The organism is Nocardioides marmoriginsengisoli (assembly GCF_003725695.1).
Classification (GTDB): Bacteria; Actinomycetota; Actinomycetes; order Propionibacteriales; family Nocardioidaceae; genus Marmoricola; species Marmoricola marmoriginsengisoli.
Genome location: NZ_RJSE01000003.1, coordinates 387,146 through 442,573, shown reverse-complemented (window position 1 = coordinate 442,573; position 55,428 = coordinate 387,146). Strand labels below are relative to the sequence as shown.

Here is a 55,428-nt window from a genome sequence, read left to right as displayed (position 1 = left end):
ACCTGGCGGCGAGGGTCGCGGACAACGGCGGGGCGGTGACGAACGAGGTGCTCCACCTGGCCACCGACCGGATCATGGCCGCGATCAGCGAACTGGTCGGCGAACTGCGCGGCGAGACCCCGCCGGCGGAGCGCTTCGACCCGAAGAAGGCCGGCATCACCGAGATCGGCAACCCCAACAAGTCGTCTGCGGACGACCAGAAGAAGGGACGGCGTGCCTGATGGCTCGCGTCGCAGTGTTCAGTGCCGGCTCCTGGGGGACGGCCTTCGGGATCGTCCTCGCCGATGCCGGCAACGAGGTCACCCTGTGGGCGCGGCGGGAGGACGTCGTCACCGCGGTCAACGACCGGCACGAGAACCCGGACTACTTCCCCGGCGTCGAGCTGCCCGCGGGCATCCGGGCCACCAGCGACCCGGCCGAGGCGCTCGCCGGTGCGGAGTACGTCGTGCTCTCGGTGCCGTCGCAGTCGTTGCGGGAGAACCTGGCCGCCTGGGCGCCGCTGGTGCCCGAGGACGCGGTGTTCATCTCGTTGATGAAGGGCGTCGAGCTCGGCACCACCAAGCGGATGAGCGAGGTCATCGCCGAGGTGACCGGGGCCGGGCCGGAGCGGATCAGCGTGGTCAGCGGGCCGAACCTGGCCAAGGAGATCGCGATGCGCGAGCCGGCCGCCAGCGTCGTGGCGTGCGCCGATGACGCGGTGGCGAAGCAGGTCCAGGAGCTCTGCCACTCGCGCGCGTTCCGTCCGTACCGGAGCACCGACGTGGTCGGCTGCGAGCTCGGCGGCGCCTACAAGAACGTCGTCGGCCTCTGCGTCGGGATGGCGGTGGGTCTCGGCTTCGGCGACAACACCACGGCGTCGCTGATCACCCGCGGCCTGGCCGAGACGGCCCGGCTGGCGATGAAGCTGGGGGCGGATCCGCTCACCCTGATGGGCCTGGCCGGCCTCGGCGACCTGGTGGCGACCTGCTCGTCGCCGCTCTCCCGGAACCGGACCTTCGGCGAGAAGCTCGGCCAGGGGCTGAGCGTCGAGGAGATCTACGCGACCACCAGCCAGGTCGCCGAGGGTGCCAAGTCGTGCGCCTCCATCCTCGACCTGGCGCGCCGCAACGGCGTGGACGCCCCGATCGCCGAGCACGTCGACGCGGTCGTCCGCGGGGAGATCGGCACCCGGGAGATGATGGACGCGTTCATCGCCCGCGAGACCAAGGCCGAGCGGGACTGACTCAGACCTCGGTGCCCAGGTTGATCCAGGTGCTCTCGACCGTCATCCCGAGCCCGAGGTAGAGGTCGAGCGCTCCGGTCCGGGAGTCGGTGCTCAGCTCGGACCTGGTGGCGCCGTGCTCGCGTGCCGAGGCGAACGCCGCGGCCAGCAGTGCCTTGGCGAGCCCGCGGCCGCGCTGATCGGCGCGGACCGCGACCTGGTTGACGAAGCCGGTGCTCGTGCCGAGGTCGACGTTGACCGCGCCGACGACCGCTCCGTCCGGGTCCAGGACCACCTGGACGTTCCAGGGGAGGTAGCCGGGGCGCCCGGTGATCCGGCCGAGCCAGTCGTCGTACGAGTGCCGCGGTCGGCCGGCCCACTCGCCGAAGGCGTCCTCGATCACCCGGTACGCCGGCTCCAGCTCGGCGCTCCCGGCGATCCGCAGCAGGTAGCCGGGAGGCAGCGGCTGCGCCGGGATCTCGGCACCCTCGGGCAGCGCGAGAACCCAGGACTCGTGGCGCGCCTCGTAGCCGAGGGCGCGCAGCAGGCTCTCGCCGGGCGAGCCGGCAGGCACCGGCATCGACACCTCGGTGGCTCCCTGTGCGCGAGCGGTCGCCTTCATCCAGCCGGCGAGGGCGGTGCCGATGCCGCGGCCGAGGTGGTCGGGGTGCACGGCGGCGTCGCCGCGCCCGGTGTCGCTCACCTCGGCGTACCCGATCAGCAGGTCGCCGTCGAGGACGCCGACCGTGCTCGCGGCGACGTCGAAGCTGGGTCGGCTCCAATCGGCGACGATGTCGGCCTCCTCCAGGGTCACGGTGCCGAGCACCGCGAGCTCCGAGGCCGCCATCACCGCGTAGACCGCCGCGGAGTCGTCCAGGCCGAGCGGTCGGACGTGCAGGCCGTCGGGGAGACCCTTCACCGGTCCAGCACCGCGACCAGGTCCTCCCAGAGGTCCTCGACGTCCTCCACGCCGACCGAGAGCCTGACCAGCCCCTCCGGGATGGTGCTCGGCTCGGAAGCCCAGCGCCGGCGCCGCTCGAAGGTCGACTCGACGCCGCCCAGGGACGTGGCGTGCACCCACAACGCGGTGCCGTGGGTGAGCCGGTCGGCGGCAGCGGCGTCGCCGAGCACGATCGAGATCATCGCCCCGAAGCCCGGGTAGCGGACCTCGGTCACCGCGGGGTGCGCCCCCAGCCGTACGGCGAGCTCGGCGGCGTTGGCCTGGGCGCGCTCGACCCGCAGCGGCAGCGTGCGCAGCCCGCGCAGCGCCAGCCAGGCCTCGAACGCGCCGGGGATCGCGCCGATCAGGTCGCGGCGGCCCTTGAGCACCGCCAGCAGCTCGGGGTCCCGGGTGAGCAGGGCGCCGAGCAGGACATCGGAGTGTCCGGCCAGGTACTTGGTCGCGGAGTGCACCACCAGGTCGACGCCGTCCTCCAGCGGTCGCTGCAGGATCGGGGTGGCGAAGGTGTTGTCGACCACGACCCGGGCACCGGCCTCGTGCGCGGCCGCGGTGATCGCGGCGATGTCGGCGATCTCCATCGCCGGGTTGGTGGGGGACTCCAGCCAGACCAGGGCGGCGTCCTCGCAGGCCGCCACCACGGCTGCGGTGTCGGTGATGTCGACCAGGTTGGCCCGCAGACGCCCGCGCGCCTCCAGGTCGGCGAGCTGCATCACGGTGCCGTTGTAGGCGTGCCGCGGCGCGACCACCACCTGGTCCGAGCCGACCAGGTCGAGCACGGTGGCGACGGCGGCGAGGCCGCTCGAGAACGCCAGGCAGTGCGTCGTACCGTCCTCGCCGCCCTCGAGCGACGCCAGGGCCTCCTCGAAGGCGGTCCAGGTCGGGTTGGCGTACCTGCCGTACTCGCGATCGCCGCCGGCGACGTACGTGGACGCCATCGTGATCGGGACGTTGAGGGGCTGGTCGACCTCGTGCGGGGGACGACCGACGTGGACGGCTCGGGTGGCGGGACGCATGGAGCAAAGGTAGTCGGAGGAGGTCGCGGTGGACTGCCGCCGGTAAGGTCTGCCGGATGAGCGAGCGATCCAGGGTCCGTGTCGCGGTCGTCTTCGGCGGCAGGTCGTCCGAGCACGCGATCTCCTGCGTCTCCGCGGGCAGCGTGATCAGGTCGCTCGACCCGGACAAGTACGAGGTCATCCCGGTCGGCATCACCACCGACGGCCGCTGGGTACTGGAGTCCGGCGACGCCGACCGGCTCGCGCTCGGACCGGCCGGCGAGCTGCCGTCGGTGACCAGCGACCAGGAGGTGACCCTCAGCCCCACCGCCGACCTGGTCGTGAGCGCGCCTGGAGAGGTCCCCAGGCGCCTCGGCGAGGTCGACGTGGTCTTCCCGGTGATGCACGGCCCCTGGGGCCAGGACGGCACCCTGCAGGGCCTCCTGGAGCTCTCCGGAGTCCGGTACGTCGGCGCCGGCGTGCTCTCCTCGGCCGTCGGCACCGACAAGATGTTCATGAAGCTGCTCTTCGCCGCCCAGGGGCTGCCGGTGCTCCCGTGGGTCCTGGTCCGTCCGGGCACGTGGGCGAACGACCCGGCCGCGATCACCGAGGCGGTCGCCGGGCTCGGCTACCCCGTGTTCGTGAAGCCGGCCCGGGCCGGCTCGAGCTTCGGGATCAGCCGGGTGGACAGGCCGGAAGGACTGGCCGACGCGATCGCCGAGGCGCAGCGGTTCGACCCGAAGGTGCTCGTCGAAGCCGGCGCGATCGGTGCCCGCGAGGTCGAGATCGGCGTCCTCCAGGGCGAGGGCGGTGCGCGGCCGGAGGTCTCGGCGATCGCCGAGATCCGGATCGACGCGGCGCACACCTTCTACGACTTCGAGGCCAAGTACCTGCCCGAGCAGAACACCGCGCTGGAGGTGCCGGCCGACCTGCCCGACGAGGTGGCCGACCAGGTCCGCCGGCTGGCGGTCCAGGCGTTCGAGGCGCTGGACGTCGAGGGGCTCGCGCGCGTCGACTTCTTCGTCTTCGGCGACGGCCGGGTGGTGCTCAACGAGGTCGAGACGATGCCGGGGTTCACCGCGACGTCGATGTTCCCGCGGATGTGGGCCGCCTCGGGGCTGGACTACCCGGCGCTGCTGGACCGGCTGGTCGGGCTGGCGCTCTCCCGCGACACCGGCCTCCGCTGACCGTCGAGTCCGGCGTTCTGGTCCGTCGAAAACGGCGTCGTGGCCCGTTCGATCGGGGTTCTGGTTCCACGAACCCCGAAGGAACGGACCACGACGCCCGATGCGACGATCAGATGTGCACGACCGGGCAGGTCAGCGTGCGGGTGATCCCGTCCAAGGTCTGCACCTTGGCGACGACCAGCTTGCCCAGCTCATCGACGTTGCGGGCCTCGGCGCGCACGATCACGTCGTACGGGCCGGTGACGTCCTCGGCGAGGATGACGCCCTTGATGTCGGTGATCTTGGCCGCGACCTCTGCCGCCTTGCCGACATCGGTCTGGATCAGGATGTAGGCCTGGACAACCATGTGAGTCTCCCTCGTCTCGGCAGTGAGTGTGGGCCGTGGCAAACCTATCGGACGCAGGGGTGAGGCGAAACCGGGGCTGTGCGGTTCGCTGAGCGACCCGGGTTCCGCGTGCCCGCCGGACCGATCGGGGAGCGGGGTGGAAGAGTTGCCCCATGACCTCTCCGACCCCGCTCCAGGCGGGCGCGACCGTGGCCGACCTGGGCGAGTTCGGCCTGATCGCCGAGCTGGTGCAGCGGTTCGAGCAGGGCCCGGCCGTGTACGTCGGCCCCGGCGACGATGCCGCCGTGCTGCGGGCTCCGAAGGGGCACGTGGTGGTCTCCACCGACCTGCTCGTCGAGAACCGGCACTTCCGCCGTGACTGGGCCACCGCGACCGACGTCGGCCACCGCGCCGCCGCCCAGAACATCTCCGACGTCAACGCGATGGGGGGACGCGCGACCGCGTTGACGGTCGGGTTGGCGCTGCCGGCCGACCTGCCGGCGCAGTGGGCCGTCGACCTGGCCGAGGGGATCGCCGCGGAGGCGGCGCTGGTCGGCGCCAGCGTGATCGGCGGCGACATCACCCGGGGGAGCGAGATCGTCGTCGCGATCACGGTGCTGGGGGAGTGCGAGGTCGCTCCGGTGCTGCGCTCGGGCGCCCGGGCCGGCGACGTCCTGGCGATCGCCGGCCGCCAGGGCTGGGCGGCCGCCGGGCTCGCCGTCCTGGGGCGCGGGTTCCGGTCGCCGCGCGCGGTCGTCGTGGCTCACCAGCGCCCCGAGCCCCCGTACGACGCGGGGCCGGCAGCGGCGAAGGCCGGTGCCACCGCGATGATCGACGTCTCCGACGGGCTGGTCGCCGACCTCGGGCACCTCGCCGCCGGTTCCGGGGTAGCGATCGACGTACGGTCCGACGCGTTCACGCTCGACGACCCGCTGGTCGCGGTCGGAGCCGCGCTCGGCGTGGAGCCGCTGCAGTTCGTGCTCGGCGGCGGCGAGGACCACCCGCTGGTCGCGACCTTCCCGGCCGGCACCGAGCTTCCCGAGCCGTTCCGCCCGATCGGGTCGGTCACCGCCGGGGAGGGTGTGACGGTCGACGGCGAGATCTACGAGGGCGACCCCGGCTGGACCCATTTCTAGGTTGAGTAGGCGCTAAATACCGTTGAGCGGGCCCTTCGGACGAATCCGAAGGGCCCGCTCAACGGTGCTTAGGGCCTACTCAACGCGCTGGGGTCTAGCGGGAGACCTTGCCGGCCTTCAGGCAGCCGGTGCACACGTTGACGCGCTTGGGCGTGCCGTTGACCGTGGCGCGGACGCGCTGGATGTTCGGGTTGAAGCGGCGCTTCGTGATCTTGCGGGACCACGGGCGGTTGTTGCCGAAGCCGGGCTTCTTGGCGCAGATGTCGCAGACGGCAGCCACCGTGCACTCCTTGGGTTTGCGGGTGTATCGAAGATGGGGGCCCGAGGCGGACGTGTTCCGATCCGGGCAACCGAAGAAGGATAAACGACACAACCCCCTCCGCGCGAATCGAGGAACCGTCTACTAGCGTGATCCGCATCGACTTCACGAGGGTGGGCATGAGTACTGGGACGCGTGGCGAGGCTATCGCCACCTTCGATCTGGGAGCGGTCGTCCGCTTCGCGGATCTGGCCGTCCAGGGGCTCGCCTCCGCGCGCGAGGAGATCGACGCGCTGAACGTCTACCCGGTGCCCGACGGGGACACCGGGACGAACATGTACCTGACCGTGGAATCGGCCCGCGGAGCCCTCCGCGAGCACCTCGCCGAGGCGGACGGCGAGCCGGACCTGCGCGACGCACTCCAGGTCTACGCCAAGGCCGCGCTGCTGGGCGCCCGCGGCAACTCGGGAGTGATCCTGAGCCAGCTGATCGGCGCGCTGCTGCGACGGATGGGGCAGGGCGGCCCGGAGGACCGCTCGGCGACCCTGATGGCCGAAGGCTTCGCCCAGGCCACCGAGGCCGCCTACGCCGCGGTGGGTACTCCCGTCGAGGGCACCATGCTCAGCGTCGCGAAGGCCGCCTCGATCGCCGCGGCCGCCCGCGCGGAGGACCCCGAGGCGCACCTCGGCGACGTCCTCAAGGCCGCGGCCGCCGCTGCCCGCGAGGCGCTCGCCCGGACCCCGGACCAGATGCAGCTCCTCCGCGACGCCGGCGTGGTCGACGCGGGTGGTCGCGGCCTGTGCGTGATCCTGGACGCGGCCGAGTCCGCGGTCACCGGCCAGCGTCCGATGTCGGCCCCGGCGCCGATCGGGGCGCACGCGATCCCGACGCCGCTGCCCACCGGGGACCTGACCGAGGACGGGCCGGCGTACGAGGTGATGTACCTGCTGGACGCGGAGGACGACGCGATCGGGGGCCTGCGCGCCCGGCTCGGCGAGCTCGGCGACTCGCTGGTGGTGGTCGGCGGCGACGGGCTCTGGAACGTGCACGTGCACACCGACGACGTGGGCGCCGCGGTCGAGGCCGGCATCGACGCCGGCCGTCCCCGGCGGATCCGGGTCACCCACTTCGCCGAGCAGGTCACCCGCGCCCGCCAGAAGCGCTCCCAGGGGGCGGGCTCGCGCGGCGGCCGGGCCGTGGTCGCGGTGGTCGCCGGCGACGGCCTCGCCGGGATCTTCGCCGAGGCCGGTGCCCGGGTGCTCGTCGGCCGACCCGGCCTCCGTCCGAGCACGGGCGAGATCCTGGACGCGATCCTGGCCAGCGGCGCCGAGGAGGTCGTGGTGCTGCCCAACGACCCGGACTCGCTGAGTGTCGCCGAGGCGGCGGCTGCGGCGGCCGAGGAGAGCGCCGACGTCCGGGTCGTCGTGGTGCCCACCCGCGCCCAGGTCCAGGGGATCGCGGCGATCGCGGTGCACGAGCCTGGTCGCGCCTTCGACGCGGACGTCGTGCAGATGACCTCCGCCGCCCGCGGCACCCGGCACGGCGCGGTCACGGTCGCGGTCAAGCAGGCGATGACGACGGCGGGCCCGTGCGAGACCGGGGACGTGCTCGGCGTGCTGCAGGGTGACTTCGCGGTCGTCGGCAGCGACCTCGTCGACGTCGCCACCGCGATCCTGGAGCGGATGCTCACCGGCGGCGGCGAGCTGGTCACCCTGGTCGGCGGCGCGGATGCCGGCGACCTGGTCGAGCGCTGCGAGAGCTGGATCGAGGCGAACCACGCCGGCGTCGACGTGGTCGTCTACGACGGCGGCCAGGAGCGCTACCCGTTGCTGCTGGCGGTCGAGTGAAACTCACCTGGGACTCACCGCTCTCCACCATCGGCGGCAAGAAGGCGTCCGAGGTGGTCAAGGAGACCGGTTTCGAGACGATCGGTGACCTGCTCGGGCACTACCCGCGCAGCTACGTCGAGAAGGGCCGCCTGAGCGATCTCGGCCAGCTCCAGGAGGGCGACCTGCTGTCCCTGGTCGGCGAGATCGTGTCGTCCGAGGCGAAGACCTACCAGGACCGCCGGACCAAGCGAACGGCGTACCGGCAGGAGGTCCTGGTCAAGGCCGAGGACGGCAACCTGCGGATGACGTTCTTCGACCGCGCCCAGCACACCGCGCAGTGGCGCTCCAAGCAGCTCGCCGTCGGTCGGATCGGGATGTTCTCCGGGAAGCTGAAGTGGTTCAACGGGCGCTGGGAGCTGAACAACCCGAACTCCCGCATGTACGGCGCGGACGACGCCGACGACGCGGTCGACGCTTTCGCCAAGATGCCGGAGCTGATCCCGATCTACCCGGTGATCGGGAAGGTCGACAGCTGGCAGCTGGAGGAGCTGATCGGTCTCGCCCTGGACCTGGTCGACGACGTCCCCGACCCGTTGCCGGACGCGGTCCGCGACGGACGTGAGCTGCTCACCGCCGATCAGGCCTACCGCTGGATCCACCGGCCCGACGACCACCGGCAGCTCGGCGCGGCCCGCAAGCGGCTCAAGTACGACGAGGCGTTCGTGACCCAGGCCGTCCTGGCGCGGCGCCGGGCCGAGCACCGGGCCGAGCCGGCGACCCCGCGGCCACGGATCGTCGGCGGGCTGGCCGATCGCTTCGACGAGCGGCTGCCGTTCGAGCTGACCGCCGGCCAGGACCGGATCGGCGACGAGCTCGCCGACGAGCTGGCCGCGTCGCACCCGATGCACCGGCTGCTCCAGGGCGAGGTCGGGTCCGGCAAGACCCTGGTCGCCCTGCGCGCGATGCTCCAGGTGGTCGACGCCGGCGGACAGGCGGCCCTGCTCGCCCCGACCGAGGTGCTCGCCCAGCAGCACCTGCGCTCGATCCGGGCGATGCTCGGCGACCTCGGTGAGGGCGGTCTGCTCGGTGCGGCCGAGGTCTCCACCGGCGTGACCCTGCTGACCGGCTCGATGGGGACGGCGGCCCGCCGCCAGGCGATGCTGGACGCGGCCAGCGGCGAGGCCGGGATCGTGATCGGTACGCACGCGCTGCTCGAGGAGAAGGTCCAGTTCTACGACCTCGGTCTGGTCGTCGTCGACGAGCAGCACCGGTTCGGCGTCGAGCAGCGGGCGGCGCTGACCAGCAAGTCCGGCACCCCGCCGCACGTGCTGGTGATGACCGCGACCCCGATCCCGCGGACCGTGGCGATGACCGTCTTCGGCGACCTGGACACCTCGACGCTCTCCGAGCTGCCGGCCGGCCGCGGCGAGGTGCAGACCAGCGTCGTCCCGGTACGCCAGCAGCCCGCGTGGCTCGACCGGGCCTGGTCCCGGATCCGCGAGGAGGTGGCCGCCGGTCGGCAGGCCTACGTGGTCTGCGCCCGGATCGGCGACGAGCCCGCTCCCGAGGAAGGCCCCGAGCTGCACGCCGTCGAGGACCTCGCTCCCGAGCTGGCCGCCGGACCGCTCGCCGGCCTGCGGATCGAGAAGCTGCACGGGCGGATGACCCCGGACGACAAGGACCGGGTGATGCAGGCCTTCGCCGCCGGCGAGGTCGACGTGCTGGTCTCCACGACCGTGATCGAGGTCGGCGTCGACGTCCCGAACTCGACGGTGATGGTGATCCTGGACGCCGAGCGGTTCGGCGTCTCCCAGCTGCACCAGCTCCGCGGCCGGATCGGGCGGGGCGGGCACTCCGGTCTCTGCCTGCTGGTCACCACCGCCGCTCCGGACTCGCCGAGCCTGGAGCGGCTGACCGCGGTCGCGTCGACCCGCGACGGCTTCGAGCTCTCCCGGATCGACCTCGAGCAGCGTCGCGAGGGCGATGTCCTCGGGGTCCAGCAGAGCGGCCGGCGCAGCTCGCTCAAGCTGCTCTCGGTGCTGACCGACGAGGACGTGATCGTCTCCGCCCGCGACGCCGCGACCGGCTACCTGGCCCAGGACCCCGATCTTGCCGGCGCACCCGGCCTGCGGGCGGCGGTCCAGGCGATCGAGGACTCCGAGCGCGCAGACTTCCTGGACAAGGGGTGAGGGTGCGATGACCAGGATCATCGGCGGCACCGCGAAGGGCCGGCGGCTCGCCACGCCCCCGGGCGACGGCACCCGGCCGACCTCGGACCGGGTCCGGGAGGCGCTGTTCTCGGCCCTGGAGGCGCAGCTCGGCTCGCTGCACGGACTCCGGGTCCTGGACCTGTACGCCGGTTCCGGAGCGGTCGGCCTCGAGGCCCTGTCCCGGGGCGCCGAGGCGGTCACGGCGATCGAGTCGGACCGCAGGACGGCGGCGGTGATCAGCACGAACGCCCGCACCCTCGGCTTCCCGGTGGAGGTGGTCGCGCACCCGGTCGCCCGCGCGCTCGGCAGTCGGCCCCGGATCCCGTACGACGTGGTGTTCGCCGACCCGCCGTACCCGCTGACGAACGACGAGCTCGTCCAGGCGCTCGACCTGCTCCTCGAGCACGACTGGCTCAGCGACGGCGCAGTTGTCGTGCTGGAGCGGTCGCGGCGTAGCGTGGAACCCGGATGGCCGACCGGGCTCGGGACCCCACGGCAGAAGAAGTACGGCGAGACGGTGCTCTGGTACTTTCGCCGCGCTGAAGACACGGGTCGACGAACAGGGGTTGAGGAGTAGTGCGTAGAGCGGTCTGTCCAGGGTCCTTCGACCCGGTGACCAACGGCCACATCGACATCATCGCGCGGACCTCGGCGCTCTTCGACGAGGTCGTCGTGGCGATCGGGGTGAACAAGTCCAAGGCCAGCGCCCGGCTGTTCACCGCCGAGGAGCGGATCGCGATGCTCGAGGAGGCCTGCGCGCCGTTCGGCAACGTCACCGTGGCCGGGTTCGACGGCCTGCTGACGACCTTCTGCGAGCAGAACGGGATCAAGGCGATCGTCAAGGGTCTCCGTGCGGTCAGCGACTTCGACTACGAGCTGCAGATGGCGCAGATGAACTCCTCGCTGGTCGACGTCGACACGATCTTCATCCCGACCAGCCCGGAGTACTCCTTCCTGGCGTCGTCGCTGGTCAAGGAGGTCGCCACCTTCGGCGGCGACGTCTCCAGCCTGGTGCCGCCGTTCGTCCTGAAGCGGCTCACCGAGCGCCTCGCCGAGAGGGCCGCCGGAGGCGCTGGCGCGTGAAGGACGACATCATCCGTCGGCTGGACTCGCTCCGGAACGCGGTCGATTCGGCCCGTTCGGTACCGATGTCCGCCTCGGTGATGATCAACCGCTCCGAGTTCCTCGCACTGCTCTCCGAACTCGAGTCCACGATCGACAGCACGCTCTCGCACGCCACCGAGGTGGTGGGGGAGCGGGACGCGTTCGTCGACACCGGCCGGATCGAGGCGATCGAGCTGCTCCGCGAGGCCGAGCGCCGGAGCGAGGACCTGGTCTCCGACACCGACGTGTACCGGCTGGCGCAGCTGCGCGCCGAGGAGATCACCACTGCTGCGACCGAGGGGGCGGCCCGGCTGCGGGCCGAGACCGAGGAGTACGTCGAGGCGAAGCTCGCCAACTTCGAGGACACCGTCGAACGGACCGTGGCGGCGGTGCGCAGTGGCCGCGCCCAGCTCAAGGGACCGGACGCGCCCGAGCTGGACGAGGAGATGCGCCAGGAGACCGACGAGTACGTCGACGAGAAGCTGGCGTCCTTCGAGGAGATCCTGGTGAGCACGGCCGAGCTGGTCCGGCGCGGGCGCGCCCAGCTGACCGGCGGGCACGCGCACCTGCTGGCGGATGACACCGATGTCGGCGAAATGGTCCTCCCGGACCACCTGGAGCGCTAGCTCGATTAGCCCTCCCGTCCCGGGCCGGATAGACTCCCGTAGGTTCTGCACAGCTCCAACGGAAGTGACATCTTGCGCAATCTCGACCCGAGAGCGCCGCTCGTGCTCGATACACGCGAGCTCGGCCGCCGCCCGGGGTCTCAGCGCACGGTGACACTGACTGCGGAAGCGCCTGCAGAGCTGGGCATCGAAATCCTGGGTGTTGCCGAGGGTTCGCCGGTCGAGTTCGACCTGCGACTCGAAGCAGTCATGGAGGGAGTGCTGGTTTCCGGAACCGCCGCGGCGGACCTGGAAGGCGAGTGCGCACGGTGCCTGGAGCCGATCGAGGACGCCATCACGATCGATCTCCAGGAGCTGTTCCTCTACGACGACACCCGTGACGGCACCGATCCTGGTGCCGACGAGGAGACCGACGTCCGCCGGACCGAGGGCGATCTGATCGATCTCGAGCCGGTACTGCGGGATGCGGTGGTGCTCGCGCTGCCCTTCCAGCCGTTGTGCCAGGAAGACTGTCCAGGACTGTGCGCCGAGTGCGGCGCTCGCCTGGCGGACGACCCGGAGCATCACCATGACGAGCCCGTCGATCCCCGGTGGGCCGCGTTGCAAGACCTGAACGACCCAGACGAAGACTGACCAGCACCACCAACCGAGGAGTACATCGTGGCTGTCCCGAAGCGGAAGATGTCGCGCAGCAACACGCGCCACCGTCGTTCGGCATGGAAGGCCGTCGCGCCGACCCTGGTGACCTGCACCAACCCGGCCTGCGGCTCCAAGCACCTGCCGCACCGTGCCTGCGGTGAGTGCGGCCAGTACGGCGCCAAGGCCGACCGCCGCCAGGTCATCTGACCCGCGCTGCGCACGCTTTGACCCAGCTGAACCCCACGGAGTCCTACCAGGACTTGCGTGCCTCGCTCGGTGACCCGGTCCTGGATCCCGAGTTGCTGGAGCTTGCCCTCACGCACCGGTCGTTCGCCTACGAGAACGGCGGCCTGCCGACCAACGAGCGCCTGGAGTTCCTGGGCGACTCGGTGCTCGGCGTGGTGATCACCGAGACCCTCTACCGCACCCACCCCGACCTCTCCGAGGGCCGGCTGGCCAAGCTGCGCGCCGCGGTCGTCAACGCGCGGGCGCTGGCCGAGGTGGCCCGGACGATCGGGCTCGGACCCTACGTCCACCTCGGCAAGGGCGAGGAGTCGACCGGCGGCCACGACAAGGCCTCGATCCTGGCCGACACCGTCGAGGCCGTCATCGGCGCGACCTTCCTCTCCGGCGGCCACGACGCCGCCGAGAAGGTCGTGCACCTGCTCTTCGACCCGCTGCTGGAGGCGGCGGCCGCCCTCGGCGCCGGTCTCGACTGGAAGACCAGCCTCCAGGAGTTCTGCGCCGAGCACGACCTCGGCGTGCCGACGTACCTGATCGAGGACGACGGCCCCGACCACATGAAGACCTTCACCGCCCAAGTCCGGGTGGCGGACCGGCTGCACGGGCACGGGGTCGGCCGCTCCAAGAAGGAAGCCGAGCAGCAGGCCGCCGAGTCGGCGTACGGGACGTTGCTCAGCGAGCTGCCGCCCGAGTCGGTCGACGCCGGCAGCTCCACCTCCTAGCGGCGACCGGCGTGCCTGAGCTCCCCGAGGTCGAGGTCGTCCGGCGCGGTCTCGAGCAGCACGTGCTCGACCAGCCGATCACGGCGGTCGAGGTGCTGCACCCGCGCCCGGTACGCCGGCACCTGCCCGGCCCCGACGACTTCGCGGCTGTGCTGACCGGCCGCACCTTCACCGCGGCAAGGCGCCGTGGCAAGTACCTCTGGCTTCCGCTGGCGCCCGACGACGAGGACGGCGACGAGGACGGCGGCGACGCGCTGCTGGCCCACCTCGGGATGAGCGGGCAGATGCTGGTGCAGCCGAAGGGCGCCCCCGACGAGAGGCACCTGCGGGTGCGCTTCAGCCTCGGCGCCGACGGTCCCGAGCTGCGGTTCGTGGACCAGCGGATGTTCGGCGGCCTCTCGCTCGCCGTCGGGGGAGCGGTGCTGCCCGACGAGCTCGCGCACATCGCCCGGGACCCGCTGGATCCCGCGTTCGACGACGCCGAGTTCGTCCGCCGGGTGCGCCGGAGCGCGTCCGGCATCAAGCGGATCCTGCTGAACCAGTCGGTGATCTCCGGCGTCGGCAACATCTACGCCGACGAGGCGCTGTGGCTGGCCCGGCTGCACGGCGACCGTCGCGGCGACCGGCTGAAGGTGGTCGAGGTGGAGCGCGTCCTCGCCGGGGCCCGCGAGGTGATGCTGGCCGCGCTCGGCCAGGGCGGGACCTCGTTCGACGCGCTCTACGTCAACGTGAACGGGGAGAGCGGCTACTTCGACCGCTCCCTGGAGGTCTACGGCCAGGACGGCGAGCCGTGCTCGCGCTGCGGTACTGCCGTCTCCCGGGTGCACTTCATGAATCGGTCCTCGTACTTCTGCGCCCGGTGCCAGCCCGTTCCGCGCGGCCTTGCCCCGGCGCGCCGGTCGTGAGATTCTTGTAGACGGCCCTCTTGGGCCGACCGCCCAGAACTAGCGCAGTTCCCCCGGAGGAAATCTTCATGGCCAAGGCAATCCTCGGCCACGTCGGTGGCATCGACCCCCGCGTGACCGCTCGCCTCGCTCGTGAGAACCAGCTTCTTCGTCAGCGCATCGCTGACCTCGAAGGCGCCGTGCTCCGTCTCCAGATGGAGAACGACACGCTCGGCGCGATGGTCAGCAACGCTGCTGACGAGGTTCTCGAACCCGCCTGATCCAGGCGAGGCTCACCAGGGCTCGATCACCCCGATCGTCGGGACCCATTCCGCACGGACCGGCTCCGGTACGCCGGCCTGTCCCAGCGCCGGTCCCAGCCGCGACTCCATGAAGGCGGTGTTCGCCTCCTGGGAGTCCCAGAGCTCGATCACCACCAGGTTGCCCGCGGCCGTGGTGCCGGCCTGGTGGTGGCGCAGACCGGCCGGCAGGTCGCCGGTACGGGCCGCCGGATCGATGCCGAGCTGGGCGTTCACGGCGTGGTAGACGTCTTCGCCGATGCCGGCGAACTCGAGGATCAGGATCTCTGGCACGGGACTGCCTTTCGTCGAGGGGCGGGAACGGCACGCTGGTCGACGACGGCCCGAGCTACGGGCCAGCGGTGTCCGGTCCAGTCTCCGCCCGCCGTACCGGATCGGCTACGGGTCCTGGCGGGTCCGGAATGGGCATCCGACACGCGGGACCGGTCCGCATCGCGGAGCCGGGGGGTCGTAGGCTCGACGGTGCCGCTTCCCCCGGCAGCAGTTCGCCATAGGATGCCTGTTCGCGCGTCCTGAGCGAGACCCGGAGTGAGGAGCCCCCGTTGTACCTGAAGAGCCTGACCCTGAAGGGGTTCAAGTCCTTCGCCTCCGCGACCACGTTGCAGCTCGAACCGGGCATCACCTGCATCGTCGGCCCGAACGGCTCCGGCAAGTCCAACGTCGTCGACGCCCTCGCCTGGGTGATGGGTGAGCAGGGCGCCAAGTCCCTGCGCGGCGGCAAGATGGAGGACGTCATCTTCGCCGGTACGGCGGGTCGCCCGCCGCTCGGCCGGGCCGAGGTCATGCTCACCATCGACAACGCCGACGGCGCGCTCCCGATCGAGTACGCCGAGGTCACGATCAGCCGGACGATGTTCCGCAACGGCGGCTCCGAGTACGCCATCAACGGCACCTCGTGCCGGCTCCTCGACGTCCAGGAGCTGCTCAGCGACTCCGGTATCGGCCGCGAGATGCACGTCATCGTCGGTCAGGGCCAGCTCGACTCGATCCTGCGGGCGACGCCGGAGGAGCGCCGCGGGTTCATCGAGGAGGCCGCCGGCGTCCTCAAGCACCGCAAGCGCAAGGAGAAGGCGCTCCGCAAGCTCGACTCGACCGAGGGCAACCTGACCCGGCTGAGCGACCTGCTCACCGAGATCCGCCGCCAGCTCACCCCGCTGGGCCGGCAGGCGGAGGTGGCCCGCCGGGCGCAGACCGTCCAGGCGGACCTCCGCGACGCCCGTGCCCGGCTGATGGCCGACGACCTCGCGACCGCCCAGCTGTCGTTGCAGCAGGAGCTCGCCGACGAGAGCGTCCTGGTCGCGAAGCGCGCCGAGGTGGAGGCGGAGATCGCCGCCACCCGCGAGATCGAGGCCGTCCTGGAGGCGGCCCTGCGCGAGGACCTGCCCGCGCTGGCCCGGGCCCAGGAGACCTGGTTCGGGCTCTCCGGGCTGCGGGAGCGCCTGCGCGGCACCGCGAGCCTGGCCGCCGAGCGGGTGCGCAACGCCGCCACCGAGCCGGAGGTGCCGGCGGGCCGCGACCCGGCCGAGCTCGAGGCCGAGGCCGAGCGCGTCCGCGCCGAGGAGGCGGGCATCGTCGCCGAGGTCGACCAGAACCGCACCGCGCTCGAGCAGGCGGTGACCGCGCGGCAGACCGCCGAGGCGGCGTTCGGGGACGAGGAGCGCCGGATCGCCGGCCTCCAGCGCGCCGCAGCCGATCGCCGTGAGGGGATGGCCCGGTTGCACGGCCAGGTCAACGGGCTGCGCAGCAGGGCCGCCGCCGCCGAGGAGGAGGTCGCGCGGCTCGCGGAGGCCCGCGCCGAGGCCGCCGCCCGGGCGGAGAAGGCCGAGCACAGCTTCACCTCCCTGGAGTCCCGGATTGCCGGCCTGGACGCCGGTGAGGAGGGGCTCGACGCCGAGCACGAAGGTGCCAGCGGCCTGCTCGCCGACATCGAGGAGCGGCTCGCCAAGATGCGCGAGGAGGCCCAGCAGGCCGACCGCGACCGGGGTGCGCTCGCAGCCCGCAAGGAGGCCCTCGAGCTCGGCCTGAACCGCAAGGACGGCGCCGGGGCGCTGCTGGCCGCCACCGACACGGTCTCCGGGCTGCTCGGCTCGGTGGCAGCCCTGCTCAACGTGCGCAGCGGCTACGAGGCCGCTGTCGCCGCCGCGCTCGGCGGGGCGGCCGACGCGGTCGCCGTGACCAGCGTGGACGCCGCGATCTCCGCGATCGGCCACCTCAAGAACGACGACCTGGGCCGGGCCGGGATCCTGCTCGGCGGCGCTGCCGTCGACGACTCCCAGTGGCCGGGCCTGGCGGCCGGTGCGACCTACGCGATGGATGTCGTCGAGTGCCCGGCCGAGCTGCGTCCCGCGCTGTCCCGGCTGCTCTTCAAGGTCGCCGTCGTGGACGACCTGGCCGCTGCCAAGGCGCTGGTCGCCGAGGCGCCGGACGTGACCGCGGTGACCCGGGACGGCGACGTCCTCGGGGTGCACTTCGCGGCCGGCGGCTCGTCGAGCCAGCCGAGCCTGATCGAGGTCCAGGCCGCGGTCGACGAGGCGACCGAGTCGCTCAACCGTGCCAACCACGACCTGGACCGACTGACCTTCTCGCTGAGCGCGCTGGAGAACGAGCGCGCCGACGCGGCCGGCCGGGTGGACGTCGCGCTGGCCAAGCTGCACGAGTCCGACGCCGCGCTCGCCGCGGTGGCCGAGGAGCTGGGGCAGTACGGCTCCCAGGCCCGCTCCGCGAAGGCCGAGGCCGCTCGCCTGGAGCAGGCGATCCTCACCGCGCAGGAGTCGCACACCACCGACCTGGCCGGCCTCGCCGAGCTGGAGACCCGGCTGGCCGCCGCCGAGGAGGCTCCCGACGAGGAGCCCGACACGACCGAGCGCGAGGCCCTCGGCGAGGCCGCACGGGCCGCTCGCGCCGCGGAGATGGACTCCCGGCTGGCGCTGCGCACCGCGGAGGAGCGGGCCCGGGCGCTGCACGGCCGCGCCGACAACCTGATGGCGGCGGCCCAGGCCGAGCGCGACGCCCGCGCGAAGGCGATCGCCCGTCGCGAGCGGCTGCTCCGCGAGGGCAAGGTCGCCGAGGCCGTCACCCGCGGCGTCGCGATCGTGCTCGCCCGGCTGGAGGAGTCGGTCGAGCTGGCCGCGGCCCAGCGGACCCGGGTGGAGCAGGGCCGGGTCGGCCGCGAGCAGGACCTGGTCGCGGCCCGCGAGAAGCTGCGCGGTCTCGGCACCACCCTGGACGAGCTGGTCAACTCGGTGCACCGCGACGAGATGGCCCGCACCGAGCAGCGGCTGCGGATCGAGCAGCTCGAGGAGAAGGCCCTCGAGGAGCTCGGACTCGACGCCGCCGCGCTGGTCGCCGAGTACGGCCCGGACCAGCTGGTTCCGTTCGTCGGCGTCCTGGCGGACGGCGAGGAGGAGCCCGAGCCGGCGCCGTACGACCGCGACGTGCAGACCAAGCGGTTGCGCTCCGCCGAACGCGCACTGGCCCAGCTGGGCCGGATCAACCCGCTGGCGCTGGAGGAGTTCTCGGCGCTGGAGGAGCGGCACAAGTTCCTCACCGAGCAGCTCGAGGACCTGCGTCGTACCCGCCGGGACCTGCTGGACATCGTCAAGGAGGTCGACGAGCGCGTCGAGCAGGTCTTCACCGAGGCGTACGCCGACGTAGTCAAGGCCTTCGACGAGACCTTCGGCCGGCTCTTCCCGGGCGGTGAGGGCAAGCTCGTGCTGACCGACCCGGAGAACATGCTGACCACCGGCGTCGAGGTCGAGGCGCGGCCGGCCGGCAAGAAGGTCAAGCGGCTCTCGCTGCTCTCCGGCGGTGAGCGCTCCCTGGTCGCGGTCTGCTTCCTGTTCGCGCTCTTCAAGGCCCGGCCGTCGCCGTTCTACATCCTCGACGAGGTCGAGGCGGCCCTCGACGACACCAACCTCGGCCGGCTGCTGGAGATCTACGAGGAGCTGCGCGCGCACAGCCAGCTCCTGGTGATCACCCACCAGAAGCGGACGATGGAGGTCGGCGACGCGCTGTACGGCGTCTCGATGCGCGGTGACGGCGTCTCCGCGGTGATCAGCCAGCGGCTGCGCGAGGCCGAGTCCGCTTGAGCACCGCCCGCCCCACCCGAGCCGACTACGTCGCCTGGCGGGTCGCCACCAGCCGGTGGCGTGACGACGACGCCTACGGGCACCTGAACAACGCCACCTACTACGAGCTGTTCGACACCGCCGTCAACGCGCACCTCTACGAGGCCACCGGGGTCGACGTCCGGGCGCTGCCGCAGATCGGGGTGGTGGCCGAGACCGGCTGCCGCTACTTCCGGGAGATCGGCTTCCCCGCGCCGATCGACATGGGCCTGGTCGTCGACAAGGTCGGCACCTCGTCGATCGTCTACCGGATCGGTCTCTTCCAGGGCGGCTCCGGCGAGCCGGACGAGGAGGCCGCGGCCGAGGGCCGGTTCGTGCACGTGTACGTCGACAACACCGACCCGGCGCGGCCGTCGGTGCCGATGCCGGACGTCATCCGGGATGCGGTCACCCCGCTGTTCCGTGGGTCACAGCCGCCGTCGGCCTGAGTAGGGCAACCACCCATCGGGTAGGAAGATGGCAGGACGGAATCTCTCGGAAGGCCCTCTCGGATGCTCTGGATGCTGCTCGCCATGCTGTTGATCCTCGTCACTGCCGGTGTCGTGGTCGCGTACGTCGCCTTCCCGCACCGCGGTGAGGACCTGCCGGTCGCGCCGTGGCTGGGCGACGCGATGAAGCGCGGCGTCGAGGCGATGCCGACGCTGGCGGACACCCCGACCAGGAAGTAGTCCGGGTCGGCCAGCGCGCGGCCACGGGTCGCGCTCTGGTTGGATTGGCCCATGGGAACGACTGAGTACCTCGTCATCGCCGGTGTGGTCGCGCTGGTCGCGATCGCCCTCCTGGTGGGGCTGGTCGTCCGCGGGCGCGGCGCCGGGCCGGCTCCGTCCGCCGTACCGGCTCCGTCGGCCGACGCGGTTGCCACCGACGACGAGGACGTCGCCGACTCGGGTGCTGCTGCGTCCTCGGCACCGGTCGAGGTGGCGCCGACAGCCACCCTGGAGCGCCCGGAGGGATCGGCGAGCCGGCTGGTCCGGCTCCGTCAGCGCCTGGCCGGCTCCCAGGGCGGACTCGGTCGCGGGCTGCTCGCGCTGCTCTCCCGGGACCGCCTCGACGAGGACACCTGGGAAGAGCTCGAGGACACCCTGCTCACCGCGGACGTCGGCGTCGGGCCGACCACCCACCTGGTCGAGCGGCTGCGCACCCGGCTCCGGGTCGAGGGCACGCCGGCCGCGGAGGCCCGGACGGTGCTGCACGAGGAGCTGCTCGCCCTGGTCGATCCGACGATGGACCGCTCCCTCCACCTCGATCGCGCCGACGGCCCGGCCGTGGTCCTGGTCGTCGGCGTCAACGGTGCCGGCAAGACCACCTCGGTCGGCAAGATCGCCCGGGTGCTGGTCGCCGAGGACCGCAGCGTGCTGATGGGCGCCGCAGACACCTTCCGGGCGGCCGCGACCGAGCAGCTCTCCACCTGGGGCGAGCGGGTCGGCGTCGACGTGGTCGCGGGTCCCGAGGGGAGTGACCCCGCCAGCGTCGCCTTCGAGGCGGTCCGCTCCGGGATCGAGCGCGACGTCGACGTGGTCCTGGTCGACACCGCCGGCCGGCTGCAGAACAAGGCCGGCCTGATGGACGAGCTGGGCAAGGTCAAGCGGGTGATCGAGAAGCAGACCGAGGTCGCCGAGGTGCTGCTGGTCCTAGACGCCACCACCGGCCAGAACGGTCTGGTGCAGGCACGGGTCTTCAGCGAGGTCGTCGACGTCACCGGGATCGTGCTCACCAAGCTCGACGGGTCGGCCAAGGGCGGCATCGTCGTCGCGGTCCAGCGCGAGCTCGGGGTCCCGGTCAAGCTGGTCGGGCTGGGCGAGGGTCCGGACGACCTGGCGCCGTTCGACCCGGTCGCGTTCGTGGACGCGCTGCTCGGGGAGTAGTCACCTCTGCGGGTCCGTCACCTGATCTCGACTGCTTGATCAGGCGCCGCAGCCGCGGAGGAGGAAGTCGATCATGTCGTCCACCTCGTCGGCGCCGGGCTGCGGCTTCTCGGTGATCGAGTTCATCACCAGCAGGCTCGCGAACCATCCGACCGCGAAGTCGATCCGGACGTCCTTGCGGATCTCGCCGCGGGCGACGGCCCTCTCGAACATCTTCCGGGCGGCTGCGTCCTGACCGTTGTGCGCGGCGGTGTAGAGCGCCCGGAGCCGCTCGTCGCGCAGTGATTCGGCGATCGTCATCCGAAGGTAGGCGCGACCGGTGTCGGAGGAGGCGAACTCAAGTGCTTGGGTGAAGGCCTCGCGCAGGTCGCCGACGATCGAGCCGGTGTCGGGGAGCGGGAACTCGTTGCTGTACAGCTGCTCGAGAGCGGCGAAGGCGAGGTCCTCCTTGCCGGCCCAGCGGCGGTAGACCGTCGCCTTCCCGGCCTTGGCCGCAGCAGCCACCTCGTCGACGGTCATGTTGTCGTAGCCGTGCTTGAGGATCAGCTCCGCGGCGGCCGCGAGGATGCGGTCGTCGGCGGTCGCGTCGCGGGGTCGGCCCTTACGCCGCGGCAGGGGGTTTTCCGGCGGCTCAGAGGCGGCGAATGACTCGGACACGGGCCAAAGGTAGGACTGCGCCGCGCTGGAGGGAAGCGAAACGCCGACATTGAAATCAGGAGGAAATTCTCCCTTTGGACCCGTGACTTTCTGCCTGTATTTGCGTGTCGTCCCCCTACCGGGTGTGAAAACCGGTGTTTTCGGTGCAGATCAGCCCCTCGACAGTCGAGACCGTCAGCCGGCGCGGAGGGGGCGGTGAGCAGGTGCGGTGGGGGAGTTCACACGTTTGTAACAGCGCCCTCGAATGTGTCACGCAACCGAAACGGCTCCGCACCGGTCCGTGAAACTTCCGGGCCCGAGTCTTTCCTTCGACAACGCGGCTCGCCCTGGCCCCGACATCGTCGTCGGGCGGAGAGCCGAGATGCCCAAGCAGGCTCACCACTGGAGGTCCGATGGACGGCTACTACGCCTGGATGCTCATCGCCACAGCACTCGTGCTGATGATGACGGTTCCGGCCCTGGCACTTTTCTACGGCGGCATGAGCCGCTCCAAGTCCGTGCTCAACATGATGATGATGTCGTACGTCTCGGCAGCCATCGTCGGCATCGTGTACGTGCTCTGGGGCTGGTCGATGTCGTGGGGCAGCAAGGAGGTCCTCGGGGGCGCCTTCACCAACCCGTTCGAGTTCTTCGGCCTGAAGGACGTCGGGCACGAGACCTACATCACGATGGCGTTCCAGATGACGTTCGCGATCATCACCGCCGCGCTGATCAGCGGCGCGATCGCCGACCGGGTGAAGTTCTCCGCCTGGGTGATCTTCCTGCCGCTCTGGGTGACCCTCTCCTACTTCCCGCTCTCGCACATGGTCTTCAGCTGCACCGAGGACTCCTGGATCTGCGGTCGCCAGGGAGCGCAGGACTACGCCGGTGGTACGGCGGTGCACATCAACGCCGGTATCGCCGCGCTGGTCCTCGTGCTGATCATCGGCAAGCGGGTCGGCTTCGGCAAGCAACCGATGAAGCCGCACAACCTGACCCTGACGATGCTCGGCGCCGGTCTGCTCTGGATGGGCTGGTACGGCTTCAACGTCGGCTCGATCGTCTTCGCCGGCGCGACCGACGAGGAGAGGACCGCGCAGTTCATGACCGAGACCGGTCTGACCTTCGTCAACACCACGCTGGCCACCATGGCCGCGATCCTGGGCTGGCTGCTCGTGGAGCGGATCCTGCACGGCAAGGCCACCTCGCTCGGCGCCGCTTCCGGCATCGTCGCGGGTCTGGTCGCGATCACCCCGGCCGCCGGTGCTGTCGACGTCGGCGGCGCCATCGCGATCGGCGCGGTCGCCGGTGCGGTCTGCGCCTGGGCCGTGGGTCTGAAGTACAAGTTCGGCCTGGACGACTCGCTCGACGTGGTCGGCGTGCACCTGGTCGGCGGCATCATCGGCACGCTGATGATCGGGCTGTTCTCCAGCCAGGCCGTCGACGGCCTGTTCTACGGCGGCGGGCTCGACTCGCTGTGGGCGCAGACCAAGGGCGTCCTGATCGCCATTGCCTGGTCCGGTGTCGCCACCGCGATCCTCGGCTACGCGATCAAGTTCACCATCGGCTGGCGGATCTCCGAGGAGGACGAGGTCGACGGCATCGACTTCGCCGAGCACGGCGAGTCGGCCTACGACCTGGCCTCGTCCTCGGGCGGCGTCAGCCCCTCGGCCCTCACCGCTTCGAAGGAAGGTGCACACGCATGAAGCTCGTGACCGCGGTGATCAAGCCGCACAAGTGGGAAGAGGTCCGCGAGGCCCTGGAGACCTTCGGCGTGACCGGGATGACGGTCAGCGAGGTCAGCGGCTACGGCCGGCAGAAGGGCCACACGGAGGTCTACCGGGGCGCGGAGTACGACATCGCCCTGGTGCCGAAGATCCGGATCGAGATCGTCATCGACGACGGTGACGTCGACGACGTCGTCGGGATCGTCGTGAAGGCGGCGCAGACCGGTCGGATCGGTGACGGGAAGGTCTGGGTCTCCTCGATCGACAGCGTGATCCGGGTCCGTACCGGTGACCGCGACGAAGCGGCCATCTGACCGGACCGCAAGGACCTGGTGAGCGGCTGTTAATCCAGCCGTAACACAAACGTGGGCGCGTCACATGACTGAAACATGTGGCGCGCCCACCGTTAACGTGCGACCGGGAGTGTGATCGCCCATGAGCTCACCACTCCTCACAACGCTGGCGGTCGCCGAGCACAACACCGGCGACACCGCCTGGCTCCTCGCCTCCGCGGCCCTGGTCATGCTGATGGCTCCGGGGCTGGCGCTCTTCTACGGCGGCATGGTCCGCTCCAAGAGCGTCCTCAACATGATCATGATGGTCTTCGGCGCCCTCGCCGTGGTCAGCATCGTCTGGGTCCTGGTCGGCTACTCGATCGCCTTCGGCGACGACGTGGTCGGCGGACTCTTCGGCGACCCGTTCCAGTACCTCGGCTTCAAGGGGATGCTCGAGGACGTCGTCAGCAGCGAGGGCGGCCTGCCGGTGACCGCGTTCGCGATCTTCCAGGGCCTGTTCGCGGTGATCACCTGCGGGCTTGTGGCCGGCGCGATCGCCGACCGCACCCGGTTCGGCACCTGGCTGGTCTTCGCGGCGATCTGGACGATCCTCGTCTACGCCCCGATCGCGCACTGGATCTTCGACTTCAGTGCCGGCGAGCACGTCGGCGGGTGGATGGCCAACAAGCTCGGCGCCCTGGACTTCGCCGGCGGCACCGCGGTCGAGATCACCTCGGGCGCCTCCGGACTCGCCGTCGCGCTGGTCCTCGGCACCCGGATCGGCTTCGGCCGGGAGCCGATGAAGCCGCACAACTTGACCCTGGTGATGCTCGGTGCCGGCCTGCTCTGGTTCGGCTGGTTCGGCTTCAACGCCGGGTCGGCGCTCTCCGCCGGGAACACCGCCGCGATCGTCTTCGTGAACACCCTGATGGCGGGCTGCACCGGCTGCCTGGCCTGGCTGCTCGTCGAGCGGATCCGGGACGGGCACGCGACCTCGTTCGGTGCCGCCTCCGGAGTGGTGGCGGGCCTGGTCGCGATCACGCCCGCCTGCGGCTTCGTCACCCCGCTGGGCGCGATGGTCGTCGGGGCGGCGGCCGGCCTGGTCTGCGCCGTGGCGATCGGCTGGAAGTACAAGTTCGGGTACGACGACTCGCTCGACGTCGTCGGCGTGCACCTGGTCGGCGGTCTGGTCGGCACCCTGCTGATCGGACTGCTCGCGACCGCGAAGGTCGGCTCCGTCGACGGGCTGCTGTACGGCGGCGGCCTCGACCAGCTCGGCAAGCAGCTCGTCGCGTGCCTTGCGACCTTCGCCTACGCGTTCGTGGTCTCCGGGCTGCTGGCGCTGGCGCTGGACCGCACGATCGGGTTCCGGGTCGACGAGGAGCACGAGCTGAGCGGGGTCGACCTGGTGATCCACGCCGAGACGGCCTACGACCTGCATGCGGCAACGGGCGGTGCTCGACCGCACCTCGGTGGCGGCGGCCACCTCGGCGGTAGCAGTTGATGACCCCGTCTCCCCGCCAGGGGTGGCAGTCTTCTGGACAGGAACGAACGAAGGAGTCGGCATGAAGCTCGTGACCGCGGTGATCAAGCCGCACAAGTGGGAGGACGTCCGCGCCGCCCTGGAGACCGTCGGCGTGACCGGGATGACGGTCAGCGAGGTCAGCGGCTACGGCCGGCAGAAGGGCCACACCGAGGTGTACCGGGGCGCGGAGTACGACATCGCGCTGGTGCCGAAGGTGCGCCTGGAGATCGTCGTCGACGACGCTGACGTCGAGGCGATCACCGAGGCCATCGTGAACGCCGGCAAGACCGGTCAGATCGGTGACGGCAAGGTCTGGGTCTCGCCGGTCGACAGCGTCGTCCGGGTGCGTACCGGCGACCGTGACGACGCCGCGATCTAGGACGAACGACCCGCAGTGACAGCAGCCGAACGGGCGCAGCGCGCCCTCGCCGCCGACGCGCTGTGCCAGGAGGCCTTCGAGAAGGTCGGTTGCCCCGAGGCCGGGGTGGCGCTGGTCGCGGTCGGCGGCTACGGGCGCGAGGAGCTGGCGCCGTACAGCGACCTCGACGTGCTGCTGGTCCACGACGCCGAGATCGAGGTGGGGGACTGGGCCGGTCAGATCTGGTACCCGCTCTGGGACTCCGGGGCGAACATCGACCACGCGGTGCGCTCGTTCGACGAGGTGCTCGGCCAGGCCGCCGCCGACCTCAAGGTGGCCCTCGGCCTGCTGGACGCCCGGCACCTGGCCGGCGACCCGAACGTCACCCTGCGCCTGCGCACCGCGATCCTCACCGCCTGGCGGCGCGACGCGAAGGAACGGCTGCGGGAGCTCAACGGTCTGGTCCGCGACCGGAACCGGCTGCTCGGCGAGCTCGCCCACGTCTCGGTCCCGGACATCAAGGAGGCCACCGGCGGCCTGCGCGACGCGGTCGTCCTCAAGGCGCTGATGGCCACCTGGCTGGTCGACGTACCGCACGCCGAGCTCGAGGGCTGCCGGCAGGCGATGCTCGACGTCAGGGACGCCCTGCACACGGTGGCCGGCCGGGGCACCGACCGGATCTCGCCGGAGTACTGGGCCGACATGGCGCCGCTGCTGGACCTGCCGGACGCGGCCGCGGTGCAGCTGCACGTCCGCAGCCTCGGACGGCGCTTGACCCACGTCTCCCGGCTGGCCTGGCGCCGGGTGGACGCCGTGCTCCGACGCCCGGCCAAGAGCCCGGCCGCGCGCAAGCCGCAGCTGACGCCGATCGCCGACGGCCTCGCGATCGCCTACGAGGAGGTGGTCCTCGACCGGGACGCCAAGCCCTCGCGCGACCCGCTGCTGCTGCTCCGGGCCGCGGCCGAGGCGGCCGAGCGCGACCTGGTCCTGGAACCGTCGACCGCGGCACGGCTGGTCGCGGAGGTGCCGCCCCTGCCCGTTCCCTGGCCCGCCGAGGCGCGGGACCTGCTGGTCCGGCTGCTGGCCGCCGGACGGGGTCTGCTGCCGGTCTGGGAGACCCTCGACGAGACCGGGGCGCTGGCCGCGATCCTGCCCGAGTGGGAGCGGGTCCGGCTGCTACCGCACGCCTCGGTGGTGCACCGGTTCACCGTCGACCGGCACCTGGTCGAGACCTGCATCGAGGCCTCCGCGCTGATCCGCCGGGTCTCCCGGCCGGACGTGCTGATGATCGCGGCGCTGCTGCACGACATCGGCAAGGGCCAGGTCACCGAGCACAGCGTCGCCGGTGAGCCGATCGCCCGGGAGATCGCCGCCCGGATCGGCTTCGACGCCCGCGAGACCGAGCTGGTGGCCGGTCTGGTCCGGTGGCACCTGCTGCTGCCGGAGACCGCGACCACCCGCGACCCCGAGGACCCGGTCACGGTGGCGCTGGTCACCGAGCGGATCAACGACCGCGAGGAGCTGGAGCTGCTGGCCGCGCTCACCGAGGCCGACGCGCGGGCCACCTCGGAGAAGGCCTGGACGACCTGGCGCGCGTCCCTGATCAAGAGCCTCGTACGACGCGCCTCGGTCGAGCTCACCGAGAACCTGACCGTGGAGAACCAGCCCCGTGCGGTCGAGGTGCCGGCGCTGGTCCGGGCCGATCCGCGCGAGGTCGGGGTGGCCGTCGTCGAGGCGGGCGACGGCTCGACGGTGACGGTGATGTCCGGCGACCGGGTCGGCCTGCTCGCCGACGCCGCCGCGATGCTGGCCCTGCAACGGGTCTCGGTGCGGGCGGCCCGCGCCTGGACCGACGACGGCATCGGCATCTCCGAGTGGCAGGTGTCGCGCACCGGGCTGGACGCCACCGTGATGCGGGAGCGGCTGGAGGCGATCGCCGAGGGGCGCCTCGACCCGGCGGACCGGCTCCGGACGAACGAGGCCAGCGCCCTGGCCCCGATCGTGGTGCTGCACCCGGAGGCCTCGGAACGGGCGAGCGTGATCGAGGTCCGGGCCGCCGACCGCCCGGGCGTGGTCTACCTGGTCTGCGCGACCCTCGCCGGGCTGGGCCACACGGTGGCCTCGGCGCACGTGGACACCCTCGGTCCGCAGGCGGTCGACGTCTTCTACGTCCAGGGTGCCGACGGGGGAGGGCTGGATCCGGCCGCGGCCGCCGCGGCAGCGGACGCGATCAGGGTGGTCCTCAGCGGTCCCGGCGGATCCTGACCGCTCTCGGGTTGCCGTCCGGTCCCAGGGTGAGCTGGATCGGGTCGTCGGGGTCGCGCTCGGGGACCTTCGAGACCGGGCCGACGTTCTGCTGGTCCTTGAGGTCGCGGCTGGCACGGGCCTGGGCCGGGTCGAAGACGTCGATCAGGTTGCCGAAGGCGTCCCCCATCGAGCTGGTCCGCGGTCGGGCGTCGCGGGCCAGGCCGCGCTGGAACACCCACACCGCGACCACGCATGCCAGCAGGATGCCGGCGACCGCCAGGAACATCACCGCAGTCTCCATCCGGCCAGCCTGACCGATCGCGTCAAACCCATCAACCGCCGTCCTCTAGGCTGGGCGGTCTCAGGAAGCGCCGTTCCGCCGTCTCGACTCCGAGGACCGTCTTGTTCAACACCCTTTCCGACCGCTTGTCCGAGAGCTTCAAGAGCCTTCGTGGCAAGGGCAAGCTCTCCGAAGCCGACATCGACGCCACCGCGCGCGAGATCCGTCTCGCGCTGCTGGAGGCGGACGTCGCCCTGCCCGTGGTCAAGGACTTCGTGGGCGCCGTCAAGGAGCGCGCCCGCGGGGCCGAGGTCAGCGGTGCGCTGAACCCGGCGCAGCAGGTCATCAAGATCGTCAACGAGGAACTGATCACGATCCTCGGCGGGGAGACCCGCCGGCTGCGGTTCGCGAAGAACCCGCCCACGGTGATCATGCTCGCCGGCCTCCAGGGTGCCGGTAAGACCACCCTCGCCGCCAAGCTCGCGCTCTGGCTGAAGGCGCAGGACAAGTCGCCGATGCTGGTCGCCGCGGACCTGCAGCGCCCGAACGCCGTCCAGCAGCTCCAGGTCAACGGCGAGCGCGCCGGCGTCACCGTCTTCGCGCCCGAGCCCGGCAACGGCGTCGGGGACCCGGTCTCGGTGGCCCGCGCCGGTGTCGAGGAAGCCCGCCGTACGCTGCACGACGTCGTCATCATCGACACCGCCGGCCGGCTGGGCATCGATGAGGAGCTGATGGCCCAGGCCGCCGGCATCAGGGACGCGGTCAACCCGGACGAGGTCCTCTTCGTCGTCGACGCGATGATCGGCCAGGACGCCGTGAACACGGCGCAGGCCTTCCTCGACGGCGTCGGGTACGACGGCGTGGTGCTCACCAAGCTCGACGGCGACGCCCGCGGTGGCGCGGCGCTCTCGATCGCGAAGATGACCGGCAAGCCGGTGATGTTCGCGTCGAACGGCGAGAAGCTCACCGACTTCGACCTGTTCCACCCGGACCGGATGGCCTCGCGGATCCTCGACATGGGCGACCTGCTCACCCTGATCGAGCAGGCCGAGAAGAACTTCGACGCCGACCAGGCGGCGAAGGCGGCCGAGAAGCTCCAGTCCGGCGACTTCACCCTGGACGACTTCCTCGACCAGATGCAGCAGGTCAAGAAGATGGGCTCGCTGACCAAGATGCTCGGGATGCTCCCCGGCATGGGTCAGTTCCGCGAGCAGCTCGACAACTTCGACGAGCGCGAGATCGACCGGATCGAGGCGATCATCCACTCGATGACGCCGGGCGAGCGGGCGAACCCGAAGATGATCGACGGCTCCCGCCGCTCCCGGATCGCGAAGGGCTCGGGGCGGACGGTCGCCGAGATCAACCAGCTCGTCGACCGGTTCTTCGAAGCCCGGAAGATGATGCAGCAGATGGCTCGGGGCGGCGGCATGCCCGGCATGCCGGGCTCCCCGGGGATGGCGCTCGGCAAGCGCTCCAAGGCCCGCCAGGCACCGCAGGCGAAGAAGGGCAAGGGCAAGCGCGTCTCCGGGAACCCGGCGAAGCGGGCCCAGGCGGACGCCGCCCAGCCGGCGGCTCCGGCGGCGAACCCCTTCGGGCTCCCCGGCGGCCCCGGCGCCGACTTCGACCCGAACGACCTCCCGGACCTCTCGCAGTACCTGAAGTGACGTTGAGTAGGCCCTATTTTCCGTCGAGATGACGAATCTCGACGGAAAATCGGGCCCACTCAACGGGTCCGCTACGGTCGGACGCGTGCCAGTGATGAGATTCCGGGGGCCGGTGCTGCCCGACGGCGAGGCCGCGGACCTGTACGTCGTCGACGGCCGGATCACCTACGAGGTGCAGCCCGGTGCCGAGACAGTGGTCGAGGGCTGGATCGTGCCGGGACTGGTCGACGCGCACTGCCACATCGGCCTGGACGACCACGGGGCGACCGACCGCGAGACCGCCGAGGAGCAGGCGATCGCGGACCGGGACGGCGGCGCCCTGCTGCTCCGGGACTGCGGATCGGCGCTGGACACCCGCTGGGTCCAGGAGCGCGACGACCTGCCGCGGCTGATCCGCGCGGGGCGGCACGTCGGACGCACCAAGCGCTACATCCGCAACTACGCCCACGAGGTGGAGCCGGCGGAGCTCGCCGCCACGGTCGCGCTCGAGGCCCAGCGCGGCGACGGCTGGGTGAAGCTGGTGGGGGACTGGATCTCGCGCGAGGAGGGCGACCTGGCGCCGTCGTTCCCGGCCGAGGCGTTCGCCGCGGCGATCGACGCCGCGCACGCGCACGGCGCCAAGGTGACCGCGCACTGCTTCGGGTACGACGTGCTCCCCGGGCTGATTGCGGCCGGCATCGACTGCATCGAGCACGGCACCGGACTGACCACGGACCTGATCGAGGCGATGGTCGCGCAGGGGACCGCGCTGGTCCCGACGGTGATGCAGGTCGACAAGTTCCCCGAGCACGCCGCGGGCGGCCGGGAGAAGTTCCCGGCGTACGCGACCACGATGACCGACCTGTACGCCCGGCGCCGGGACACCCTGATGTCGGCGTACGAGGCCGGTGTCGCCCTGTACGCCGGCTCCGACGGAGGCGGGATCAGCAAGCACGGCAACCTGGCCGGAGAGGTGCTCGCGATGGCCGGCCTCGGGCTGCCGGCCGAGTACGCCCTCGGCGCGGCGTCCTGGCGGGCCCGGGCCTGGCTCGGCTGGAACCCGACGCTGGCCGAGGGGGCGCCCGCCGACTTCGTCGTCTACCCGCGCAACCCGCTCACCGACCTCACCGTCCTCCGCGAACCCTCCTGCATCGTCCTGCGCGGCACCCAGGTCCGTTGAGTCCGGCATTGGGGCGCGTCGAGTCGGGCGTCGTGGTGCGTGGACTCGATTTCTGCACCGGGATGATCTCTGGCAGAATGTCTCGCTGAGTCTCAGGCGGTTTCGGACCCTCTATCCCGATCCGCTCGAGCCCCCCGAGTTGTCCGACCCGGTCCCCACCTGGTTCAGGTCGCTCACCCAATCCAGACTCGCAAGGAGACACCACACCAGTGGCCGTCAAGATTCGTTTGAAGCGCATGGGCAAGATCCGTCAGCCGTACTACCGCGTCGTCGTCGTCGACGGCCGGAAGAAGCGGGACGGCAAGGTCATCGAGGAGATCGGCAAGTACCACCCCAAGGAAGAGCCCTCGTTCATCGAGGTCACCTCCGACCGGGCGCAATACTGGCTGGGCGTCGGCGCGCAGCCGAGCGAGGCCGTCGAGGCCATCCTCAAGATCACCGGTGACTGGCAGAAGTTCAAGGGCCTCCCGGGCGCCGAGGGCACCCTGAAGGTCAAGGAGCCGAAGCGCGACAAGCTCGACATCTTCAACGAGGCCCTCAAGGACGCGGCGAACGAGCCGAAGCGCGAGGCCGTGACCAAGAAGAAGGCCGAGAAGAAGGCTGAGGAGCCCAAGGCCGAGGAGCCCAAGGCCGAGGAGGCCCCCGTCGAGGAGGCTCCCGTCGAGGAGGCCCCCGCTGCCGAGGCTCCGGCTGAGGCCGCTGCCGACGAGGCGCCGGCCGCTGACGAGGCGCCTGCTGCCGAGGCTCCGGCCGAGGCTGCCGCCGAGACCACCGAGGCCTGAGCACGATGCTGGCCGAAGCGCTGGAGCACCTGGTCCGCGGCGTCGTCGACAACCCCGACGACGTCTCGGTCAAGGACAAGCAGCTGCGCCGCGGATCCATCCTCGAGGTCCGGGTACACCCGTCGGACCTGGGCAAGGTGATCGGCCGCAACGGTCGCACGGCCACCGCGTTCCGCACCGTCGTCTCGGCCCTGGCGGGTCGCGGCGGCGCGCGCGTGGACTTCGTGGACGTCGACCGCAGGCGCTAACCGGCATCCCGCCCCGCGCGGACCACGGCCGCCGGCCGGTGCGTCCGGCGCGGACCGTCGGTCGACAGGAGTCCCACAGGTGAGCAACGCAGACCTTGAGACGATCGTCGTCGGGCGGATCGGCAAGCCGCACGGCATCAAGGGCGAGGTCTCCGTGGAGCCTCGTACCGACGAGCCGGACCGTCGCTTCGCCGATGGTGCGGTCCTGAGATCAGAGAACAAGCGGCCCGGTGCCCCCGGCCCGGCCCACCTCACGGTGGCCGGGACCCGGTGGCACTCGGGCCGTTTGCTCGTCCGGTTCGCCGAGGTCGCGGACCGCAACGCCGCCGAGGAGGCCCGCGGGACGATCCTCTCGATCGACGTCGACCCCGACGAGCGGCCGGAGGACCCCGAGGAGTTCTACGACCACCAGCTCGTCGGGCTCGCCGTGGAGACCACCGACGGCCGGCCGGTCGGCGTGCTTCGCGAGATCGTGCACGGGACCGCGCAGGACCTGCTGGTGATCACCGCGGACGGCCCGGACGTGCTGGTCCCGTTCGTCTCCGAGCTCGTCCCCGAGGTTGACATCGCCGGCGGCCGGATCGTGGTCGTCGACCAGCCGGGGCTGCTCTCCGACCTGGACACGCAGACGGACTGACGTGGCCATGCGGATCGACGTCCTCTCCATCTTCCCGGGCTACCTCGCGCCGCTCGAGCTCTCGCTGCCGGGCAAGGCGCGCGCCAAGGGCCTGCTCGACCTGAGCGTGCACGACCTGCGCGACTGGGCGGTCGACAAGCACCGCACCGTCGACGACACCCCGTACGGCGGCGGCGCCGGCATGGTGATGAAGCCCGAGCCGTGGGGCGCCGCGCTGGACGCCGTCGCCCCGGACGGAGCCGTCCTGGTGGTGCCGACGCCCTCGGGCATCCCGTTCAGCCAGGAGATCGCCGCGGAGCTGTCGACCCGCGAGCACCTGGTCTTCGCCTGCGGTCGCTACGAGGGCATCGACCAGCGCGTCCTCGACGAGGCCGCCGGACGGCTCGAGGTCCGCGAGCTCTCGCTCGGCGACTACGTGCTCAACGGCGGCGAGGTGGCCGCGCTCGCGATCATCGAGGCCGTCGTCCGGCTGATCCCGGGATTCATGGGCAACGCCGCGTCGCTGGACGAGGAGTCGCACGCGGACGGTCTGCTCGAGTACCCGGTCTACACCAAGCCGTCCTCCTGGCGCGGGCACGACGTCCCCGAGGCGCTGCTGTCGGGGGACCACGGCCGGATCGCGGCGTGGCGCGCGGAGCAGTCGGAGCGTCGTACCGCCGAACGGCGCCCGGACCTGCGCCACCCCTCGACGCTGGTCGACGGGCGGGAGCTCCGGTTGGCCGAGGCGGCCGACGCGGGCGAGATCTTCACCCTGCAGCGCGCCTGCTGGGTCCAGGAGCAGCAGGCGAACCCGGGCGTGGTGATCCCGGCGCTCACCGAGGACCTGGCCGACGTCCAGACCTGGGTCGCCGCCGACACCGTGCTGGTGGTGCGCGCAGCCGGTCGCCTGGTAGGCGCCGTCCGGGCCAAGCTGGTCGGGCACACCTGGGACATCGGCCGGTTGATGGTCGCGCCGGACCTGCAGGGGAGCGGGCTGGGCCGAGAGCTCCTCGCGCGGATCGAGTCGCTCGCCCCCGCCGGGGCCACCGGCTTCGAGCTCTTCACCGGGGCCGGTAGCGAGCGGAACCAGCGGATCTACAAGAAGGCCGGGTACCGGCTCCGCGGCGTGGTCGAACCCGGAGTGGTCCGTTTGACGAAGAAGCGGGCCTGAGCCGATTTCTGAGCCGATTTCCGGGCCGATTTCCGGTTGGGACGCCTTCTCTGGCAGACTTGCTCCTCGGTCCAGTCGGCCACGATCGCCCGAGCACCACCGATCCGGGGATCCGCGTGAGCACCTGCCACAGGGGGCGCAGCGCACCGGCCACCGGACGGGACCGACACCGTAACGTTCCACCACTTATCCGCGGCTGACCTGTGGCGATCGCGAGGAGACACCATGACCAACGTCATCGACGCGCTCGCCGCGTCCACCCTGCGCACCGATGTCCCGGCTTTCCGGGCCGGCGACACCGTCAAGGTCCACGTCAAGGTCGTCGAGGGCAACCGCTCCCGCGTCCAGGTCTTCCAGGGCGTCGTCATCCGCGTCCAGGGCTCCGGCGTCGGCCGCACCTTCACCGTCCGCAAGGTCTCCTTCGGTGTCGGCGTCGAGCGCACCTTCCCGATCAACTCCCCGATCTTCGAGCAGATCGAGGTCGTCACCCGCGGTGACGTCCGTCGCGCCAAGCTGTACTACCTGCGCAACCTGCGCGGCAAGGCAGCGAAGATCAAGGAGCGCCGCGAGGCCTGAGTCGCCGCACCGCCCAGAAAGGCCGAGTGCGTTGGGACTCACCGTTAGGCTCCGCTTGTGACTGAACCTTCCTCGGAGCCGGGCGCCGTTTCGGAGCCCGGCACGGCGTCTGTCGACGCGCCCGGCAGCACGGCCAAGCACAAGTCGAAGAAGGACTCGGGCAAGGCTCCGCTGCCGGTCTGGCAGGAGAGCCTGCTGCTGCTCGCGATCGCCCTGGTGCTCGCGATCGGCATCAAGTACTTCTTCGTCCAGGCGTTCTACATCCCGTCGGAGTCGATGGAGCCGCTCTTCATCAAGAACGACCGGATCCTCGTCCAGAAGGTCTCGTACTGGGGCGGCAAGGACCCGAAGCGCGGCGACATCATCGTCTTCAAGGACCCGGGCGGCTGGCTCGACGAGAGCGAGACCCGTACGGCGAGCAACCCGCTCACCAAGGGGCTCGAGGCGATCGGGCTCTACCCGTCCGGCGGTCACCTGGTGAAGCGGGTGATCGGCATCGGCGGCGACCGGGTGGTCTGCTGCGACGCCAAGGGCCGGATCACCGTCAACGGCAAGGCGCTCGACGAGCCGTACCTGCCGAAGAACGTGCTGCCCTCCGACGACAAGTTCGACATCCGGGTCACCCAGGGGCACCTCTGGGTGATGGGCGACAACCGCAGCAACTCCTCCGACTCGCGCCTGCACCTGGGCCAGCCCGGTGGGGGGATGGTCTCGACCGACCTGGTCGTCGGCAAGGTCTGGGCGCTGATCTGGCCGTGGAAGCGGGCCGAGCGGATCCACACGCCGGAGACCTTCAAGGACATCCCCAACCCGTAGGCGGGGTGCGCGATGACGACGTCTCCCGGCCTGCCGCGTGGTGCGACGATCCGGCGCGACGCCGGGCTGTACGGCTACGAGCGCGCGCTGCGCCGGGCCGGGCTCGACCCGGTCGCGGGAGTCGACGAGGCCGGACGCGGTGCGTGCGCGGGACCGCTGGTGGCCGCCGCGGCGATCCTGCCCGCGGGGAAGGCCGGACAGGTTCCGGAGCTGAACGACTCCAAGCTGCTCACCGCGAAGGCCAGGGAGCGCTGCTACGCCCAGGTCACGAAGCGGGCGCTGGCCTGGTCGGTCGTGGTGATCGACTCGGAGGAGTGCGACCGGCTCGGGATGCACGTCGCCAACGTCGAGGCGCTGCGCCGCGCACTGGCGCGACTCGAGCTGCGGCCGTCGTACGTGCTCACGGACGGGTTCCCGGTCGACGGCCTGGAGGTCCCCGGCCTGGCGATGTGGAAGGGCGACCGGGTGGCCGCCTGCATCTCCGCCGCCTCGGTGATCGCGAAGGTGACGCGCGACCGGATCATGATGCAGCAGCACGAGCGCTGGCCGGACTACGATTTCGCCACGCACAAGGGGTACATCACCGCCGAGCACTCCGAGGCGCTGGCCGAGCACGGTCCGTGTCCGATCCATCGGATGAGGTTCGTGAACGTGCGGCGGGCCGCGGGGCTCGTCGACGACGTACCGCTTAGCCTCGAACCGCAACTTGAGCTGGACCTGGAGGAGAGTCGATGAGCGCGGAGGATCTCGAGAAGTACGAGACCGAGATGGAGCTGACGCTCTACCGGGAGTACCGCGACGTCGTCGGGATCTTCAAGTACGTCGTGGAGACCGACCGGCGCTTCTACCTGTGCAACCAGGTCGACGTGAAGGCGCGGACCGAGGCGGGGGACGTGTTCTTCGAGGTCTCGATGACCGACGCCTGGGTCTGGGACATGTACCGGCCCGCGCGGTTCGCCAAGAACGTCAAGGTCCTGACGTTCAAGGACGTGAACGTCGAGGAGCTCAACAAGTCCGACTTCGAGCCTCCCAAGGCGTAGTCGCACTGGTCTAGAACAATCCCGATAAAAGGGACAAACGTCCCTTAAGGCAGATAGTCTCCTTTTTCGGAAGGGGGCTTCCATGTCGATGTGGGGATCAAGGAAGCGAGACGACCGCGGCGCCGCGGTCGTCGAGACTGCGTTGTGCATCTGCTTCATCGTGTTGCCGCTCGTGTTCGCCACGATCGCCTACGCGTACATGTTCAGCTTCCGGCAGGCGCTGTCGCAGTCGGCCTCGGAGGGCGCCCGCGCAGCCGTGGGTGCGCCGACGTCGAGTGTCACGGCCACGGCCAACAAGGCCATCGAGAACGCCCTCTCGAGCTACGGCCTGAGCTGCACCAGCGGACACCTGAGCTGCGTCGTCTCGGCGCCGACGACGACCGGGTGCCCGAGCCCGCACACCTGCGTCACGGTGACGGTGAGCTACCCCTACCGTGACCACAGCCTGCTGCCGACCGTGCCCGGCCTCGGCTTCACGCTGCCGACGCAGCTGAGGTTCACCTCCGTCGTGCAGGTGAGCTGATGCGGTGGGTCGAGCGCCGGCGCCGCGAGACCGGAGCGGTCGCGGTGATGATGGCGCTGGTCATCTGCGTCGTGATGATCCCGCTGGCGGGTCTCGCCGTCGACATCGGCATGCAGCGGGTGGCGCGCGGGGACATGCAGGCAGTCGCCGACGCCGCTGCCCTGGACCTGGGGCGGAAGCTCGGCATCGGTCAGACGCCGACGGTCGCCGACGCCGTGAGCAGCGCCGCCGGGTCGAACGGTGTCGTGGGCGGGACCGAGACCGCGTCGTACAACGCCCAGCAGGTCAAGGTGCCGAAGATGGCGGTCTTCCTGGGCTACATCGAGGAGGACGCGACGTTCGTCTCGAACCAGTCGCTGGGCTGCAGCGGCAGTCCGTACAACAGCTACTTCAAGGCCGTGCCCGCGAACAAGTCCGCCAACGCGGTCCTGGTGACGGCGACCGGCTCGGCGTCCTTCCGGCTGATGCCGGGTTCCGGGGGCGTCTGCCGCTCGGCGATCGGGAACGCCGAGCTCAAGGCTTGCATGACCATGAACTCGTACGCTGCCGCTCTCAACAGCGGTGACTCCACGGTCCTCGGCCCGATCACCAAGATCATCGGGACCTCGATCGACACCCAGGTGCTGAGCAGCTCCGGCATCCTCAACGCCGACATCGAGGTGCTGAGCTTCCTGAACATCCTGAAGACCCAGCTCGGGGTCGGCGGTTTCGACGAGGTGCTCGCCGCGAACGTGACCGCCGCGCAGGTGATCGCCGCCCAGGTCGCCGCACTGAACGCGCAGGGCGCGACGGTCGCGGCGCAGGCGCTGCAGCAGCAGATCGGACTGCACGTGCCGCCCGGGACGACGGTCAACGTCGGCACTCTGCTCGGGATCAGCCAGGGTGTCACCGCGGGGCTCGGCGCCACCATGAACGCCCTGGACCTGGCCGCGGCCGCGCTCCAGCTGGCCAACGGCAACGCGCCGCTGCACCTGACGGCGTCGAGCAGCAACCTCACCGGGTTGGGACTCGACGTGACGGTGGGGAGCCGGCCGATGAACGTGTGCCTGGGCGAGGGCAAGAAGACGATGGCGCAGACGTCCCTCAGGGCCACCGCCGACCTCAATGCCTCGGGCAGCTTGACCGGCGGCGTGCTGAACCTGGTGAATGCCCTGAACGGGATCCTCAGCGGGGTCCTGGGACTGCTCGGAGCACTCCTGGGCGGGGACACCTACGACCTGCCCGTCGTCACGCTGGGGAAGCTGGAGGCCAATGTCTCGCTCGCCTCCGCCTCGGGCACGGTGCTCAGCCTGGCTTGCGACGGTGCGAATCCGACCTCGATGTCGGTCCGGGAGGAGTCCTCGCTGCTGCCGGCCACGGTCACCATTCCGTTGATGATCAAGGAGACCCGGCACTACGGAGGCGTACTGGGCATCGGGCGGAAGACGGAGACCGTGACCTCGACGCTCAGCGTGAAGTTGACGACGGTGCCTTCCGCCGACAAGTCGGTGACGGCCTCGCTTGCGATCCCGGGCGACTACGACAAGGGCAAGGCTGGCCCGAGCGGCGATCTCTCGGTGGGGTACCTGGATCCCAAGATCGACATCGTGACGGAAGGAACCTTCAGCAACGGCTATCCCTTGGTGAACAAGCTGCTCGTCAATTTGACTCAGGTCGCCAACGCTGTGACCGCGAATCTGATCGCGCCACTGCTGACCACCGTCGTCACACCCCTGCTGAACGCGTTGACGACCACCCTCAAGACCACGCTCGGGCTCACGGTCGCCGGGTCCAACTACACGCCGAGGAGGACCCCGAGCTGCGGGACGCCGAAGCTGGTCGGCTGACCTCACCCGCCTGATCCGGCCCCACAGGCCGGTTCCGACGGTCTGGTTCCACAGCCCGGGCGGCGTCGGGTGCGGCAGCCGCAGCGGCGCGTGTTGCCTCCCTCCAGGAGGTCGACACGATGACGACAGCACAGCAGTCCCTCGGGGCGTACGGCGAACGGGTGGCCGCGCGGCACCTGACCGGACTCGGTATGACGGTCCTGGACCGCAACTGGCGGTGCCGGGCCGGAGAGATCGACCTGGTCCTGCGCGATCGGGACGTGCTGGTGGTCTGCGAGGTGAAGACCCGGCGCGGAGTTGCCTTCGGGCATCCGCTCGCCGCGGTCCGGGCCGCCAAGGTGGAGCGGCTGCACCGGCTGGCCTCCCTCTGGGTGGAGGAGCGCGCGGTCACCGTCGACGAGATCCGGCTGGACCTGGTCGGCGTCCTGGTGCCGGCCCGCGGTCGGGTCCAGGTCGAGCACGTTCGCGGGATCAGCTGATGTTCGCCAGCGCGCGCACCGTGTCGCTCCAGGGCGCCGTCGGCCACGTCGTCGACGTCCAGGTGGACATCAGCCAGGGAACCCCGAGCACGGCCCTGGTCGGCAGGCCGGACGCTTCCATCAACGAGGCCCGGGAGCGGTGCCGGTCGGCGCTGGACAACAGCGGCTTCCACTGGCCGACCACCAGGCGCACGACGATCCTGCTCTCGCCGGCGGACCTCCCGAAGCGCGGCCCGCACTTCGACCTCGCCATCGCGATCGGAGTGCTGGCCGCGGACGTCGGCAAGCCCGATGCCGCGTCGCTCCGCGACCTGGTGCTGATCGGAGAGCTGAGCCTCGACGGCCGGGTCCGGTGCGTGCCCGGGGTGCTGCCGATGGTGATGGCGGCGGCCGCCCGGGGGATCACCCGGGTGGTCGTGCCCGAGCCCCAGGTGGGCGAGGCCGCCCTGGTCGAGGGTGTCGAGGTGTACGGCGTCCGCTCGTTGCGCCAGGTGGTCTCGCTGCTCGCCGGTGAGGAGATCCCGGACGCACCGCCGGTCGAGCCGCCGACCGGCGAGCCGTTGCTCCCGCGTCGCGCCGAGGAGCGTGACGAGGCGATCGACCTGGCCGACGTCCTCGGGATGGCGGATGCCAGGTTCGCGCTGGAGGTCGCCGCCGTCGGGGCGCACCACCTGCTGCTCTCCGGTGCCAAGGGGGCCGGCAAGACCACCCTCGCGGAGCGGTTGCCGACGATCCTGCCGGACCTGGACGTCCAGGAGTCCCTGGAGCTGACGGCGATCCACTCGCTCTGCGGCGGGTTGCCGCCGGGGAGCGGCGTGCTCACCCGGCCGCCGTTCCGCGCGCCCCACCACACCGCGTCCCGTTCCGGGATCCTCGGCGGCGGGACCGGCAGGGTGCGTCCCGGTGAGGTCAGCAAGGCGACCCACGGCGTGCTCTTCCTGGACGAGTTCCCGCTGCTCCCCGCCGACATCGTCGAGGCGCTGCGGCAACCGCTGGAGAGCGGCGAGATCAGCATCGCCCGGGGCGACGAGGATGCCACCTACCCGGCCTCGGGGATGCTGGTGCTGGCCTGCAATCCGTGTCCCTGTGGCGAGTACTCGGCCAGATCCCGCGACCACCAGTGCATCTGCTCGGAGGTGCGGCGCCGCGAGTACCGTCGCAAGATCTCCGGGCCGATCGCCGACCGGATCGACATCACCCGGATCGTCGAGCCGGTCGGCCGCCACGAGCTGGCAGACCGGTTCGCTGCGCCGGAGACCTCGGCCGTCGTCCTGGCCCGGGTTGCCGCGGCCCGAGACCGACAGCGGGAGCGGTACGCCGGCACCGGCTGGCGGCTCAACGCGCACGCCCCCGGACCGGCACTGAGCGCCGACTGGCCGCTGACCCCGGTGGCGAGCCAGCGGCTCGACCGCGAGGTCTACGGCGGCAGGCTGACCCGGCGGGGAGCGACCAAGGTCCATCGGGTGGCCTGGTCGGTGGCGGACCTGCGCGGCGTCGACCGACCAGGGACGGACGAGCTGGAGGTGGCGTTGCGGCTGCGTCGCGGGTCGGTCCTGGAGCACGCGATGATCACGCCGGCCTCGCTGCGCTCGGCATGAGCACCGCGGAACGCGAGGCCAGGCTGCTGCTCAGCCTGATCGGCGAGCCGGGCGATCCCCGGCTGACCGGGCTGGTCGCCGATCTCGGGGCGTCCCGGGTGCTGGCCGCCCTGCGGGACCAGGACGAGCACGGCGAGCTGCGCGACTCGCTGACCGAGCGGCTGCGCTCGACCCGCGTCGAGGACGTCGTCGCGGCGGCCACCCGGCGCGGGATCCGGTTCGTCACGCCGCTCGACGACGAGTGGCCGGTCGGGCTGGACGACCTGGGCAACGGACCGGTCCTGCACGAGCGCGGCGGCGTCCCGATCGGGCTCTGGGTCCGGGGGCCGCTCCGGCTCGACGAGGCGTGCGCGGGCTCGGTGGCGGTCGTGGGCGCGCGTTCGGCCACGACCTACGGGACCGGGGTCGCCGGCGAGATCGGTGCCGCGCTGGCCGAGGCGGAGGTCGGTGTCGTCTCGGGCGCGGCCTTCGGGATCGACCAGGCGGCGCACCGGGGCGCGCTCGCGGTGCGCGGCCCGTCGGTCGCGGTGCTGGCGTGCGGCGTCGACCGGGCCTACCCGGCTGCCCACGCCGAGCTGCTGCGGTACCTGGCCGACGTCGGTCTGGTGGTCTCGGAGGCGGCCCCGGGGTGGGCGCCGATGAAGGTCAGGTTCCTGGCTCGCAACCGGCTGATCGCGGCGCTGACCCGCGGCACCGTGGTCGTGGAGGCGGCGGTCCGCAGCGGAGCGCTGAACACCGCCAACTGGGCGTCCGGTCTCAGCCGGCTGCTGATGGGCGTGCCCGGCCCGGTCACCAGCGCGACCTCGCAAGGCGTGCACCAGCTGATCCGCGCGCGGGACGCCCTGCTGGTCACCCGGGGCGCCGAGGTACTCGAGGCGGTCTCGGCGGCGGGCGCCCACACCCTGCCGTCGGCACAGGCGCCGGCGGACGCCCGGGACCGGCTGACCCACCTGCAGCGGCAGGTCCTGGACGCGGTCCCGGTCGCTGCCGGCGCGTCGTCGCGGAGCATCGCGCGCACGGCGGGCCTGACCGACTCGGTGGTGCGAGAGGCCCTGGGGCGGCTCGACGAGGCCGGGTTCGTCGAGCGTGCGGGCGGACGATGGCGACTTCGGTCCGCGCGGTACCCGCCGCGTCTTCCCGGGATGGCGCTCGAGCCTCCGTAGGGTGGCGGGATGCAGGACCTTCCGGAGGAGTTCGCGACCGCGCTGGCGGCGTACGAGCGGCACCTGGTCGCCGAGCGCGACCTCACGCCGCACACGGTGCGCGCCTACCTCGGCGACCTCTCCGGGATGCTCACGCACGCGGCCGCGCTGGGCTGCACCCGCCTCGACGACCTCGACATCCGGACGCTGCGCAGCTGGCTGGCCAACCAGCAGACGCTCGGCAAGGCCAGGACCACGATGGCGCGCCGCGCCACCGCCGTCCGGGTCTTCACCGCCTGGGCGCTGCGCACCGGCCGCGCGACCGCCGACGCCGGAGCCCAGCTGGGGAGCCCGAAGGCGCACAAGCCGTTGCCGCCGGCTCTGGACGTCACCCAGGCACGAGCGCTGCTGGACGCCGCCGCGTCCCAAGCCGACGACGGCAGCCCGGTCGGCCTCCGCGACGTGGCGATCCTGGAGCTGCTCTACGCCACCGGCGCCCGGGTCGGCGAGGTGTGCACTCTCGACATCGACGACGTCGACCGGTCCCGCCGGGTGGTCCGGGTCTTCGGCAAGGGGCGCAAGGAGCGGACCGTCCCGTACGGGCTGCCCGCGGATCAGGCGCTGGGGCGCTGGCTGGCCGAGGCGAGGCCGGTGCTGTTCGTGCCGGGCAGCGGAGCGGCTCTGTTCCTCGGCGCTCGCGGGGGCCGGATCGACCAGCGCGCCGTACGATCGATGGTGCACCGGCGCCTGGAGGACGTGCCCGGGGCCCCCGACCTGGGGCCGCACGGGCTGCGCCACACGGCTGCCACCCACCTGCTGGAGGGCGGGGCCGACCTGCGCACCGTCCAGGAGATGCTCGGGCACGCGTCGCTGGCGACGACCCAGATCTACACCCACGTCACCACCGACCGGTTGCGGAAGGCGTACCACCTGGCGCACCCGCGGGCGTGATCACCCCAGCGCCTGGCCGGGGCGGCCGGTGCGCTCACTCCAGGGGGAGCAACCGCACCGGCCCGAGACCGAGCAGCGTCAGCGGGTCCCGATAGACCTCGCCCCCGTCCGGGTCCTGCTCGATCAGGCCCCAGTGCAGGCAGGTCCGCGGAAAGCAGTGGCTTCCGCCGGGCTCCAGGGTCCCGAGCTGCTCGCCCGTGCCGACCTCGGCACCGCGGGCCGCGGTCGCCCGCACCGGCTCGTACGTCGTACGCCGGGCGCCGTGGCCGACCACGACGACCCCGCGTCCGGCGATGGTCCCGGCGAAGGTGACCCTCCCGCCGAGGGCGGCTCGCACCGGCTGACCGGGGGAGCCGAGCAGGTCGACGCCGCGGTGCCCGGCCGACCAGGCGTGCAGCGGGGGAGCGAACGGGGCGACCACCTCGGGCTGGGGGACCAGCGGCCAGGTGCCGAGTGCGGTCAGGACGGAGGCGAGGAGTGCGAACATCGCCCCAGGGTGGTCCGGGACGGCCCGCTCCGAGGTGCGCGCCGCCTCGTCCTGTGGAAAACCCCCGGTGCTGCCTGGGTTGTGCGTCGCCGGCGCCCCCGGACGCGTTTCGACAACCGGCCCGGGCCACGGCTAGAATCCTGCTCAGCAACCCGTACGGGTTGACTTCGCACGCCCGCAAACCGTGCCGCCCTCCAGAAGCACTGCTTCCTGGGAGCCGGAACACCGCGGGTGAGGACTTTCAGTCCCGATCGACCCCGGTCGCTCAGGTCAGGTTCTCACGCAGGCGTCAGGGCAGGCCTCAGCAACACCCAGTGCCTGCATCGAACTGAAAATCGGACCCGCGTGCGTCAGCATGCTCACGGTCCACAACAGGAAGCAGAACAATGGCAGTCGTCACCATGCGCCAGCTCCTCGAGAGCGGCGTCCACTTCGGGCACCAGACCCGTCGCTGGAACCCGAAGATGAAGCGCTTCATCATGACCGAGCGCAACGGCATCTACATCATCGACCTGCAGCAGTCGCTGTCGTACATCGACACCAGCTACGCGTTCATCAAGGACACCGTGGCCAAGGGCGGCACGATCATGTTCGTGGGCACCAAGAAGCAGGCCCAGGAAGCGATCGCCGAGCAGGCCACCCGCGTCGGCATGCCCTACGTCAACCAGCGTTGGCTCGGCGGCATGCTCACCAACTTCCAGACCATGAGCCAGCGGATCAGCCGGCTCAAGGAGCTCGACGACGTCGACTTCGACACCGTCGCCGGCTCGGGTCGCACCAAGAAGGAGCTCCTGCAGATGAAGCGGGAGCACGTCAAGCTCGACAAGACCCTCGGCGGCATCCGCGAGATGGGCCGGACCCCGTCCGCCGTCTGGATCGTCGACACCAACAAGGAGCACCTCGCGGTCGACGAGGCGCGCAAGCTGAAGATCCCGATCATCGCGATCCTGGACTCCAACTGCGACCCGGACCTGGTCGACTACCCGATCCCGGGCAACGACGACGCGATCCGCGCGGTCGGCCTGCTGACCCGCGTGGTCGCCGACGCCGTCGCCGAGGGCCTGATCGCCCGCTCCGGCGCGAAGACCGAGGGCGACGCCCCGATCGGTGCCGACGAGCCGCTGGCAGACTGGGAGCGCGACCTGCTCGAGGGTGACAAGCCCGCCGAGGCCGCTGCTGAGGCCCCCGTTGCTGAGGCTCCTGCTGCCGAGGCCCCCGTTGCTGAGGCTCCCGTTGCTGAGGCTCCCGCCGCCGAGGTCTCCGCTGCCGAGGCTCCGGCCGCCGAGGTCGTTGCCGACGAGGCGCCCTCCGTGGCCGCCGAGGCGACCGACGAGACGAAGGAGGCCTGAGGCGTGGCGATTTCCGCTGCTGACGTCAAGAAGCTCCGCGAGCTGACTGGCGCGGGGATGATGGACTGCAAGAAGGCCCTCGAGGAAGCCGACGGCGACTTCGACAAGGCCAGCGAGCTGCTCCGCATCAAGCTCGGCAAGAAGGCCGCCGAGCGCGGTGCCGAGCGCGAGGCCACCGCCGGTCTGGTCGCCCACTCCGGTGGTGCGCTGGTCGAGCTGAAGAGCGAGACCGACTTCGTCGCCAAGAACGAGGCGTTCATCGCTGCTGCCGCCAAGATCGCGGACGCCGCGAACGCGGCCCAGGCTGCTGACACCGATGCCCTCAAGGCGGTCGCGCTCGACGGCAAGACCGTCGGCGAGGTCGTCAACGACCTCGCCATCAGCATCGGCGAGAAGATCGAGCTCGGCCAGGTCGCCTACTTCGGCGGTCAGTCCGTGGTCTACCTGCACAAGCGTGCCGCCGACCTGCCGCCCGCCGTCGGCGTCCTCGTGGAGTACGACGGCGACAACGCCGACGCTGCTCGCGGTGCCGCGATGCAGGTGGCCGCGATGAAGCCGACGTACCTCTCCCGTGACGAGGTCCCCGCGGACGTCGTCGCCAAGGAGCGGGAGATCGGTGCTGCGATCGCTCGCGAGGAGGGCAAGCCCGAAGCCGCGATCGAGAAGATCGCCGAGGGTCGTCTGAACGGCTTCTTCAAGGACGTCGCGCTGCTCGACCAGTCGTCGGTCACCGACTCCAAGAAGTCGGTCAAGGCGATCCTGGACGAGGCCGGCATCACCGTGACCCGGTTCGTCCGGTTCGAAGTGGGAGCCTGATCTGCACGGTTCCCATCAGGGATACTGAGCGCCAGACCAAGACGAGGAGGCCGGTCCGATGAGCAGCACCACCATCATCGGACCGGCCTTCTCGCATGTTCGAACGAATCCGACCACGCCGAGGGAGAAGTCATGACGTACAAGCGGGTGCTGCTCAAGCTCTCCGGCGAGGTCTTCGGCGGCGGCAAGGTCGGTGTCGACCCCGACGTCGTCGCCGGGATCGCGCGCGAGATCGCCTCTGTGCAGCGGGCCGGCTTCGAGGTCGCCGTGGTCACCGGCGGCGGCAACTTCTTCCGTGGCGCCGAGCTGCAGCAGCGCGGCATGGACCGGGCCCGCGCCGACTACATGGGCATGCTCGGCATCGTGATGAACTGCCTGGCCCTCCAGGACTTCCTGGAGAAGGAGGGCATCGAGACCCGGGTCCAGACCGCGATCACGATGGGTCAGGTCGCGGAGCCGTACATCCCGCGCCGGGCCATCCGGCACCTCGAGAAGGGCCGCGTCGTGATCTTCGGCGCCGGCGCCGGGATGCCGTACTTCTCGACCGACACGGTCGCCGCCCAGCGCGCGCTGGAGACCAAGTGCGAGGTCGTGCTGATGGGCAAGAACGGCGTCGACGGGGTGTACACCGCCGACCCGCGCCAGGACCCGACCGCGATCAAGTACGACGAGGTCACCTTCCAGGAGGTCCTGCAGAAGGGCCTGAAGGTGGCCGACGCGACCGCGTTCGCGATGTGCATGGAGAACGACCTGCCGATGATCGTGTTCGGAATGGAGCCGGAAGGCAACATCCTCAAGGTCGTGCAGGGTGAGAAGATCGGCACGCTGGTAGGAAGCCCGAAGACGCATTCGGCGTCGGGCACGGAGAAGGAGAAGCAGTGATCAACGAGATCCTCAACGAGGCCGACCAGAAGATGGGCAAGACCGTCGGCGCCACCCGGGAGGAGTTCGCGGCGATCCGGGCCGGCCGTGCCGCGCCCAGCATGTTCTCCAAGCTGACGGCCGAGTACTACGGCACCCAGACCCCGATCCAGCAGCTCGCCTCGTTCACGGCGCCGGAGGCCCGGATCATCATCATCGCGCCGTTCGACGTGACCGCGATGCCCGCCATCGAGAAGGCGATCCGCGAGTCCGACCTCGGCGTGAACCCGTCCAACGACGGCAAGTCCATCCGGTGCGTCTTCCCCGAGCTCACCGAGGAGCGCCGCAAGGAGTACATCAAGATCGCCAAGGGCAAGGCCGAGGACGGCAGGGTCAGCGTCCGCAACATCCGCCGCAACGCCAAGCAGGACCTCGAGAAGCTCGAGAAGGACGGCGAGGCCGGCAAGGACGACGTCACCGGTGCGGAGAAGCGGCTCGACGGGCTGACCAAGAAGCACACCGACGAGATCGACGAGATGCTCAAGAACAAGGAAGCCGAGCTCATCGAGGTCTGAGGACCCTGACGACCTCGTACTCACCACGATGACCTCACCCGCAGCGGATTCGCCCGCGCCGCCGCAGGACCACGGCCGCGCCGGCCGCAACCTGCCCGCGGCCATCGGCTCGGCCGTCGTCCTGCTGTCCGTGATCGCCGGCTCGCTGTTCTTCTTCAAGAGCGCGTTCATGCTGGTGGTCGCCACGGCCGTGGTGGTCGCGATCTGGGAGCTGCACCGCGGACTGCTGGCCAAGCAGATCGACATCCCCGAGCAGCCGCTGATGGTCGGCGGCGCGGTGATGGTCGCGGTGGCCTACTTCTGGGGTGCGCCGGCGCTGGTGACCGCGACCGCGGTGACGGCGCTGGTGGTGATGCTGTGGCTGCTGCGCCGCGGCGTCGAGGGCTTCGTGCAGAACGCCTCCGCGGCGGTGTTCACCCTGATCTACGTGCCGTTCCTCGGGTCGTTCGTGGCCCTGATGCTCGCCGAGGGCGGCGACTGGACGACCACCGACCACCTCGACGACGGGGTCAAGGGCATCGTCGCGTTCATCGGGGTGACGATCGCCAGCGACATCGGCGGCTACATCGCCGGGGTGCTCTTCGGGAAGCACCCGATGGCCCCGGTGATCTCCCCGAAGAAGTCCTGGGAGGGCTTCGCCGGTTCGGCGATCGCCTGCGTCGGTGCCGGGATCGGCCTGGTGGCCTGGCTCGACGGCGACCTCTGGGTGGGCGTGGCGCTCGGCCTGATCGCCGTCGTGATGGCGACCCTCGGCGACCTGGTCGAGTCGGTGATGAAGCGCGACCTCGGCATCAAGGACATGAGCCAGATCATCCCCGGTCACGGCGGCCTGATGGACCGGCTGGACTCGCTGCTCGCCACGATCGCCCCGATCTGGCTGCTGCTGCACTACTGCGTCTTCACCTGATCGCGCCCGGGAGGGAACCGGTTCGGCCCGGGCGGCGTCGTACCGGCATGAGGAACCCGCGGTTCACCGTGTTCTCCGTCCTGCTCGCCTGCCTGTCGATCGTCCTGGTCGGATGCGGGGACCAGGACGACCCCTCGGCCCGGGGCGGCCCGGATGCGCTGGACCCGGGGCTGCTGCCCAACGGCCACCACGCGACGTACGTCGTCACCGGGGTCACCGACAAGGGCGTGCCGCGGGACCTGGTCAAGGGCAGCGAGATCCGGCTGCGGCTGGACGGCGACCGGCTGATCGTCACGGCCGGTTGCAACACGATGAGCGGCACCTTCCGCCTGGAGGGCACCCGGATGACCGTGACCGACCTGGCGACGACGGAGATGGGCTGCGCGGCGCCGTTGATGGCCCAGGACACCTGGGTGGCCGGATTGTTCGACAAGCCGGTCCAGTTCACCACCGGGAAGGACGCCGCGCTGATCTCGGGCGTCGTCGTACTCGCGCTGGCGGACCGGGCGTCGGTGTCCCCGGACAAGCCGCTGGTCGGGACCGAGTGGGTGCTGGACGGCATCGTCTCCGGGGAGTCCGCCAGCTCTGTCCCCGAGGGCCTGAAGGCGTCCTTCCGGATCACCGAGGCGGGGGAGGCGCTGGTCGACGACAGCTGCAACAGCGGCAGCGGCCCGGCCGCGGTGGACGGCGACCGGATCGTCTGGGGCGACCGGTCCACGACCCTGGTGGCGTGCATCGGCCGGGGTCAGGAAGAGGTCCAGGACGCGATCCACGAGGTGCTGCGCGGCGCGACGACCTACTCGATCGAGGAGCGGTCGCTGACGGTCACCCGCGGCGACCGGGCGCTCACGTTCCGGGCGGTGGAGAGGCCGAAGGCCGACTGATTCGGTGATCCCACCGCGCGGTGGGAGAATCGACCGGTCATGGACCCGATCAAGACCCTTCCCCTCGTCTTCGAGGAGCCGAAAGGCCGCGGCAAGCCGCCGCGCCACCTCGCCGACCTCACCCCGGCGGAGCGGAAGGCACGCCTGGAGGAGCTCGGTCTGCCCGGGTTCCGGGCCAAGCAGCTCTCCACCCACTACTTCGAGCGGCTGGTCGACGACCCCGCCGAGATGACCGACCTCCCGGCCGCCCAGCGCAGCGAGCTGGTCTCCGGGCTGCTGCCCGAGCTGATGACCCCGCTGCGGGTGATGGAGGCCGACAAGGGCACCACCCGCAAGACGCTCTGGAAGCTCTTCGACGGCTCCCTGGTCGAGTCGGTGCTGATGCGCTACCCGGGCCGGACCACGATGTGCGTTTCCAGCCAGGCCGGTTGCGGGATGGCGTGCCCGTTCTGCGCCACCGGCCAGGGCGGCCTGCAGCGGAACATGTCCACCGCCGAGATCGTCGAGCAGGTCGTCGCCGGTGCGAGGTCGCTGGCCCGCGGCGAGGTCCCCGGCGGACCGGGCCGGGTCTCCAACGTGGTCTTCATGGGCATGGGCGAGCCGATGGCCAACTACAACGCCGTGATCGGCGCCGTACGACGGCTCACCGACAAGGCGCCCGACGGCCTCGGCATGTCGGCCCGCGGGATCACCGTGAGCACCGTCGGCCTGGTGCCGCGGATCCGGCAGCTGGCGACCGAGGGCATCCCGGTCACCTTGGCGCTGAGCCTGCACGCCCCCGACGACGAGCTCCGCGACGAGCTGGTGCCGATCAACACTCGCTGGAAGGTCGGCGAGACCGTCGAGGCCGCCTGGAACTACGCGAACGTCACCAAGCGCCGGGTCTCGATCGAGTACGCGATGATGCGCGGGATCAACGACCAGGCCTGGCGCGCGGACCTGCTGGCCGACGTGCTGAACGGGTACGGCGACTGGGGCTGGGTGCACGTCAACCTGATCCCGCTGAACCCGACGCCCGGCTCGAAGTGGACCGCGTCCGACCCGGCCGACGAGCGCGAGTTCGTACGACGCCTGGAGGCGAAGGGCATCTCGACGACGGTGCGCGACACCCGGGGCAGCGAGATCGACGGGGCCTGCGGGCAGCTGGCCGCGACCGAGTGACCTGAACTCGGGCTTCCTGAAGCTCGCTCGGGCTCGCACCGCTTTGATAGCGTGCGTCCGCCCTCCGTCGACAAGGATCTGCCGTGAATCGACTGCTGACCGTCGCTCTTCTCGCACTCACCCTGGCGTTGACCGGCGCCGGCGCCCTCGTGGCCCTGGGCTCGTCTGCCGCTGCGGCGACGTGGTCACCGTCCACGTCGTCCTCCACCTGGTACAAGTTGACGCCGAGGACCAACACCGGGTTGCGGGTGGACGTCCGGAACGCACGCCTGGGCAATGGCACCGCCGTTCAGCAGTACAGTTCGAACGGCACCGTGTCCCAGCAATTCGGGTTCCGCTCGGCAGGCAACGGCTACTACCGGATCGTGACCAAGTTGTCGGACTCGGCATCGACGCAGTACCTCAACGTCTGGCAGGCCGGAAAGAGCAACGGCACCAAGGTGGAGACGCTGGTGAAGGCGACCGGCTACCAGCAGCAGTGGAAGATCTACAACCTGGGCAACGGGTACATGAAGCTGGTGCCCCGGCACGCGACCAAGAAGTGCCTGGATGTTCCAGGAGCCTCTAGGAAGTCGGCTGTTCAACTCCAGATCTACACGTGCAACGGCATCGCCTCCCAGCAGTTCAAGGTGGCGAGGACCTCGTCCCGGATGTGGTACTCGACGGCGACCTGCCCGAACCTGGTGGTCATCGGTGTCCGTGGCTCGAACGAGGGGCAGCGCAGCGGGGTGATCTCCGGGTTCGGTGACAACGTGTCGCTCGCGTCACGGGACGCGGTCCGTCGTATCGGGCGAACCGGCAGCTACCGCTACAAGGCGATCACCTATCCGGCGTACCTCAGCAGCGACGTGGGGAAGTACCTCGACAGCGTCGACGCCGGCGCGGCGGACCTGAAGAAGCAGGTGCACCACCTGACGTCCAAGTGCGGGACGGGAACCAGGTACGCGATCATCGGCTACAGCCAGGGGTCGCACGTCATCAGGGAGGGCGTGGCGAGCCTCAACTCCGCTTCACGGGCCCGGGTTGCCGCCGTGGGCCTGATCGCCGATCCGACGCGGCGCGGGAGCAACCTGTCCAAGAGAGAGGTCGGCCGCGTCGAGCGCTTCGGCACCACCCTCTCGAAGAGCGGTGCGCTCCTCGAGTTCATGCGCGCCTACAACAGCTGCAGCCGGGACTGCGAGGATCTCGCTCCGTCCTACGACAAGTTCCTCAAGGCGGCGAGCAGCAAGGTGGCGACGATCTGCCAGTCGAGCGACGGCGTCTGCAACGCCGGCGCTGCCAGTGCCTGGAGCACGGCCTGGGGGTCCAAGGCCCAGCACGTCCAGTACTACAGGGACCGGCCGGGCAAGTCCGGCTGGGTGATCCACGAGGCTCTCGCGGCGAACGGGTACAAGTAGGGCCGGACCCGCCTGGTGCCTCGCGCGGGTCAGCGGGAAGCAGAACGCTCGGCCGGCCGCGGGAGGGCGACCGACCGAGCGAGGTCTTCTGCTAGGCGTCGACCTTCTGGGCCTCGTCGCGGCGGCTGATCACCTTGGCGGCGACGGCGCCGCCGGCGAGGGCGGCCACGGCGCCGAGACCCATCGAGGACTCGGCCGGTGCCTGCAGCGGGGCCGGCGGCGCGCAGAGGGCGCCGCGGAGCTCCACCGGGGTCGGCAGCAGCAGCTCGGTGTTGCGGTCGTCCGGCGTACCGGCGTGGGCTGCCCGGTCGTTCTGCGGGTCGTTGGCCGACAGCTCGCGAGCCAGGCCTGCGAGTCCGACCGTCGACGACAGGTCGCCGGCGTAGTCGACCGCACCGGCGTGGTCGACGATCGTGGTGAAGATCGACATCGTGTCGTCCTTGTTGTCGACGACCTCGATCAGGCGGGCCTGCTGCGGGAAGTCGATGTGCGAGGCCGTGTTGATCTCCCAGAACCCGCCGGAGTTGTCCGCCCGGACGTGCGGGGTGATCTTGTTGACGTGGGTGTGGCCGTTGACCCAGGCGATCACCCGCGGCTGGGAGAGCAGGTAGCTGGTGACCGCGGGGCCCAGGGTGCGCAGGCTCGGGTCCAGGCCGGTGAGCACCAGCGGGTTGCTCATCGTGCTGCTGGTGTGGTGGCTGAACACGATCACCGCGCGCCCGGTCGCCGAGGCGATGGTGGCCTTCAGCCAGGCGAACTGCGCCTGGTCCAGCGAGCCGTCGGCGTACCCGTTCGGGTTCACCGAGTCCATCGCGATGAACCGGAAGCCGGGCTGGTCGAAGTAGTAGTACGCCGTGCCGTTGGTCTTGTTGGCGGTGGTGTACCCGTGGCCGACCGGGAGGCTGGAGGTGTTGAAGTACTCGTTGATGACCTCCTTGCGCGACAGGTTCTTCCGGGCCGGGTCCGGGGTCACCAGGCGGGCGCCGGGCAGCAGGTTGATGCTGCTCAGCAGCTCACCGATGTCCTGCTTCGCGACCGCGTTCAGGACGTCGGACTGGCTGAGGCCCGGCGGCACCGTGATCACCTTGACGGCGCCGCGGGAGAGCAGGTCGAGCTGGGTGGTGGCGTTCGGGAAGTTGCCCTGGATCAGGCCGTCGTGGTTGCCGAACACGGTGTACCAGGGGATGTCGAGGCCCTCGGCGGTGAACGGCTGCCGGGCCGCGGTCAGCAGGCCGGGCACCGCGGGGAAGCCGCTGTTGGCGCGGAGCTTGTCGTCCTTCTTCGCGCCGGGGGTGCCCTCCGGGTGCCAGTAGTGGGTGTCGTAGTACAGCGGGTTGTTGTCCATGACCCCCTCGTACTTGTTGAAGTTGCCGCTGTCCGGACGGACCACCTTGCCGTCGAGGATGTCGATGTTCCAGCGGATCTCGTTCTTCTGGCAGTTGTCCGAGTTGTCGCCGGTCTCGATCATGAAGCCGAGCGGCAGGTTGGTGACCGGGCCGGTCGCCACCTCGTTGACCGCGCGCACCATCGCGTCCGCGGTCTGCGCCGTGAGCATCTCGTGCGGCCGGTACGACGAGGAGAGCAGTCCGGGGACCAGGCCGAGGCTGTTCGGGTCCTCGAACCGGTCCAGCCACTCGACCCGGCCGGGGGACTGGTGGTCGACGACGTGGATGTCGCTGAACTGGGCGAACGCCAGCAGCGGCGTCCGGCACGCGGCCCGGCCGGCACCCGCCTCGGCACCGAGCCCGGTGCGGACGGTGTGCGCCTCGCCCGGGTTCTGGACCATCTTCGAGTAGCCCTTGGCGTTCGGGGCTCCCGGACCGTAGGTACGGGCCAGGGTGGTGCTCGCGGCGCCGGCGGCCACGGCCGCCTGGCTCAGCGAGAACAGCACGGGGGTGGCGGCTGCGGTGCCGCCCACGACTGCGGCTCCGCGCAGCACATTGCGTCGGGACATCTCCATGCTGGTCACAACGACCGGATGTGGCTCGGGTCACGTCCTGAGGAGGTGCTTGTTACTTTCGGGTAGACCGGTGGACACCCCCGGTGCGATCCGGGAGGATTGCCCACCAGCCGGCAGCGTGCCGGCATCACGAGGAGCAGGACGATGACTGACGCCCCCGACACCGGCAAGCTCGCCTCGATCAACCGGCTCGAGTCGCTCTCGGACCCGGAGCTGATCGCCGTGATCTCGGCCGGGCGGCACATCCACCTGCCGGCCGACTGGGCGCTCATCTCGGAGTCCACCCCCGCGGACAAGGCCTACCTGATCGTCGACGGCGAGGTGTCGGTCCGCAAGGGCGGCACCGAGATCGCCCGGCTCGGTCCCGGAGACGTGATCGGCGAGATCGCCGTGGTCGAGCACAAGCTCCGGACGGCCAGCGTGGTCAGCCTGACCCCGCTCGAGGTCATCCACTTCACCCGCGAGGCGCTGGAGCAGCTGCTGGTCGACGTCCCGGCGTTCGGTACGGCGATCCGGGGCACCACGGCGGAGCGGCTGAGCAACGACCAGGGCGGGGACAGTGCCTCCTCCTGAGGAGAAGCCCCCGCTTGACCCCCAGGAGATCTTCGAGCTCCTCGAGCTGCACCTGCTCGGCAGCCACCCGACGATGACCGGCGCACAGATCGCCGCCGAGATCGGCATCCCGATGGAGCTGGCCCGGCTGCGCTGGCGCTCGCTCGGCTTCACCGCGGTCGGGGACGACGAGGTCGCGTTCACCGAGGCCGACCTCCAGGCGATGCGGCTCACCCAGCGGATGCACGACCTCGGCCTGATCCAGACCGAGGACGAGGCCGCCCTGATCCGCACCCTCGGCCGGAGCTTCGCCCGGCTCGCGGAGTGGCAGATCACGATGCTGGCCCGGTCGATCGACCCGTCCGGGCTGGACGGCCCCGGGCTGACCGCGGTGATGGACGAGGTCACCCCGGTGATCGAGGAGGTGCAGAACTACATCTGGCGCCGGCACACGCTCAGCGCCGCCTCCCGGATGCTGCTCGCACCGCCCGCCGAGGACGCCGGCGACGAGATCGCGACCGCGATCGGCTTCGCCGACATCGTCGGCTACACCCGGCAGACGCGCTCGCTGAGCCAGACCGAGCTGGCCCGCCTGGTCGACCACTTCGAGGCCCGGGCGCTGGCCATCATCACCAGCCACCAGGGCCGGATCATCAAGACCATCGGCGACGAGATCCTGTTCGCCGCGGACGCCGCCGCCGACGCCGCGCACATCGCGCTCGAGCTGGTCGAGGAGCACCTCGTCGACGAGGACTTCCCGCAGCTCCGGGTCGGAGTCGGCTGGGGTCCCGTGCTGAACCGGCTCGGCGACGTGTTCGGGCCGACCGTGAACATCGCGTCCCGGCTCACCTCGATCGCCCGTCCCGGACGGGTGCTGATCGACAAGGAGCTGGCCGAGGCGATCGAGGGTGATCCGGACTTCAAGCTGCGCCGGACGCGGCGTGCCTCGGTGAAGGGGTACCGCCGGCTGGAGCCGTGGGCCCTGCGGCGCCCGCTGGACGAGGGCGACCTACCCCCGGTCGCCGCGGTCCTGCACGAGAAGGGGCAGGACCTCCTCCGGGCTGTCGACGAGATGCAGGCTCGCACCGAACGGACGCCCGCTGCCGAGGCCGGCGAGTAGGTCCCAGGCGCCGACCTGCTCGGTCCAGTGCTCGCGGCCGACCAGCACCATCGGCACCACCGACGTCGGCTGCGCGTAGTAGTTGGCGCACGCCGCCTGGAAGATCTCCTGGACGGTGCCGGCCGCCCCCGGCAGGAAGACCAGCCCGCCCTGGCAGACCTTCAGCAGCACGTCCTCGCGGGTGGCGTTGCTGAAGTACTTCGCGATCCTCGACGCCATCGCGTTCGGCGGCTCGTGGCCGTAGAACCAGGTCGGGATGCCGAGCGACACGACGCCGTCGGGCCAGCGCCGGCGCACCTCGAACGCGGCTCCGGCCCAGCTGTCGACATCAGTGAACTCCGGTGCCTCCGCCAGCACCCGTACGGCGGCGTCGAGCTCGTCCTCGGGGCGCCCGGACATCCAGGCGCCCAGGTTGGCCGCCTCCATCGCGCCCGGTCCGCCGCCGGTCGCGACCGTGAACCGTCCGGCAAGGGCGCGGCCGAGACCCGCGGCTGCGCGGTAGCCCGGCTGGTCGCGGCGCAGGGCGTGACCGCCGAGGACGCCGACGGTGCCGGCCGGGTCGGTGACATCGGCGAGGGCATCGTCGATCGCGTGGTCGTGCAGCGCCGCGGCGAGGGTCCGGTCCAGGGTGCGCGGTGCCCGGGACCAGGCGTAGGCGACGGCGTCCGGCGTACCGGGGTAGCCGTCGGGGAGGCCGTCGTACAGGTCGTCGGGGGAGTACAGCGCGCCGCGGTACGGGTCGAACGGCACGTCCGGCACCGTCGGGAAGAGCAGCCCGCCGCGACGGCGGACGTCCTCCTCGCCGCCGGCAACGTCACCCTCCGCGAGGCGGCAGCCCAGGAAGACCCCTCCGCCGACGCCGATCCGGGAGAGCTCGTGCGCGCGCTCGCGGAGGTCGACCGACTGCAGGTGCCAGCCCCGTAGCGAGCTCAGGCCGTCGGCGATCGCCTGGTCGAACGCGTCGAGGCTCTCGATCTCGTTGAGGTGCACCCGACGAAATTAGCGTGCCGGCTCGACATCCGACGTTCACCGACCTGAGGGCCGCAGATTCCCTGACGTTGCCGGACGATTCCTACCGTCAGAGACATGA

At 71.0% G+C, this 55,428-nt stretch carries 60 protein-coding genes (2 of these 60 only partly in view); 50 read left to right on the top strand and 10 right to left on the bottom strand.

Annotation, left to right across the window (positions count from 1 at the left end):
• A protein-coding gene (locus tag EFK50_RS04120) for a lysophospholipid acyltransferase family protein (protein WP_123226266.1) crosses the window boundary here: on the top strand, positions 1 to 221 show its final stretch. 604 nt of this gene lie to the left of the window's left edge; only the last 221 of its 825 coding nucleotides appear in the window; its start codon lies off the left edge, out of view; its stop codon occupies positions 219 to 221.
• Positions 221 to 1,222, top strand: coding sequence for an NAD(P)H-dependent glycerol-3-phosphate dehydrogenase (locus EFK50_RS04115; RefSeq protein ID WP_123226265.1), 1,002 nt, complete (start codon positions 221 to 223; stop codon positions 1,220 to 1,222). Before EFK50_RS04120 ends, EFK50_RS04115 begins: the two co-directional genes overlap by 1 nt.
• A gap of 1 nt (position 1,223) precedes the next feature.
• Here the strand turns inward: EFK50_RS04115 and EFK50_RS04110 are convergent, their stop codons facing one another.
• Both EFK50_RS04110 and EFK50_RS04105 read right to left on the bottom strand, forming a co-directional pair.
• Positions 1,224 to 2,120 carry a GNAT family N-acetyltransferase gene (locus EFK50_RS04110; RefSeq protein WP_246004026.1) on the bottom strand — a complete coding sequence of 299 codons (897 nt, stop codon included), beginning with the start codon at positions 2,118 to 2,120 and terminating at the stop codon, positions 1,224 to 1,226.
• The gene (locus EFK50_RS04105; RefSeq protein WP_123226264.1) at positions 2,117 to 3,175 is read right to left on the bottom strand and encodes a trans-sulfuration enzyme family protein; all 1,059 of its coding nucleotides are present in this window, start codon (positions 3,173 to 3,175) and stop codon (positions 2,117 to 2,119) included. Before EFK50_RS04105 ends, EFK50_RS04110 begins: the two co-directional genes overlap by 4 nt.
• A 56-nt stretch (positions 3,176 to 3,231) precedes the next feature.
• Here EFK50_RS04105 and EFK50_RS04100 point away from each other — a divergent pair, with 56 nt between their 5' ends.
• On the top strand, positions 3,232 to 4,341 hold the full coding sequence (locus tag EFK50_RS04100; RefSeq protein WP_123226263.1) for a D-alanine--D-alanine ligase family protein: 1,110 nt from the start codon (positions 3,232 to 3,234) through the stop codon (positions 4,339 to 4,341).
• 109 nt (positions 4,342 to 4,450) lie between these two features.
• On the opposite strand, the gene EFK50_RS04095 is transcribed toward EFK50_RS04100, so the two are convergent.
• Positions 4,451 to 4,687 carry an Lrp/AsnC family transcriptional regulator gene (locus tag EFK50_RS04095; protein WP_123226262.1) on the bottom strand — a complete coding sequence of 79 codons (237 nt, stop codon included), beginning with the start codon at positions 4,685 to 4,687 and terminating at the stop codon, positions 4,451 to 4,453.
• Between the two features lie 152 nt (positions 4,688 to 4,839).
• Here EFK50_RS04095 and EFK50_RS04090 point away from each other — a divergent pair, with 152 nt between their 5' ends.
• On the top strand, positions 4,840 to 5,802 hold the full coding sequence (locus tag EFK50_RS04090; protein ID WP_123226261.1) for a thiamine-phosphate kinase: 963 nt from the start codon (positions 4,840 to 4,842) through the stop codon (positions 5,800 to 5,802).
• 94 nt (positions 5,803 to 5,896) lie between these two features.
• Here EFK50_RS04090 and rpmB read toward each other — a convergent pair whose 3' ends face one another.
• A complete protein-coding gene (gene rpmB / locus EFK50_RS04085) occupies positions 5,897 to 6,082 on the bottom strand; it encodes a 50S ribosomal protein L28 (protein WP_110238881.1) in 186 nt (61 codons plus the stop codon).
• Positions 6,083 to 6,240: 158 nt separating this feature from the next.
• Between rpmB and EFK50_RS04080 the strand changes: the two genes are divergently transcribed.
• From EFK50_RS04080 to EFK50_RS04035, 10 genes are all read left to right on the top strand, one after another.
• On the top strand, positions 6,241 to 7,908 hold the full coding sequence (locus EFK50_RS04080) for a DAK2 domain-containing protein (RefSeq protein WP_123226610.1): 1,668 nt from the start codon (positions 6,241 to 6,243) through the stop codon (positions 7,906 to 7,908).
• Entirely contained in the window at positions 7,905 to 10,079 is a 2,175-nt protein-coding gene (locus EFK50_RS04075; RefSeq protein ID WP_123226260.1) for an ATP-dependent DNA helicase RecG, read from the top strand. Before EFK50_RS04080 ends, EFK50_RS04075 begins: the two co-directional genes overlap by 4 nt.
• A gap of 7 nt (positions 10,080 to 10,086) precedes the next feature.
• The gene (rsmD, locus tag EFK50_RS04070) at positions 10,087 to 10,677 is read left to right on the top strand and encodes a 16S rRNA (guanine(966)-N(2))-methyltransferase RsmD (RefSeq protein ID WP_123226259.1); all 591 of its coding nucleotides are present in this window, start codon (positions 10,087 to 10,089) and stop codon (positions 10,675 to 10,677) included.
• Positions 10,677 to 11,183 carry a pantetheine-phosphate adenylyltransferase gene (coaD, locus tag EFK50_RS04065; RefSeq protein ID WP_123226258.1) on the top strand — a complete coding sequence of 169 codons (507 nt, stop codon included), beginning with the start codon at positions 10,677 to 10,679 and terminating at the stop codon, positions 11,181 to 11,183. Before rsmD ends, coaD begins: the two co-directional genes overlap by 1 nt.
• A complete protein-coding gene (locus tag EFK50_RS04060; protein WP_123226257.1) occupies positions 11,180 to 11,830 on the top strand; it encodes a hypothetical protein in 651 nt (216 codons plus the stop codon). Before coaD ends, EFK50_RS04060 begins: the two co-directional genes overlap by 4 nt.
• 72 nt (positions 11,831 to 11,902) lie before the next feature.
• Entirely contained in the window at positions 11,903 to 12,463 is a 561-nt protein-coding gene (locus EFK50_RS04055; RefSeq protein WP_123226256.1) for a YceD family protein, read from the top strand.
• Positions 12,464 to 12,490: 27 nt separating this feature from the next.
• Positions 12,491 to 12,676, top strand: coding sequence for a 50S ribosomal protein L32 (gene rpmF / locus EFK50_RS04050; protein ID WP_123226255.1), 186 nt, complete (start codon positions 12,491 to 12,493; stop codon positions 12,674 to 12,676).
• A gap of 17 nt (positions 12,677 to 12,693) precedes the next feature.
• Positions 12,694 to 13,434 (top strand): ribonuclease III, encoded by a 741-nt coding sequence (gene rnc / locus EFK50_RS04045; protein WP_246004025.1) that lies wholly within the window; start codon positions 12,694 to 12,696, stop codon positions 13,432 to 13,434.
• 11 nt (positions 13,435 to 13,445) lie between these two features.
• Positions 13,446 to 14,339, top strand: a complete 894-nt coding sequence (gene mutM / locus EFK50_RS04040) for a bifunctional DNA-formamidopyrimidine glycosylase/DNA-(apurinic or apyrimidinic site) lyase (protein WP_123226253.1) — start codon at positions 13,446 to 13,448, stop codon at positions 14,337 to 14,339.
• A 68-nt stretch (positions 14,340 to 14,407) separates the two neighbouring features.
• Positions 14,408 to 14,599 carry a hypothetical protein gene (locus EFK50_RS04035; RefSeq protein WP_123226252.1) on the top strand — a complete coding sequence of 64 codons (192 nt, stop codon included), beginning with the start codon at positions 14,408 to 14,410 and terminating at the stop codon, positions 14,597 to 14,599.
• A 12-nt stretch (positions 14,600 to 14,611) separates the two neighbouring features.
• Here EFK50_RS04035 and EFK50_RS04030 read toward each other — a convergent pair whose 3' ends face one another.
• Positions 14,612 to 14,911, bottom strand: coding sequence for a hypothetical protein (locus tag EFK50_RS04030; RefSeq protein ID WP_123226251.1), 300 nt, complete (start codon positions 14,909 to 14,911; stop codon positions 14,612 to 14,614).
• 269 nt (positions 14,912 to 15,180) lie between these two features.
• Between EFK50_RS04030 and smc the strand changes: the two genes are divergently transcribed.
• The 4 genes from smc to ftsY all read left to right on the top strand — a co-directional run bounded on the left by smc (position 15,181) and on the right by ftsY (position 20,630).
• Positions 15,181 to 18,726 (top strand): chromosome segregation protein SMC, encoded by a 3,546-nt coding sequence (smc, locus tag EFK50_RS04025; RefSeq protein WP_123226250.1) that lies wholly within the window; start codon positions 15,181 to 15,183, stop codon positions 18,724 to 18,726.
• Positions 18,723 to 19,193, top strand: a complete 471-nt coding sequence (locus EFK50_RS04020) for an acyl-CoA thioesterase (RefSeq protein WP_123226249.1) — start codon at positions 18,723 to 18,725, stop codon at positions 19,191 to 19,193. Before smc ends, EFK50_RS04020 begins: the two co-directional genes overlap by 4 nt.
• 63 nt (positions 19,194 to 19,256) lie before the next feature.
• The gene (locus EFK50_RS22055; RefSeq protein WP_183407679.1) at positions 19,257 to 19,433 is read left to right on the top strand and encodes a hypothetical protein; all 177 of its coding nucleotides are present in this window, start codon (positions 19,257 to 19,259) and stop codon (positions 19,431 to 19,433) included.
• Between the two features lie 51 nt (positions 19,434 to 19,484).
• Positions 19,485 to 20,630 (top strand): signal recognition particle-docking protein FtsY, encoded by a 1,146-nt coding sequence (ftsY, locus tag EFK50_RS04015; protein ID WP_123226248.1) that lies wholly within the window; start codon positions 19,485 to 19,487, stop codon positions 20,628 to 20,630.
• A 39-nt stretch (positions 20,631 to 20,669) separates the two neighbouring features.
• Here ftsY and EFK50_RS04010 read toward each other — a convergent pair whose 3' ends face one another.
• On the bottom strand, positions 20,670 to 21,287 hold the full coding sequence (locus EFK50_RS04010; RefSeq protein ID WP_123226247.1) for a TetR/AcrR family transcriptional regulator: 618 nt from the start codon (positions 21,285 to 21,287) through the stop codon (positions 20,670 to 20,672).
• A gap of 392 nt (positions 21,288 to 21,679) precedes the next feature.
• Here EFK50_RS04010 and EFK50_RS04005 point away from each other — a divergent pair, with 392 nt between their 5' ends.
• From EFK50_RS04005 to EFK50_RS03985, 5 genes are all read left to right on the top strand, one after another.
• Positions 21,680 to 22,972 (top strand): ammonium transporter, encoded by a 1,293-nt coding sequence (locus tag EFK50_RS04005; RefSeq protein WP_123226246.1) that lies wholly within the window; start codon positions 21,680 to 21,682, stop codon positions 22,970 to 22,972.
• Positions 22,969 to 23,307, top strand: a complete 339-nt coding sequence (locus EFK50_RS04000) for a P-II family nitrogen regulator (protein ID WP_123226245.1) — start codon at positions 22,969 to 22,971, stop codon at positions 23,305 to 23,307. The genes EFK50_RS04005 and EFK50_RS04000 overlap by 4 nt, the downstream gene beginning before the upstream one ends.
• A 121-nt stretch (positions 23,308 to 23,428) precedes the next feature.
• Positions 23,429 to 24,772, top strand: a complete 1,344-nt coding sequence (locus EFK50_RS03995; RefSeq protein WP_123226244.1) for an ammonium transporter — start codon at positions 23,429 to 23,431, stop codon at positions 24,770 to 24,772.
• Positions 24,773 to 24,833: 61 nt separating this feature from the next.
• On the top strand, positions 24,834 to 25,172 hold the full coding sequence (locus EFK50_RS03990) for a P-II family nitrogen regulator (RefSeq protein ID WP_123226243.1): 339 nt from the start codon (positions 24,834 to 24,836) through the stop codon (positions 25,170 to 25,172).
• Positions 25,173 to 25,187: 15 nt separating this feature from the next.
• Entirely contained in the window at positions 25,188 to 27,416 is a 2,229-nt protein-coding gene (locus tag EFK50_RS03985) for a [protein-PII] uridylyltransferase (protein WP_123226242.1), read from the top strand.
• Here the strand turns inward: EFK50_RS03985 and EFK50_RS03980 are convergent.
• The gene (locus EFK50_RS03980) at positions 27,394 to 27,699 is read right to left on the bottom strand and encodes a hypothetical protein (protein WP_123226241.1); all 306 of its coding nucleotides are present in this window, start codon (positions 27,697 to 27,699) and stop codon (positions 27,394 to 27,396) included. The two genes, EFK50_RS03985 and EFK50_RS03980, sit on opposite strands and share 23 nt — an antisense overlap.
• 101 nt (positions 27,700 to 27,800) lie before the next feature.
• Between EFK50_RS03980 and ffh the strand changes: the two genes are divergently transcribed.
• The 16 genes from ffh (at position 27,801) to EFK50_RS03900 (ending at position 42,269) form a co-directional block, all read left to right on the top strand.
• Positions 27,801 to 29,342: a signal recognition particle protein gene (gene ffh / locus EFK50_RS03975; RefSeq protein WP_123226240.1), complete on the top strand. Its 1,542-nt coding sequence runs from the start codon at positions 27,801 to 27,803 to the stop codon at positions 29,340 to 29,342.
• A gap of 94 nt (positions 29,343 to 29,436) precedes the next feature.
• Positions 29,437 to 30,501 (top strand): amidohydrolase family protein, encoded by a 1,065-nt coding sequence (locus tag EFK50_RS03970; RefSeq protein ID WP_246004050.1) that lies wholly within the window; start codon positions 29,437 to 29,439, stop codon positions 30,499 to 30,501.
• A gap of 236 nt (positions 30,502 to 30,737) precedes the next feature.
• On the top strand, positions 30,738 to 31,283 hold the full coding sequence (gene rpsP / locus EFK50_RS03965; protein ID WP_425454369.1) for a 30S ribosomal protein S16: 546 nt from the start codon (positions 30,738 to 30,740) through the stop codon (positions 31,281 to 31,283).
• Between the two features lie 5 nt (positions 31,284 to 31,288).
• On the top strand, positions 31,289 to 31,531 hold the full coding sequence (locus EFK50_RS03960) for an RNA-binding protein (protein WP_123226237.1): 243 nt from the start codon (positions 31,289 to 31,291) through the stop codon (positions 31,529 to 31,531).
• Between the two features lie 79 nt (positions 31,532 to 31,610).
• The gene (gene rimM / locus EFK50_RS03955; RefSeq protein ID WP_246004024.1) at positions 31,611 to 32,168 is read left to right on the top strand and encodes a ribosome maturation factor RimM; all 558 of its coding nucleotides are present in this window, start codon (positions 31,611 to 31,613) and stop codon (positions 32,166 to 32,168) included.
• Positions 32,169 to 32,175: 7 nt separating this feature from the next.
• Entirely contained in the window at positions 32,176 to 33,318 is a 1,143-nt protein-coding gene (gene trmD / locus EFK50_RS03950) for a tRNA (guanosine(37)-N1)-methyltransferase TrmD (protein WP_123226608.1), read from the top strand.
• A 225-nt stretch (positions 33,319 to 33,543) separates the two neighbouring features.
• Complete coding sequence (gene rplS / locus EFK50_RS03945) at positions 33,544 to 33,894, top strand: 50S ribosomal protein L19 (protein WP_123226236.1); 351 nt, start codon at positions 33,544 to 33,546, stop codon at positions 33,892 to 33,894.
• 57 nt (positions 33,895 to 33,951) lie between these two features.
• The gene (gene lepB / locus EFK50_RS03940) at positions 33,952 to 34,710 is read left to right on the top strand and encodes a signal peptidase I (RefSeq protein ID WP_123226235.1); all 759 of its coding nucleotides are present in this window, start codon (positions 33,952 to 33,954) and stop codon (positions 34,708 to 34,710) included.
• A gap of 12 nt (positions 34,711 to 34,722) precedes the next feature.
• A complete protein-coding gene (locus EFK50_RS03935) occupies positions 34,723 to 35,445 on the top strand; it encodes a ribonuclease HII (RefSeq protein WP_123226234.1) in 723 nt (240 codons plus the stop codon).
• Positions 35,442 to 35,750, top strand: coding sequence for a DUF2469 domain-containing protein (locus EFK50_RS03930; protein WP_123226233.1), 309 nt, complete (start codon positions 35,442 to 35,444; stop codon positions 35,748 to 35,750). Before EFK50_RS03935 ends, EFK50_RS03930 begins: the two co-directional genes overlap by 4 nt.
• Positions 35,751 to 35,832: 82 nt before the next feature.
• Complete coding sequence (locus tag EFK50_RS03925) at positions 35,833 to 36,273, top strand: TadE/TadG family type IV pilus assembly protein (RefSeq protein ID WP_123226232.1); 441 nt, start codon at positions 35,833 to 35,835, stop codon at positions 36,271 to 36,273.
• Positions 36,273 to 38,099, top strand: a complete 1,827-nt coding sequence (locus tag EFK50_RS03920) for a pilus assembly protein TadG-related protein (RefSeq protein WP_123226231.1) — start codon at positions 36,273 to 36,275, stop codon at positions 38,097 to 38,099. The genes EFK50_RS03925 and EFK50_RS03920 overlap by 1 nt, the downstream gene beginning before the upstream one ends.
• 119 nt (positions 38,100 to 38,218) lie before the next feature.
• Positions 38,219 to 38,578, top strand: coding sequence for a YraN family protein (locus EFK50_RS03915; protein WP_123226230.1), 360 nt, complete (start codon positions 38,219 to 38,221; stop codon positions 38,576 to 38,578).
• Complete coding sequence (locus tag EFK50_RS03910; protein WP_123226229.1) at positions 38,578 to 40,176, top strand: YifB family Mg chelatase-like AAA ATPase; 1,599 nt, start codon at positions 38,578 to 38,580, stop codon at positions 40,174 to 40,176. Before EFK50_RS03915 ends, EFK50_RS03910 begins: the two co-directional genes overlap by 1 nt.
• On the top strand, positions 40,173 to 41,339 hold the full coding sequence (locus tag EFK50_RS03905) for a DNA-processing protein DprA (RefSeq protein WP_123226228.1): 1,167 nt from the start codon (positions 40,173 to 40,175) through the stop codon (positions 41,337 to 41,339). Before EFK50_RS03910 ends, EFK50_RS03905 begins: the two co-directional genes overlap by 4 nt.
• 9 nt (positions 41,340 to 41,348) lie before the next feature.
• Positions 41,349 to 42,269, top strand: a complete 921-nt coding sequence (locus tag EFK50_RS03900; RefSeq protein ID WP_123226227.1) for a tyrosine recombinase XerC — start codon at positions 41,349 to 41,351, stop codon at positions 42,267 to 42,269.
• A gap of 34 nt (positions 42,270 to 42,303) precedes the next feature.
• Here EFK50_RS03900 and EFK50_RS03895 read toward each other — a convergent pair whose 3' ends face one another.
• The gene (locus EFK50_RS03895; RefSeq protein WP_123226226.1) at positions 42,304 to 42,756 is read right to left on the bottom strand and encodes a M23 family metallopeptidase; all 453 of its coding nucleotides are present in this window, start codon (positions 42,754 to 42,756) and stop codon (positions 42,304 to 42,306) included.
• Positions 42,757 to 43,142: 386 nt separating this feature from the next.
• Here EFK50_RS03895 and rpsB point away from each other — a divergent pair, with 386 nt between their 5' ends.
• The 8 genes from rpsB (at position 43,143) to EFK50_RS03855 (ending at position 50,706) form a co-directional block, all read left to right on the top strand.
• Entirely contained in the window at positions 43,143 to 44,105 is a 963-nt protein-coding gene (gene rpsB / locus EFK50_RS03890) for a 30S ribosomal protein S2 (RefSeq protein ID WP_123226225.1), read from the top strand.
• Positions 44,106 to 44,108: 3 nt separating this feature from the next.
• Positions 44,109 to 44,921 (top strand): translation elongation factor Ts, encoded by an 813-nt coding sequence (tsf, locus tag EFK50_RS03885; RefSeq protein ID WP_123226224.1) that lies wholly within the window; start codon positions 44,109 to 44,111, stop codon positions 44,919 to 44,921.
• Between the two features lie 132 nt (positions 44,922 to 45,053).
• Positions 45,054 to 45,803, top strand: coding sequence for a UMP kinase (gene pyrH, locus EFK50_RS03880; RefSeq protein WP_123226223.1), 750 nt, complete (start codon positions 45,054 to 45,056; stop codon positions 45,801 to 45,803).
• Positions 45,803 to 46,357 carry a ribosome recycling factor gene (gene frr, locus EFK50_RS03875; protein WP_221177290.1) on the top strand — a complete coding sequence of 185 codons (555 nt, stop codon included), beginning with the start codon at positions 45,803 to 45,805 and terminating at the stop codon, positions 46,355 to 46,357. Before pyrH ends, frr begins: the two co-directional genes overlap by 1 nt.
• A gap of 28 nt (positions 46,358 to 46,385) precedes the next feature.
• Complete coding sequence (locus EFK50_RS03870) at positions 46,386 to 47,264, top strand: phosphatidate cytidylyltransferase (protein ID WP_123226221.1); 879 nt, start codon at positions 46,386 to 46,388, stop codon at positions 47,262 to 47,264.
• A gap of 47 nt (positions 47,265 to 47,311) precedes the next feature.
• A complete protein-coding gene (locus EFK50_RS03865; RefSeq protein ID WP_123226220.1) occupies positions 47,312 to 48,148 on the top strand; it encodes an META domain-containing protein in 837 nt (278 codons plus the stop codon).
• 39 nt (positions 48,149 to 48,187) lie between these two features.
• A complete protein-coding gene (rlmN, locus tag EFK50_RS03860; protein WP_123226219.1) occupies positions 48,188 to 49,309 on the top strand; it encodes a dual-specificity RNA methyltransferase RlmN in 1,122 nt (373 codons plus the stop codon).
• Between the two features lie 83 nt (positions 49,310 to 49,392).
• Positions 49,393 to 50,706, top strand: a complete 1,314-nt coding sequence (locus tag EFK50_RS03855; RefSeq protein ID WP_123226218.1) for an RICIN domain-containing protein — start codon at positions 49,393 to 49,395, stop codon at positions 50,704 to 50,706.
• A gap of 91 nt (positions 50,707 to 50,797) precedes the next feature.
• On the opposite strand, the gene EFK50_RS03850 is transcribed toward EFK50_RS03855, so the two are convergent.
• Positions 50,798 to 52,660 carry a TIGR03767 family metallophosphoesterase gene (locus tag EFK50_RS03850; protein WP_221177258.1) on the bottom strand — a complete coding sequence of 621 codons (1,863 nt, stop codon included), beginning with the start codon at positions 52,658 to 52,660 and terminating at the stop codon, positions 50,798 to 50,800.
• 150 nt (positions 52,661 to 52,810) lie between these two features.
• Between EFK50_RS03850 and EFK50_RS03845 the strand changes: the two genes are divergently transcribed.
• Together EFK50_RS03845 and EFK50_RS03840 are read left to right on the top strand one after the other, a co-directional pair.
• Entirely contained in the window at positions 52,811 to 53,239 is a 429-nt protein-coding gene (locus tag EFK50_RS03845; RefSeq protein ID WP_123226216.1) for a cyclic nucleotide-binding domain-containing protein, read from the top strand.
• A complete protein-coding gene (locus tag EFK50_RS03840) occupies positions 53,226 to 54,338 on the top strand; it encodes an adenylate/guanylate cyclase domain-containing protein (RefSeq protein ID WP_123226215.1) in 1,113 nt (370 codons plus the stop codon). Before EFK50_RS03845 ends, EFK50_RS03840 begins: the two co-directional genes overlap by 14 nt.
• Here EFK50_RS03840 and EFK50_RS03835 read toward each other — a convergent pair.
• Positions 54,228 to 55,328, bottom strand: a complete 1,101-nt coding sequence (locus EFK50_RS03835; RefSeq protein WP_123226214.1) for an LOG family protein — start codon at positions 55,326 to 55,328, stop codon at positions 54,228 to 54,230. The genes EFK50_RS03840 and EFK50_RS03835 overlap by 111 nt on opposite strands.
• 96 nt (positions 55,329 to 55,424) lie before the next feature.
• Here EFK50_RS03835 and EFK50_RS03830 point away from each other — a divergent pair, with 96 nt between their 5' ends.
• A protein-coding gene (locus EFK50_RS03830; RefSeq protein ID WP_123226213.1) for a glycosyltransferase family 4 protein crosses the window boundary here: on the top strand, positions 55,425 to 55,428 show its start. It continues 1,184 nt past the right edge of the window; only the first 4 of its 1,188 coding nucleotides appear in the window; the start codon lies at positions 55,425 to 55,427; its stop codon lies beyond the right edge, outside the window.

Bases quoted from the DNA above. Each gene is read 5' to 3' on its own strand.
- EFK50_RS04115 (WP_123226265.1), top strand. From the start codon at position 221: ATGGCTCGCGTCGCAGTGTTCAGTGCCGGCTCCTGGGGGACGGCCTTC.
- EFK50_RS04105 (WP_123226264.1), bottom strand. From the start codon at position 3,175: ATGCGTCCCGCCACCCGAGCCGTCCACGTCGGTCGTCCCCCGCACGAG.
- EFK50_RS04100 (WP_123226263.1), top strand. From the start codon at position 3,232: ATGAGCGAGCGATCCAGGGTCCGTGTCGCGGTCGTCTTCGGCGGCAGG.
- EFK50_RS04095 (WP_123226262.1), bottom strand. From the start codon at position 4,687: ATGGTTGTCCAGGCCTACATCCTGATCCAGACCGATGTCGGCAAGGCG.
- EFK50_RS04090 (WP_123226261.1), top strand. From the start codon at position 4,840: ATGACCTCTCCGACCCCGCTCCAGGCGGGCGCGACCGTGGCCGACCTG.
- EFK50_RS04080 (WP_123226610.1), top strand. From the start codon at position 6,241: ATGAGTACTGGGACGCGTGGCGAGGCTATCGCCACCTTCGATCTGGGA.
- rsmD (WP_123226259.1), top strand. From the start codon at position 10,087: ATGACCAGGATCATCGGCGGCACCGCGAAGGGCCGGCGGCTCGCCACG.
- EFK50_RS04035 (WP_123226252.1), top strand. From the start codon at position 14,408: ATGGCCAAGGCAATCCTCGGCCACGTCGGTGGCATCGACCCCCGCGTG.
- EFK50_RS22055 (WP_183407679.1), top strand. From the start codon at position 19,257: ATGCTCTGGATGCTGCTCGCCATGCTGTTGATCCTCGTCACTGCCGGT.
- ftsY (WP_123226248.1), top strand. From the start codon at position 19,485: ATGGGAACGACTGAGTACCTCGTCATCGCCGGTGTGGTCGCGCTGGTC.
- EFK50_RS04005 (WP_123226246.1), top strand. From the start codon at position 21,680: ATGGACGGCTACTACGCCTGGATGCTCATCGCCACAGCACTCGTGCTG.
- EFK50_RS04000 (WP_123226245.1), top strand. From the start codon at position 22,969: ATGAAGCTCGTGACCGCGGTGATCAAGCCGCACAAGTGGGAAGAGGTC.
- EFK50_RS03995 (WP_123226244.1), top strand. From the start codon at position 23,429: ATGAGCTCACCACTCCTCACAACGCTGGCGGTCGCCGAGCACAACACC.
- EFK50_RS03990 (WP_123226243.1), top strand. From the start codon at position 24,834: ATGAAGCTCGTGACCGCGGTGATCAAGCCGCACAAGTGGGAGGACGTC.
- EFK50_RS03980 (WP_123226241.1), bottom strand. From the start codon at position 27,699: ATGGAGACTGCGGTGATGTTCCTGGCGGTCGCCGGCATCCTGCTGGCA.
- EFK50_RS03970 (WP_246004050.1), top strand. From the start codon at position 29,437: ATGAGATTCCGGGGGCCGGTGCTGCCCGACGGCGAGGCCGCGGACCTG.
- rpsP (WP_425454369.1), top strand. From the start codon at position 30,738: ATGGGCAAGATCCGTCAGCCGTACTACCGCGTCGTCGTCGTCGACGGC.
- EFK50_RS03960 (WP_123226237.1), top strand. From the start codon at position 31,289: ATGCTGGCCGAAGCGCTGGAGCACCTGGTCCGCGGCGTCGTCGACAAC.
- trmD (WP_123226608.1), top strand. From the start codon at position 32,176: ATGCGGATCGACGTCCTCTCCATCTTCCCGGGCTACCTCGCGCCGCTC.
- rplS (WP_123226236.1), top strand. From the start codon at position 33,544: ATGACCAACGTCATCGACGCGCTCGCCGCGTCCACCCTGCGCACCGAT.
- EFK50_RS03935 (WP_123226234.1), top strand. From the start codon at position 34,723: ATGACGACGTCTCCCGGCCTGCCGCGTGGTGCGACGATCCGGCGCGAC.
- EFK50_RS03930 (WP_123226233.1), top strand. From the start codon at position 35,442: ATGAGCGCGGAGGATCTCGAGAAGTACGAGACCGAGATGGAGCTGACG.
- EFK50_RS03925 (WP_123226232.1), top strand. From the start codon at position 35,833: ATGTCGATGTGGGGATCAAGGAAGCGAGACGACCGCGGCGCCGCGGTC.
- EFK50_RS03920 (WP_123226231.1), top strand. From the start codon at position 36,273: ATGCGGTGGGTCGAGCGCCGGCGCCGCGAGACCGGAGCGGTCGCGGTG.
- EFK50_RS03915 (WP_123226230.1), top strand. From the start codon at position 38,219: ATGACGACAGCACAGCAGTCCCTCGGGGCGTACGGCGAACGGGTGGCC.
- EFK50_RS03910 (WP_123226229.1), top strand. From the start codon at position 38,578: ATGTTCGCCAGCGCGCGCACCGTGTCGCTCCAGGGCGCCGTCGGCCAC.
- EFK50_RS03905 (WP_123226228.1), top strand. From the start codon at position 40,173: ATGAGCACCGCGGAACGCGAGGCCAGGCTGCTGCTCAGCCTGATCGGC.
- EFK50_RS03900 (WP_123226227.1), top strand. From the start codon at position 41,349: ATGCAGGACCTTCCGGAGGAGTTCGCGACCGCGCTGGCGGCGTACGAG.
- EFK50_RS03895 (WP_123226226.1), bottom strand. From the start codon at position 42,756: ATGTTCGCACTCCTCGCCTCCGTCCTGACCGCACTCGGCACCTGGCCG.
- rpsB (WP_123226225.1), top strand. From the start codon at position 43,143: ATGGCAGTCGTCACCATGCGCCAGCTCCTCGAGAGCGGCGTCCACTTC.
- pyrH (WP_123226223.1), top strand. From the start codon at position 45,054: ATGACGTACAAGCGGGTGCTGCTCAAGCTCTCCGGCGAGGTCTTCGGC.
- EFK50_RS03870 (WP_123226221.1), top strand. From the start codon at position 46,386: ATGACCTCACCCGCAGCGGATTCGCCCGCGCCGCCGCAGGACCACGGC.
- EFK50_RS03865 (WP_123226220.1), top strand. From the start codon at position 47,312: ATGAGGAACCCGCGGTTCACCGTGTTCTCCGTCCTGCTCGCCTGCCTG.
- rlmN (WP_123226219.1), top strand. From the start codon at position 48,188: ATGGACCCGATCAAGACCCTTCCCCTCGTCTTCGAGGAGCCGAAAGGC.
- EFK50_RS03850 (WP_221177258.1), bottom strand. From the start codon at position 52,660: ATGTCCCGACGCAATGTGCTGCGCGGAGCCGCAGTCGTGGGCGGCACC.
- EFK50_RS03845 (WP_123226216.1), top strand. From the start codon at position 52,811: ATGACTGACGCCCCCGACACCGGCAAGCTCGCCTCGATCAACCGGCTC.